Origin of the sequence: Ruminococcus flavefaciens 007c, from assembly GCF_000571935.1 — a bacterium.
Classification (GTDB): Bacteria; Bacillota; Clostridia; order Oscillospirales; family Ruminococcaceae; genus Ruminococcus; species Ruminococcus flavefaciens_F.
In genome coordinates this window covers 120,344-178,014 of record NZ_ATAX01000028.1, presented here as the reverse complement: position 1 = coordinate 178,014, position 57,671 = coordinate 120,344, and the positions used below count along the sequence as shown (strand labels likewise).

The 57,671-nt window shown below is 48.8% G+C and carries 47 protein-coding genes (2 of these 47 running past the window's edge); 41 read left to right on the top strand and 6 right to left on the bottom strand.

Annotated features, from left to right (window positions below; all coding sequences use genetic code 11):
- The 11 genes from RF007C_RS11625 to RF007C_RS11570 form a co-directional block, all read left to right on the top strand.
- Positions 1 to 700 carry the 3' portion of a glycosyltransferase family 4 protein gene (locus RF007C_RS11625; RefSeq protein WP_037299979.1) on the top strand. Its footprint begins 503 nt before the window's first position, so 700 of the gene's 1,203 nt are visible here — the last part of the coding sequence; the start codon falls outside the window, past its left edge; it ends in the stop codon at positions 698 to 700.
- Positions 697 to 1,866 (top strand): glycosyltransferase family 4 protein, encoded by a 1,170-nt coding sequence (locus RF007C_RS11620; protein WP_019679996.1) that lies wholly within the window; start codon positions 697 to 699, stop codon positions 1,864 to 1,866. The genes RF007C_RS11625 and RF007C_RS11620 overlap by 4 nt, the downstream gene beginning before the upstream one ends.
- Entirely contained in the window at positions 1,863 to 4,010 is a 2,148-nt protein-coding gene (locus RF007C_RS11615; RefSeq protein ID WP_037299978.1) for a hypothetical protein, read from the top strand. Before RF007C_RS11620 ends, RF007C_RS11615 begins: the two co-directional genes overlap by 4 nt.
- 4 nt (positions 4,011 to 4,014) lie before the next feature.
- Positions 4,015 to 4,983, top strand: a complete 969-nt coding sequence (locus tag RF007C_RS11610) for a glycosyltransferase family 2 protein (protein WP_019679998.1) — start codon at positions 4,015 to 4,017, stop codon at positions 4,981 to 4,983.
- Positions 4,973 to 6,127: a glycosyltransferase family 4 protein gene (locus RF007C_RS11605; protein WP_019679999.1), complete on the top strand. Its 1,155-nt coding sequence runs from the start codon at positions 4,973 to 4,975 to the stop codon at positions 6,125 to 6,127. The genes RF007C_RS11610 and RF007C_RS11605 overlap by 11 nt, the downstream gene beginning before the upstream one ends.
- Entirely contained in the window at positions 6,117 to 7,067 is a 951-nt protein-coding gene (locus tag RF007C_RS11600; RefSeq protein WP_037299976.1) for a lysylphosphatidylglycerol synthase domain-containing protein, read from the top strand. Before RF007C_RS11605 ends, RF007C_RS11600 begins: the two co-directional genes overlap by 11 nt.
- Positions 7,068 to 7,345: 278 nt before the next feature.
- Positions 7,346 to 8,107 (top strand): ABC transporter ATP-binding protein, encoded by a 762-nt coding sequence (locus RF007C_RS11590; RefSeq protein WP_019680002.1) that lies wholly within the window; start codon positions 7,346 to 7,348, stop codon positions 8,105 to 8,107.
- Positions 8,108 to 8,112: 5 nt separating this feature from the next.
- Positions 8,113 to 10,626: an ABC transporter permease gene (locus RF007C_RS11585; RefSeq protein ID WP_161634889.1), complete on the top strand. Its 2,514-nt coding sequence runs from the start codon at positions 8,113 to 8,115 to the stop codon at positions 10,624 to 10,626.
- Between the two features lie 11 nt (positions 10,627 to 10,637).
- Positions 10,638 to 12,563 (top strand): serine hydrolase domain-containing protein, encoded by a 1,926-nt coding sequence (locus tag RF007C_RS11580; protein ID WP_037299969.1) that lies wholly within the window; start codon positions 10,638 to 10,640, stop codon positions 12,561 to 12,563.
- A gap of 15 nt (positions 12,564 to 12,578) precedes the next feature.
- Positions 12,579 to 13,316: a response regulator transcription factor gene (locus RF007C_RS11575; RefSeq protein WP_037299965.1), complete on the top strand. Its 738-nt coding sequence runs from the start codon at positions 12,579 to 12,581 to the stop codon at positions 13,314 to 13,316.
- Positions 13,317 to 13,326: 10 nt separating this feature from the next.
- On the top strand, positions 13,327 to 14,601 hold the full coding sequence (locus tag RF007C_RS11570) for a HAMP domain-containing sensor histidine kinase (RefSeq protein ID WP_037299961.1): 1,275 nt from the start codon (positions 13,327 to 13,329) through the stop codon (positions 14,599 to 14,601).
- Between the two features lie 153 nt (positions 14,602 to 14,754).
- Here RF007C_RS11570 and RF007C_RS11565 read toward each other — a convergent pair whose 3' ends face one another.
- From RF007C_RS11565 to RF007C_RS11555, 3 genes are all read right to left on the bottom strand, one after another.
- Complete coding sequence (locus RF007C_RS11565) at positions 14,755 to 14,982, bottom strand: hypothetical protein (protein ID WP_051456648.1); 228 nt, start codon at positions 14,980 to 14,982, stop codon at positions 14,755 to 14,757.
- Positions 14,983 to 15,048: 66 nt separating this feature from the next.
- Entirely contained in the window at positions 15,049 to 17,424 is a 2,376-nt protein-coding gene (locus tag RF007C_RS11560; protein ID WP_037299959.1) for a homocysteine S-methyltransferase family protein, read from the bottom strand.
- Positions 17,425 to 17,440: 16 nt separating this feature from the next.
- A complete protein-coding gene (locus tag RF007C_RS11555; RefSeq protein WP_037299957.1) occupies positions 17,441 to 18,556 on the bottom strand; it encodes a bifunctional chorismate mutase/prephenate dehydratase in 1,116 nt (371 codons plus the stop codon).
- 246 nt (positions 18,557 to 18,802) lie between these two features.
- Between RF007C_RS11555 and ruvC the strand changes: the two genes are divergently transcribed.
- The 19 genes from ruvC (at position 18,803) to RF007C_RS11460 (ending at position 38,508) form a co-directional block, all read left to right on the top strand.
- A complete protein-coding gene (gene ruvC, locus RF007C_RS11550) occupies positions 18,803 to 19,285 on the top strand; it encodes a crossover junction endodeoxyribonuclease RuvC (protein ID WP_026052978.1) in 483 nt (160 codons plus the stop codon).
- A 22-nt stretch (positions 19,286 to 19,307) separates the two neighbouring features.
- Positions 19,308 to 19,931, top strand: a complete 624-nt coding sequence (gene ruvA / locus RF007C_RS11545; RefSeq protein WP_019680011.1) for a Holliday junction branch migration protein RuvA — start codon at positions 19,308 to 19,310, stop codon at positions 19,929 to 19,931.
- 34 nt (positions 19,932 to 19,965) lie between these two features.
- Complete coding sequence (locus RF007C_RS11540; RefSeq protein WP_242836301.1) at positions 19,966 to 20,700, top strand: enhanced serine sensitivity protein SseB C-terminal domain-containing protein; 735 nt, start codon at positions 19,966 to 19,968, stop codon at positions 20,698 to 20,700.
- Between the two features lie 33 nt (positions 20,701 to 20,733).
- Positions 20,734 to 21,774, top strand: coding sequence for a Holliday junction branch migration DNA helicase RuvB (gene ruvB, locus RF007C_RS11535; protein ID WP_037293382.1), 1,041 nt, complete (start codon positions 20,734 to 20,736; stop codon positions 21,772 to 21,774).
- A 36-nt stretch (positions 21,775 to 21,810) separates the two neighbouring features.
- A complete protein-coding gene (locus RF007C_RS11530) occupies positions 21,811 to 22,338 on the top strand; it encodes a hypothetical protein (RefSeq protein ID WP_037299954.1) in 528 nt (175 codons plus the stop codon).
- Positions 22,339 to 22,408: 70 nt separating this feature from the next.
- A complete protein-coding gene (glmM, locus tag RF007C_RS11525; protein WP_037299951.1) occupies positions 22,409 to 23,770 on the top strand; it encodes a phosphoglucosamine mutase in 1,362 nt (453 codons plus the stop codon).
- A 35-nt stretch (positions 23,771 to 23,805) separates the two neighbouring features.
- The gene (locus RF007C_RS11520; protein WP_019680016.1) at positions 23,806 to 24,672 is read left to right on the top strand and encodes a class I SAM-dependent methyltransferase; all 867 of its coding nucleotides are present in this window, start codon (positions 23,806 to 23,808) and stop codon (positions 24,670 to 24,672) included.
- A gap of 149 nt (positions 24,673 to 24,821) precedes the next feature.
- A complete protein-coding gene (locus tag RF007C_RS11515; protein ID WP_019680017.1) occupies positions 24,822 to 25,019 on the top strand; it encodes a DUF6440 family protein in 198 nt (65 codons plus the stop codon).
- Positions 25,020 to 25,031: 12 nt separating this feature from the next.
- Positions 25,032 to 25,838: a hypothetical protein gene (locus RF007C_RS11510; protein ID WP_037299949.1), complete on the top strand. Its 807-nt coding sequence runs from the start codon at positions 25,032 to 25,034 to the stop codon at positions 25,836 to 25,838.
- Positions 25,839 to 25,853: 15 nt separating this feature from the next.
- Positions 25,854 to 26,705: an energy-coupling factor transporter ATPase gene (locus RF007C_RS11505; protein WP_037299948.1), complete on the top strand. Its 852-nt coding sequence runs from the start codon at positions 25,854 to 25,856 to the stop codon at positions 26,703 to 26,705.
- A 25-nt stretch (positions 26,706 to 26,730) separates the two neighbouring features.
- Positions 26,731 to 27,594, top strand: coding sequence for an energy-coupling factor transporter ATPase (locus RF007C_RS11500; protein ID WP_037299946.1), 864 nt, complete (start codon positions 26,731 to 26,733; stop codon positions 27,592 to 27,594).
- Position 27,595: 1 nt separating this feature from the next.
- Positions 27,596 to 28,399, top strand: coding sequence for an energy-coupling factor transporter transmembrane component T family protein (locus RF007C_RS11495; protein ID WP_019680021.1), 804 nt, complete (start codon positions 27,596 to 27,598; stop codon positions 28,397 to 28,399).
- A gap of 23 nt (positions 28,400 to 28,422) precedes the next feature.
- The gene (locus RF007C_RS11490) at positions 28,423 to 31,314 is read left to right on the top strand and encodes a YfhO family protein (RefSeq protein WP_037299944.1); all 2,892 of its coding nucleotides are present in this window, start codon (positions 28,423 to 28,425) and stop codon (positions 31,312 to 31,314) included.
- A complete protein-coding gene (gene truA / locus RF007C_RS11485; protein ID WP_019680023.1) occupies positions 31,283 to 32,044 on the top strand; it encodes a tRNA pseudouridine(38-40) synthase TruA in 762 nt (253 codons plus the stop codon). Before RF007C_RS11490 ends, truA begins: the two co-directional genes overlap by 32 nt.
- Positions 32,045 to 32,079: 35 nt before the next feature.
- Positions 32,080 to 33,243, top strand: coding sequence for a DUF5711 family protein (locus RF007C_RS11480; RefSeq protein WP_242836308.1), 1,164 nt, complete (start codon positions 32,080 to 32,082; stop codon positions 33,241 to 33,243).
- A 67-nt stretch (positions 33,244 to 33,310) separates the two neighbouring features.
- Positions 33,311 to 34,207 (top strand): hypothetical protein, encoded by an 897-nt coding sequence (locus RF007C_RS11475; RefSeq protein ID WP_037299940.1) that lies wholly within the window; start codon positions 33,311 to 33,313, stop codon positions 34,205 to 34,207.
- A gap of 58 nt (positions 34,208 to 34,265) precedes the next feature.
- Complete coding sequence (locus RF007C_RS11470; RefSeq protein WP_193385756.1) at positions 34,266 to 36,617, top strand: ATP-dependent Clp protease ATP-binding subunit; 2,352 nt, start codon at positions 34,266 to 34,268, stop codon at positions 36,615 to 36,617.
- A complete protein-coding gene (locus tag RF007C_RS11465; RefSeq protein ID WP_037299937.1) occupies positions 36,607 to 37,317 on the top strand; it encodes a hypothetical protein in 711 nt (236 codons plus the stop codon). Before RF007C_RS11470 ends, RF007C_RS11465 begins: the two co-directional genes overlap by 11 nt.
- A gap of 63 nt (positions 37,318 to 37,380) precedes the next feature.
- Positions 37,381 to 38,508, top strand: a complete 1,128-nt coding sequence (locus RF007C_RS11460) for a DUF4317 domain-containing protein (protein WP_019680027.1) — start codon at positions 37,381 to 37,383, stop codon at positions 38,506 to 38,508.
- Between the two features lie 81 nt (positions 38,509 to 38,589).
- On the opposite strand, the gene RF007C_RS11455 is transcribed toward RF007C_RS11460, so the two are convergent.
- Together RF007C_RS11455 and RF007C_RS11450 are read right to left on the bottom strand one after the other, a co-directional pair.
- On the bottom strand, positions 38,590 to 39,003 hold the full coding sequence (locus tag RF007C_RS11455) for a bis(5'-nucleosyl)-tetraphosphatase (protein WP_019680028.1): 414 nt from the start codon (positions 39,001 to 39,003) through the stop codon (positions 38,590 to 38,592).
- 337 nt (positions 39,004 to 39,340) lie between these two features.
- The gene (locus RF007C_RS11450) at positions 39,341 to 43,228 is read right to left on the bottom strand and encodes an endo-1,4-beta-xylanase (RefSeq protein ID WP_037299935.1); all 3,888 of its coding nucleotides are present in this window, start codon (positions 43,226 to 43,228) and stop codon (positions 39,341 to 39,343) included.
- Between the two features lie 530 nt (positions 43,229 to 43,758).
- Between RF007C_RS11450 and yicI the strand changes: the two genes are divergently transcribed.
- Entirely contained in the window at positions 43,759 to 46,077 is a 2,319-nt protein-coding gene (gene yicI, locus RF007C_RS11445; RefSeq protein ID WP_037299933.1) for an alpha-xylosidase, read from the top strand.
- Positions 46,078 to 46,161: 84 nt separating this feature from the next.
- On the top strand, positions 46,162 to 47,343 hold the full coding sequence (locus RF007C_RS11440; RefSeq protein ID WP_161634888.1) for a CPBP family intramembrane glutamic endopeptidase: 1,182 nt from the start codon (positions 46,162 to 46,164) through the stop codon (positions 47,341 to 47,343).
- 108 nt (positions 47,344 to 47,451) lie between these two features.
- Here the strand turns inward: RF007C_RS11440 and RF007C_RS11435 are convergent, their stop codons facing one another.
- Positions 47,452 to 48,435 carry a CPBP family intramembrane glutamic endopeptidase gene (locus RF007C_RS11435; RefSeq protein ID WP_037299929.1) on the bottom strand — a complete coding sequence of 328 codons (984 nt, stop codon included), beginning with the start codon at positions 48,433 to 48,435 and terminating at the stop codon, positions 47,452 to 47,454.
- A 140-nt stretch (positions 48,436 to 48,575) separates the two neighbouring features.
- Here RF007C_RS11435 and RF007C_RS11430 point away from each other — a divergent pair, with 140 nt between their 5' ends.
- The 9 genes from RF007C_RS11430 to RF007C_RS11390 form a co-directional block, all read left to right on the top strand.
- Positions 48,576 to 50,303 (top strand): ABC transporter ATP-binding protein, encoded by a 1,728-nt coding sequence (locus tag RF007C_RS11430; protein WP_037299927.1) that lies wholly within the window; start codon positions 48,576 to 48,578, stop codon positions 50,301 to 50,303.
- Positions 50,303 to 52,192 (top strand): ABC transporter ATP-binding protein, encoded by a 1,890-nt coding sequence (locus RF007C_RS11425; protein ID WP_019680032.1) that lies wholly within the window; start codon positions 50,303 to 50,305, stop codon positions 52,190 to 52,192. The genes RF007C_RS11430 and RF007C_RS11425 overlap by 1 nt, the downstream gene beginning before the upstream one ends.
- Positions 52,193 to 52,305: 113 nt before the next feature.
- On the top strand, positions 52,306 to 53,043 hold the full coding sequence (locus RF007C_RS11420) for a hypothetical protein (protein WP_019680033.1): 738 nt from the start codon (positions 52,306 to 52,308) through the stop codon (positions 53,041 to 53,043).
- Between the two features lie 35 nt (positions 53,044 to 53,078).
- On the top strand, positions 53,079 to 54,008 hold the full coding sequence (locus RF007C_RS11415; RefSeq protein ID WP_037299923.1) for a carbohydrate ABC transporter permease: 930 nt from the start codon (positions 53,079 to 53,081) through the stop codon (positions 54,006 to 54,008).
- A 12-nt stretch (positions 54,009 to 54,020) separates the two neighbouring features.
- Complete coding sequence (locus RF007C_RS11410; RefSeq protein WP_019680035.1) at positions 54,021 to 54,899, top strand: carbohydrate ABC transporter permease; 879 nt, start codon at positions 54,021 to 54,023, stop codon at positions 54,897 to 54,899.
- 279 nt (positions 54,900 to 55,178) lie between these two features.
- Positions 55,179 to 55,631 carry a YbjN domain-containing protein gene (locus RF007C_RS11405; RefSeq protein WP_037299921.1) on the top strand — a complete coding sequence of 151 codons (453 nt, stop codon included), beginning with the start codon at positions 55,179 to 55,181 and terminating at the stop codon, positions 55,629 to 55,631.
- A 196-nt stretch (positions 55,632 to 55,827) separates the two neighbouring features.
- The gene (locus RF007C_RS11400) at positions 55,828 to 56,652 is read left to right on the top strand and encodes a CAP domain-containing protein (RefSeq protein WP_019680037.1); all 825 of its coding nucleotides are present in this window, start codon (positions 55,828 to 55,830) and stop codon (positions 56,650 to 56,652) included.
- A 183-nt stretch (positions 56,653 to 56,835) separates the two neighbouring features.
- Positions 56,836 to 57,402: an RNA polymerase sigma factor gene (locus RF007C_RS11395; RefSeq protein WP_037299918.1), complete on the top strand. Its 567-nt coding sequence runs from the start codon at positions 56,836 to 56,838 to the stop codon at positions 57,400 to 57,402.
- A 13-nt stretch (positions 57,403 to 57,415) separates the two neighbouring features.
- On the top strand, positions 57,416 to 57,671 hold the 5' end (the start) of the coding sequence (locus RF007C_RS11390; protein WP_037299915.1) for a hypothetical protein. It continues 893 nt past the right edge of the window; the window shows 256 of its 1,149 coding nt (coding positions 1-256); it begins with the start codon at positions 57,416 to 57,418; its stop codon lies off the right edge, out of view.

The window sequence follows — 57,671 nt, the reverse complement described above, 5'->3', positions numbered from 1 at the left end:
CGAGAATATCGGCGGTATAATATACCATGCAAAGCCCGAGTACGATCTTGCAAACCGCGTGTTCGACATGAGCCGCGTAAAGCAGGGCTGCCTCGGAGAGGGAGTATACACCGACCTCACAAGCGACGGTGAGGCCTTCCGGAGCAAATTCGGCATAGACAGCCCCTTTATCATATATGCGGGCAGAAAAGACGAGGGCAAGAACGTCCATACCCTTGTAAAGTATTATTCCGAGTATATAAAGCGCCGTGATACCGACCTGAAGCTGGTACTCATAGGCGGCGGAAATATCGACCTGCCTGCGGAGCTTGTAAAGGACAGGCGCATAATCGATCTCGGCTTTGTGGAGCTTCAGGACAAATACAACGCACAGGCTGCGGCAGAGTTCCTTTGTCAGCCCTCTCTGCATGAGAGCTTTTCGCTGGTTATCATGGAAAGCTGGCTCTGCGGCCGTCCCGTGCTGGTACACAGCGGCTGCGAGGTTACCAGGAATTTCGCCTCTGAGTCCAACGGTGGACTTTATTTCAGTGATTATTTCGAGTTTGAGGGCTGTACGGACTGGTTCCTGAACAACAGGGAAAAGGCTGCACAGCTGGGCGAGAACGGCAGGAAATACGTGCGCAGCAATTTCGCATGGGACGTTATAGTCGATAAATATATGAAGTTTTTCAGAGAAGTTAGCGGAGATAGTGAAGAATGAAAAGGATAGCTCTTGTAAATCAGAGATACGGACTTGAGGTAAACGGCGGCTCGGAGTATTATACACGACTTATAGCCGAGAGGCTCACGGGAGATTTTCAGGTAGACGTCATCACCACCAAGGCGCTGGAGTATACCACATGGGAAAATCACTACACCGCCGATGAGGAGGAGATAAACGGAGTAAGAGTCCTCCGTTTCCCCGTGGCAAAGCCACGTGCAAAGGATTTCAATGACTTCAACGGCAGATATCTCCGTTCAGGAAAATACAATACAGAGGAAGAGAAGATATGGTTCGAAAAGCAGGGTCCATATTCTCCCGCAGCCATTGACTATATCCGCGAAAACAAAAATAAGTACGATGTATTTATCTTTGTGACCTATCTGTATTACCTGACGGTCACGGGGCTTCCCGAGGTCGCCGATAAAGCCATATTCATACCTACGGCCCATGAAGAGCCCTTCATACATTTCAAGACCTATGAGAGCTTTTTCAGACTGCCCAGGGCTTATATCTTCCTTACGGATGAGGAAAAAGCCCTTGTACAGGGGCTTTTCCACTGTGAGGATATTCCCTGCCGTGTAATGGGAACGGGAGTTGAGGTGCCCTGCACCCCCGATGAAAAGGACTTCCGCAGCAAATTCGGCATAGAGGGCGATTATCTCATATACGTGGGACGTATCGACGAGGGAAAGAACTGCCCTGCTATGTTCAGGTACTTCCTTGAGTACAAGAAGCGCCGTCCGGACAGCAGCCTGAAGCTGGTGCTCATGGGCAAGCCCGTATGTGATATACCTTCGCACAAGGATATCATAAGCCTCGGATTTGTCAGCGAGGAGGACAAGTTCAGCGGTATCGCAGGAGCAAAATGCCTTGTTCTGCCGTCAAAGTTCGAGAGCCTGTCCATATCCGTCCTTGAAGCCATGACGCTTTCCGTGCCCGTTATAGTCAACGGAGTGTGCGAGGTCCTTAAGGGACACTGTGTAAAGAGCAACGGCGGACTTTATTATACTGATTATTTTGAATTTGAAGGAATACTCGATTATATATTCTCACATGATAAGGAATATGCCTTGCTTTGCAGGAACGCGGAAAAGTATGTTGAAAACAACTACCGCTGGGAAGTTATAATGAAAGGCTTCAAGGAGGTCATAGACAGTATATGAACGAAAAGACAAAGCAGAAGCGCAGGCTGCCTGCATTTGATCCGCGGTACATAGTAACGCTGATCCTGGCAGCGGTGATATTTATACTGAATTACCGTATAGTCGGCAAGTGCTACAGCCCCTTCGTATATAACGACGAGATGGGCTACTGGATGCACGCGGCGGAATTTGCGGGACTTGACTGGCGGGGCGTATCCGGTACTGTTGCATGGTACTCCTACGGTTACAGTCTGCTGCTGGCACCTCTCGTAAAGCTTATAAAGGATACGGTGGTGCTTTACCGTGCAGCGCTGATAATGAATATACTCATGGATGAGATATGCTATTTCATGTACGTCTATATCATAAGGCGGCTTTTCCCGAAGCTGGGTATAATCCCTGCCAGTGTGGCAGCAGCGGCAGGTATGCTCTATACCTCCTATCAGTTCAATGCGGGAGTGGCATTTTCCGAGACTGCACTTCTTATGGCAGCCACTATCGTGGTATTCCTCATGGTAAGGATACTCGAGAAGCCCACATACCTCAATACGGCGTGTCTGGGCATAGCTTCCGCGTATATGTACATGGTCCACAACAGGACCATAGGTATAGTTGCCTCGGTGGTATTCGTGGTATTCATCGCAGCAGTATGCAGGAAGATAAAGCTTCGTCACAGCGGAGCCTTCCTGATCACGCTCATTGCAGGCTTCATAGCCGATAAGCTCATAAAGGGACATCTTGTAAGCGTACTGTGGGACAGCGGCGCTTCGGGCAATGATGCAGGCAGCGTATTCGGCAGGATGAAAACGGCTGTCTCTTCTGTTTCGGGCTTCAAGAGGCTCCTGGGAGTGATGGCGGGACAGGGCTTTGCAGTATCTGCGGGCAGCTTCTGTCTGGTGCTCTTTGCGATACTTGTAATGGTAAGAAAGGGCGGCATAGGCTTTTTCAAGGCAGGAAAGGCAGTAAAGGGCGGAAAGAAGCTCTCGGAGGTCGCCGACAGCAGATTTCTCATGTTCCTGTTCATATTCTGCGCCTTTGCAGCAACATATCTCATAAGCTGCATATTCATGATAGAATTCAAGCGCATCGACCATGTGCTCTATACAAGATACTTTGATATACTGGTAGGACTTTTCATAATGTCGGGCATATGCTTCCTGTTTGAAGCCGAGAAATGGGATCTTTTCCTTATGATGCTTGTCCCCTTTATCATGAGGATAGGCGCCAGCGGAGCCAACAGGACCATGCCCCTTGTGGAGGATCTCACTTTCAATAAGGTATGCGCACCGCCCATATGCAAGCTTTTTGAGCTCAGCGAGCGCAATTTCCACGCCTATATCAGCTATGCAGTGTCATGGTTCTTTGTACTGGCTGCAATATCATGGTTCCTGAGATGGAAAAAGCTGAGCATATATGTCTGCTCGGCAGTATGTGCAGTGCTTTTCATTGCCAATACTCCCAGTGCGCAGCTTGCCATAACCGTGAACCAGAAGGCCTACGAGGGCGACCGTGCTCTCTGTGAGAGAGTGAAGGAGCTCCCCGAAAAGCATATATACGTAATGCCGGACGCAGGCACCTTCATTTCCTTCCTTCAGTACGAAATGAACGATGTCCGCATCGATATAGCCAAGTCCCCCGAGACCTTCAGTGAGGACGGATACCTCTTTGCCTCCGTGGGCAATGTGGTAGACCTCATGGGACATGAGATCATAGACCGCTCCGACAGGCATATACTCTATTCCGCAGAAAAGACCGGCAGCTATGACAACAGGATACCTCTTGATATGATGAGCGTATTCGACAGCAGCTGCTATGTGGAGTCGGAGGATATGATAGAGAGTGCTCCCGAGTTCAATTATCTGTGCTACGGACCTTATATGCACCTTGATAAGGGCAGCTACACCTTCTCTCTGGACCTTGATTTCGACGATATGAACAAGGCTGAGGAGATAGGCTATGCAGAGATAAACAGCGACGGAGGCCAGACTGTATACGTTCATGAGGAGATAACTCCAGATATGCTGGATAAGGATGGAAAACTGGAGCTGGAGCTCGATGCAGACCTTGACAGGGACGTCAGCGGCGTTGAGATCGTGGTATTCCTGTACGATCCCGAGACTATTTATGCACAGCTCAATTCCATTGAAGTGAAAACGGAGGATTAAGATTATGAAGCTTATCATTCAGATACCATGCTATAACGAGGAACAGACTCTTGAGCTGGCCTATAACGACCTGCCAAGACATATAGACGGTATAGATACCATAGAATACCTTATCATCAACGACGGAAGCAAGGACAATACCGTGCAGCGTGCAAGAGAGCTGGGCTTCCATCATATAGTATCCTTCAAGCGCAACAAGGGACTTGCAAAGGGCTTCATGGCAGGTATTGATGCCTGCCTCCACCTGGGAGCTGATATAATAGTCAATACCGACGCGGACAATCAGTACTGCGGTGCGGATATTGAAAAGATAGTACGCCCCATACTGGACGAGAAGGCAGATATAGTAATAGGCGAGAGGCCTATTGACAATACCGAGCATTTCTCGTGGAAAAAGAAGAAGTTCCAGCACCTTGGCAGCTGGGTGGTGCGTGTTGCTTCGGGCACCGATATACCCGACGCTCCCAGCGGCTTCAGAGCCTATTCCCGCGACGCGGCGCTGAGACTCAACGTTGTCAATGAGTATACATATACTCTTGAAACTATCATACAGGCAGGAAACAACAAAACTGCTATGACCTCTGTGCCCATAAGAACAAATCCCGAGACAAGACCTTCCCGTCTTTTTTCGAGTATGTGGCGCTACATGAAGCGTTCTTCCACAGTTATCACACGTTCATTCGTTATGTACAAGCCTCTCAAGTTCTTTATGACCATAGGATTTGTACTGCTCCTTATCGGTGCCATACTCGGAATCCGCTTCCTGATACTCATGGCAATGGGCGAGGGTGACGGACACGTTCAGTCGCTTATACTTACGGCTATAATGGTAATGATGGGCTTCCAGACCATAACCATCGGACTTCTGGGCGATACCATTTCCGCCAACAGGAAGCTCATTGAGGACGTTCAGTACAGAGTAAGAAAGATGGAATGCGGAAAGAGCGACGAGGAAAAGAAGAATGAAAAATAAGAAGAAAAAGATAGTTATGATAGGTCCCGTATTCCCGTACAAGGGCGGTATAGCCCACTATACGGGAGCAATGGTCAAAAATCTGAAAAAGGATTTCGACGTTGAGACCGTTTCATACAAGATGCAGTACCCCAAGCTGCTTTTCAGGAACGAGCAGAAGGACTTCGAGAACGATCTCTTCAAGATACCCGGTACGAAGTACCTTATAAATACTGCCAATCCCTTCAACTGGATTATTTCGGCGCATAAGATCAAAAAAATGAAGCCCGACCATATAATAATGCAGTGGTGGCATCCTTATTTCTCGCCGTGCTACAGTTGCCTGTCCTTTATGCTCAGGAAGATACCGAGGATATTCGTCTGCCATAACGTTTTTCCTCACGAGCGCTTCCCTATGGATCGTTTTCTCACAAAACGCGCTCTGAAAAGGGGCTCTGCATATATAACCCACTCCGAGAAGGAGGCCTCGGATCTGAAGGAAATAACGGCTTCTCCCGTTTATGAGGCTACGGTGCATCCCGTATACAACGCCTTCAAGATACAGGATATGAGCAAGGAGCAGGCAAAGCAGGAGGCAGGCATAGCTCCCGACAAGAAAATGCTGCTGTTCTTCGGGTTCATACGCGATTACAAGGGACTCCGCCATATCATCGATGCCATGCCCGAGATAGTGAAGTTCGATGCAGATATAGAGTTGTGGGTGGTAGGAGAATTCAGAAGCGACAAGGAGTCGTACCTTGAGCAGATAAAGAAGAGCGGTGCTGAAAGCAGCATAAAGATAGTTGACGGCTATATCCCCGACAGCGGCATAGAGAAGTATTTTGCGGCTGCGGATATAGTGGTGCTGCCTTACGAATCCGCTACACAGAGCGGCATCGTACAGATAGCCTACGGCTTTGAAAAGCCTGTTATCGCTACAGATGTAGGCGGACTTCCCGAGGTGGTGCTCAACGAAAAGACGGGATATATCGTGCCGCCGAAGGATCCTCATGCCCTTGCGGAGGCTGTATGCCGCTTTTTCCGTGAGAACAGGGCAGAGGAGTTTACAGAGAATGTCCGCAAAGAGGCCTATAAGTACTCATGGGACAGAATGAACGAGGTCGTTCAGCGCCTTGCGGAAAAGACGGGTGCCCATGAAGGATAAGATAAACCTGAAAAAGCTGCTGAAGCTGGCAGGACATCTGGTGGTCATACTGGCACTGGCTTTTGTAGTCAAGAAGATAATCGATATGGATATAAAGCTCAGGGATCTCAGCGCTCCCCGTGTTATAGGCGCTTTTGCGCTGAGCTTCGTAATACAGACCGCACAGATAATAATAGCCTGCTTCCCGTGGCTGATGTTCACAAGATCGCTTTCGGGCAGAAAGATACCCTATTCCGCGGCAATGCCCGTGTATACACAGTCGAATATATACAAGTACCTCCCAGGAAACGTTTTTCAGTACGTGGGACGCAACAAGCTGGCAGCAGATATGGATATAAGCCATGTGGACGTAGCCTGCGCGACGATACTTGATGTTTTCTTCTGCGTTTTCTGGACAGGCGTGGTATCTGTGATACTGCTGGGTGGCAAGATAGCGGAGCTCCTTGAAAAGTACGGCAAGAACCTGCTTATAGTAGGGGCGGCGGGGATACTGCTGCTCATAGTCGTATTCGTGGCGGTAAGGCTGAAATTCCGCGACAAGGTCAGGAGCTATCTTTCACGCTATTCAAAGGCCTTTGAAAAGAGCAACAGACCGCAGCTGCTGAGCGGTATATTTTACTATTTTGTCCATAACTGTGTATCCGCAGCAATGTATCTGGGCTGTGTGGCGCTTATAGTCCCTGAGGCAGGCACAAGGGAGCTTTTTGCTCTTACGGGTGCATTTCTGTTTGCATGGATAATAGGCTTTGTTACTCCCGGAGCTCCCGGAGGCATAGGCATACGCGAGGGCGTTATGCTTTTTGTATGCGGAGATCAGTATGCGGACAGGATAGTGCTTTTCGTGCTGGTAATGCGCATCGCCTCGGTATTTGCTGATGTTACTGCGTTTATCATCGGAAAAATATACGGAAAAGCAAGAAAAGATGTCCGCTGCGGATAATATTATGATAAGTCCTTTACGGCTGTACAGTGCTCCTGTGCAGCCTTTTTTGCTGTTACAGCCGCGGTATGCGTTGATTTGAAAGCGGATATGTGGTATAATCCTATATACAGAACAGAAAAGAAACCGTTAAGAATTTGATAAGAAAAAGATATTATTGCGATAAAGATTTTTCCGCCGGGATAGTTTATAATATAATTACAGTCAGCGATGCGGCTGTAAATCAACGGCAGAAGGTCTTATGAGAAGGCCTTTGCCGCAAGAAGGAGAGTATAATAATGAGTTCCTCAGTACTTCATACCGAAAAGCTGTGCAAGACCTTCTCAAACGGAGGTGTTCAGCAGCACGTTATAAAAAATCTTGATATAGAGATCAGAGAAAAGGACTTCACCGTTATCATGGGTGCCTCGGGTTCGGGAAAATCCACACTGCTGTATGCTCTTTCGGGCATGGACAAGCCTACCCTCGGAAAGGTATTCTTCGGAAAAGAAGATATTTCGGGATACACCAACGATCAGCTGGCAGTTTTCAGACGCAGGAACTGCGGATTTGTATTTCAGAGCATACATCTGCTTGAGAATATGACAGTCTTTGACAATATCATGACCGGAGCCCTCGTAGCTCAGAAGAATTCTCCCGAGCTTGTTAAAAAAGCAGAGGAGCTTCTCAGAAAGGTGGGCATAAAAGAGGAGATATGGAAGAAATATCCAAATCAGCTCTCGGGCGGCGAATGTCAGCGTGTAGGCATCGTCCGTGCCGTAATAAACGATCCTGCCATACTCTTTGCCGATGAGCCCACGGGAAGCCTGAATTCCTCATCGGGACGTGACGTTCTGGACATATTCACGGAGCTCCACAGCAAGGGACAGAGCATAGTAATGGTAACTCATGATATAAAGACAGCTCTCCGCGGCAACAGAGTCATCTTCATCAGCGACGGTTCCGTGGTGGGCGAGCATGAGATGCCTGTATACGGCTCGGACGATCTGAAAAAGCGCAGGGACGGACTTCAGGATTTCCTTGACAGGATGGGATGGTGACGGTTATGAACAAGATCGTCAGACTTTCATGGGCAAACATAAAGAAGCACAAGCTTGAAGCAGTAGCCCTTATGATACTTGTAATGCTGTGCATGATGCTCATGGGCTCAGCACTGGCAAGCTTCGGGGGTATAAAAGAGATATTCCCGTATACCATGAAGAGCACGGAAAGCTTTCAGAACTATCTGCTCATGACCGAAAATGCATACGATGAGGAATACGAGGATATTATCAGGGAGGACGAAAGAGTCGAGGAACTGGTACGTTCTCAGGCAGTATACAGCATGAGCACCAATTACCTTGACAGGAGCGGCAAGGAGCAGGCTCTGTATATGTGCTTCATTACAATGGACAACAACAACAAGCTCCAGAAGACCAATATAGAGACCTCTCTCAGTGACGAAGAGATAGCTGCCCTTGAGCATCCTGTATATATGCCATATGCTGTCCAGGATACCATGGGCTATAAGGAAGGCGATAAGTTTGATATGGTATTCGGCACCAGAAAGTTCTCATTTACCGTAGCGGGCTTTTACGATACACTGCTTTTTGACTCGGCAGGCGGCGGCTTCAAAATGATAATCAGCGACAGCGACTATCATATTCTCGAGACCGTGCTGACCAAGTATGAGATCATAGGCTACAACGACTGTAAGGGTGAAGGCGGAACAGAACTTCTGATGGATCTGATAAACAAGTGCACGGAACGCTCCCATAAAGACGTTTCCAGCGGCATAATCGCGCTGACCTACAACAGCATAGATGAAGGCATAACCTATGGTATAAAGCTTATGCTCAAATTCCTTGTGATCATGGCTGCGGTGATAATAATATCTGTTGCTGTAATGATCAGATTCAGGATAGTCGGGGATATAAAGGAGCATATCGTATCTATCGGAGTGCTGGAGGCTCTGGGATACAGATCGAGAGAGATAACACTGTCATACGTTATCGAGTATCTCATCATCTCACTGGCAGGCATAGCTGTGGGAACAGGCGGCTGTATGCTCATTACTCCCGTGCTGCTGCACATCGGAGAGATCATAGCCGGACATCACGGAAGCGGCTCTGTGGCCTTAGTGCCCATGGCTCTGACAGCTCTGGCAATATTGGCTTTCGTGGCTTTCATAGCCTTCATAAAAGCAAATATGGTAAGGAAATATCCGCCTGTACGCGCACTTCGCAAGGGCATAGGGGATAACCACTTCAAGAAAGAGCGCCTGCCTCTGAGAAATACCAGAAAAAGCGTCCATCTCCGTCTTGCTATGAAGGGATTTTTGCAGAACTTCAAACAGAATCTCGGACTTACTCTCTGCATAACCATTTCTTCCCTATCAATAGTCGTAAGCTTCATAATGTTCAGCTTCTTCAGCAAGGATATGAATGCTATATCCGCCAGCGCAGGCATGGAACTGAGCAATCTGCGCATAGAGCTGATGAGCTCGGTGAACGCCGAGGAATTTGCGGAGGAGCTTATGGAAATGCCCGAGGTCAGAAAGGCTGTTCCCACATCGAGTATGAATTTCCTTGTGACTGCATCGGATTTCAATGAAAAGATGCTCCCTCTGGCATTCAGCGATTACAGTGTTACCGAGAATATATTCCCCTTTGAAGGACGTTTCCCCGAGCATGACAACGAGGTAATGATCTCGAGTATGTTCTCGAAGGTGTACAAGCTGAAAACAGGTGACAGCATGACACTGGAATATCTCAACGTAAAGAGGAAATATATCGTTTCAGGTGTGGTAACTTCGGTTACCAACGGCGGTGTCAACCTTTATATCACCGATGACGGACTGAGAAGGATCATACCTACATACAGTCCCGATACCATAGAGCTCTATCTCAACGACGGAGTTGAGACCAACGATTTCAGATACGTCCTTACCGAGAAATACGGCAGGAGCATCGCCGATGCAAGTCAGGGAAGCATTCAGAACGGTACCTATGAGGAAAAGATAAAGGCGGCTGCCGAAAAGAAGATCGCCGAGCTCATGGCAAACAGCGGAGCTTCGCATATCGAATATGCTATACGTTCCGGGGATACTGTGATAAAGGGCAACAGCGACGGATTTATAATCCGCTCGATAATGAATATAGGCGACATATTGAAGACTCAGCTGGGCGGACTGGCACTGGCAATAGCCATACTCACTTCACTGTTCATGGGAATATCTGCTCTGGTAGTAATGATAATACTCTTTATACTCATGGAATCCAGCGTAAGAAAGCAGCGCAGGGAGTTCGGCATAATGAAGGGAATGGGATATACTTCAAGAGAGCTCATGCTCCAGCTGGCATTCAGGATAATGCCTGCGTCGGTATTCTCTGTGGCGATAGGAACTGTTGTGGGAGTATCATTCATAAAGCTTCTTACAAGCTTCCTCGGCAGGATAAGCGTAAATATCCCTGCAGTGATAGTGCTGGACATCATACTGCTTATGTTCTGCTTTGCCTGCGCTTATATCGGTGCAAGGAAGATCAAGAAAATATCGGTCTGCGAGCTTATGGCTGAATGAGGAGGATAGATATGAGAAAAACAAGGATAGCTTCATTGATGGCGGCGGCGCTTCTTGCCGCTCCTGCAATGACGTTTGCAGCTGCGGAAGATACGGGGAATGTTGGGGTAAACAAGACATATGAGAGCAGCGATACGCTGTCCTGTATCGGTTCTGTGAGCAAGATGTTCGCAACAACTGCGACTATGCAGCTTGCAGAGCAGGGCAAGATAGACATTGACGCTCCTCTTACGGATTATATACCCGAATTCCGCATGGCTGACGAGAGATACAAGGATATAACGGTGCGTATGCTCATGAATCATACATCAGGTCTCATGGGCACGACCGCAGGGGATTTCATGATTTTTGACGACAGGGACACAGCTCCCCACGATACTTTGCTGAAGGAGCTGGGCAGACAGAGACTCAAGACCTTTCCCGGGGATTACGGCGCATACTGCAACGACGGTTTTGAGCTGCTGGAGCTGCTTGTGGAGCAGGTGAGCGGTGAGAGCTTCACGGATTATATCGAGAAAAATATCTGCAAGCCTCTTGATATGCAGCAGACAGGTACTCCGTGGAACGCTTTCCGCACTGATGAGATGGTCGGGACCTTTCTGAACGGCAACGTGAGGATAGCGCAGGATTACTGCATGGATCTCGGCTCGGGCGGCATTATGTCCACAGCTGAGGAGCTCAGTACCTTCGGAAGTGCCTTCTTCAAAGGGAACGGCAGTCTGCTCTCTGAGAAGTCAAAGAAGGAGATGTCTGAGACCAAGGCAACCGACAAGTACGAGGACGGCTTCGGACTGGGCTGGGATCAGGTGGATTATGATGACTATAAGGTGGCAGGCGTCAAGGTGGTAAGCAAGGGCGGAGATATTATGAATCAGCACGCAGAGCTTCTGGTGGCTCCCGATGAGGAGATAAGCGTTTCAGTCCTTTCATCGGGAGGAAACAGTTCCGTCAACAGTCTTATGGCAATGTCCCTCATGGATATTGCCCTTGAGGAAAAGGGCATAAATATCGAGCACAGGCTTCCGGAAAAGAAGGAGACTCTCGATACCGTACCCGAAAGATACCTTGCCTTTGAGGATCTTTATTTCTCCGGAAACGGCCTGTATCTCGTATACTTCCCCGAAGGGAAGTATATGGAGATAAGCTGCATCACCGGCGACAGAAAGGATATAAAGCACTATATGTACACCACCGAGGACAGCTTCGTGCAGGTGGAGGGAAATATCAGCGCGGGAAAGGCTGTACAGGGAAAAAATCAGAGTGTGCTGACCTTCCGCAGGAGAGACGGCAGGGACTATATCTGTGAAGACGTTTCCATGGATATGAACGGCTGCGGAAATGTATCCATGTCCCACTATTCTATGCAGAGAGCGGAAAAGTCTTCGGTCAGCGCCGAGATGCTGGCAGCCTGGGACGCAAGGAACGGAAAGAAATACTATTTATACAGCGGAAAGTACTCCAACACCTACTATGCGGAAATGCCCAGTGTGAAGGTACAGACCTATCCCGAGGCAAGAGGCTATATCAAGGAGGGCAGGATCATTGACAGCGCTCATGTAAAGTCCGATCTTGTAATGCCGGGAGGACGAGATGTACAGGATATAGAGATCAGAAAGGAAAACGGCGTCGAGATACTGGACATTACCAACTGCGCAATGGAGATGATCTCGGAGGACGCAATCAAGGAGCTTCCCGAGAATGTCAGCGAGATAAAGCTGCATACAAAGAAGGCTTCATGGTACAGGATAGGCGCTCAGGCCAACAAGACGATAACATTGGATATACCCGAAAATGCAGCTGTATATGTATACGATAAGTTCGATCGTATGATATATTCAAGCTACTTCAAGGATTACGGCAGCTCTGTGCCCATGCCCGCGGAAGGCAAGATAGTATTCCTGGGCGAGGACGGCGGCACCATCGGAATAACCCAGTAAAAGGAGGAGCTTCATATGAAGTATCAGTGTCTTATGATAGACGATGATATAACCATAGCAGAAACAACAGCAGAGTATTTCAATATCTTCGATATAAAGACAGCATATGTGACGGATTACGACGGGGCGGTCAGCTTCCTGAAGGAAAATCAGGTCTCGCTTCTGCTGCTGGATATAAACCTGGGAGAGCGGTCGGGCTTTGAGCTTTGCAAGCAGATAAGGGCGGAGTACGATATGCCCATACTCTTCATAAGCGCAAGGACCAGCGATGACGATGTTCTCACGGCGCTTAATATAGGCGGAGATGACTATATCAAAAAGCCTTATACACTGAACATACTCCTTGCCAAGGTAAAGGCTATCCTTAACCGATACGAAAAAGCAGCGGAGGCAGCAATTGCTGTCTCCGCCAAAGCTGTTTCTGCGGGGACAGGCAAGGATATGCGCGAGATACGCATCACAAAGGACATTACCCTGGATACGGGCGCTCATAAGCTTTACAGGGACGGCAGGGAGACTGCCATTAAGGCTATGGAGTTCAAGATGCTGCTTTACCTTCTCAGCAACCGCGGCAGAGTGGTTACCAAGGACGAGTTCCTGAAAAATGTCTGGGAGGACGAGTACATAGGTGAAGGCACGCTGGCCGTGCATATACGTCATCTGCGCGAGAAGATAGAGAAGGATCCAAATGCTCCCGATATCATCAAGACCGTCTGGGGCGTGGGCTATATCATAGAGAATATGGAGGAATAACAGCGCAGCTATGAAGAATTACAGCAGGATCATTGTGGTACTGACGGCTGTGATGATCGCAGGTCTGGTACTTTTTGCAGGGATAACGGGCTCTTACCGAAGCAGCGGAATAGATACGCTATATGTGAATAATATAGTTCAGACGGTCAGGGAGAAATGGAACAGCCCCGAAGCCCTTGACAGCTGTGAACTCGGCACTGAACTGCTGGTATTTGACAGCAGCGATATTCTTTGGTATTCCTCCGCAGACAGTGAGCTTGAGGAGGTGGAATGTCCCGAGACAGCCCTCAGTAAGGGCTATATATGCCTTGCTGTCAGCGACGGCACCCGTTTTCTGGGGACGGTGGTCATGCCCGATCCCGATAAGAGCGAATACGACATAATCAGAAGAAAGCTCCTCATGGCGGGAGGTGTTATGATAGCGGTAATGCTGCTGTCAGTGGTGCTTTACGGTCTGTACGTCCGCAGGACTATTGTTAAGCCCTTCAGGAATATGGAAAAGTTCGCGGGAAAGGTGGCGGCAGGCGAACTGGATACGCCCATTATCCGCGAAAAGGACAATATGTTCGGTGCGTTTACGGAGAGCTTCGATATTATGCGCGAGGAACTGAAAGAGGCCCGGAGCAGGGAAAATGCCCTGAAGATAAAGGAAAGGGAAATGGTGGCTTCCCTGAGTCATGATCTGAAGACTCCCATAACGGGAATAAAGCTCATCTGCGAGCTGCTCAGCGTTAAGGTGAACGACAGCTACGTTATGGACAAGGTCAATAATATCCATCAGAAAGCAGAGCAGATAAACATACTCGTCAGCGACCTGCTGTCCTCTGCTCTGGACGAGCTGGGAGAGATGAATGTAGAGTGCTGCGACGAGGTTTCGGGCATACTACATGAGCTGGTCGCAGAGCACGATACCCGTTCTCTGGCAAGGGAGAAGGATATACCCGAATGTATCATAAACGCCGACAGGATACGTCTTTCACAGGTCATAGGCAATATCCTGAGCAACTCCTACAAGTACGCGGATACTCCCATAGATGTGGATTACAGGCTGAGCGGCGGCTATCTTGAGATGTCGCTGAGAGACTACGGCAGCGGAGTTCCCGAGGAGGAGATAAGCCTCATAACCAATAAATTTTACAGGGGTAAAAACAATTCGGCAGGAAAGGACGGAAACGGCCTCGGACTGTATATCTCAAGCGAGCTTATGGCAAGAATGGGCGGTGAGCTCATTTGTTCCTGCAGGGGACAGGGACTGACGGTTACCCTTATGATACCTCTGGCATGATGAATTCTGCCGAAGCCTTCTGTATAAGGGCAGAAAAAAGCTGAAATTCAACGGAAAACCATTGAATTTAAGAAATAAAATTTTTCGTTTCTCCGATATATACAAAAATACCCGCCCGAATTTGTAAAATGTTACAGATACGGGCGGGTGTTATTATGTCTGTTGGTTGATGCGGTCAAGCAGGTCGAGAGTTCTTATCACCTTTCCGCAATTTCTGCACTGCCAGTCGCAGTCACTCTTCTTTGCCTTTTTATGGAGCAGTTCAAGGCCGCTGCCGCAGAGAGGACAGGGAGCTCCCTCGCCCTTCCACAGCTTTTTCAGAAAAGTAAGCATCTCGCTGCGTGAGTTCATTTTCAGTTCTTCAAGTGTTATCTTTTCCATGATATTTACCTGTTATCAGGCGGATAGTATCCGCCCTTACAAAGGCAGACCCTACAAGCTGACAGCTCAGGTGCCGTAGACCTGTGAGGCTATATCCACGGTCTGTTTTGCGTCCTTGGCGTAGTATGTGGCATTTATCTGCTCCGCGTAGGAAGCCGTGAGAACAGCTCCGCCGACAACGGTCTTGCATTCGGGGTACTTCTCGTTGAGCTGACGGATAGTCTCGGCCATAGCGCCGAGAGTTGTCGTCATAAGGGCGGAAAGTCCCACAAGGCTCACCTTATTCTCAATGGCGGCATTTACGATAGTTTCGGGCGGTACATCCTTGCCCAGGTCTATGACCGTGAAGCCGTAGCTGTCGAGGAGAACTTTTACAATGTTCTTGCCTATATCGTGTATATCTCCGTGTACCGTGGCAAGCACCACCTTGCCCTTTGATACGCTTTCGCTGTTTGCTGCGGAGAGCTTTGTCTTTATTATCTCAAAGCAGGCCTGAGCCGCTTCTGCGGTGAGTATGAGCTGGGGCAGGAATATCTTACCCTTTTCAAACTTAGCCCCTGCGTTGTCAAGAGCGGGGATAAGATAGCCGTTGATTATCTCCATGGGGTCAACGGTATTCATAAGCTCCTCGGCGGCTTTTACGGCCTGGTTTTTCAGTCCGTTCTCCACTGAGTACATTATATCGGGAGCGCCCTTGTCCTGAGCAGGTGCGGGAGCTTTGGGAGCATTGTCGTCCTGAGCGTATATGCTTATGAAATCCGCGGAGTTGCGGTCTATGCCTGCCAGCAGGCGGTAGGCTCTTACAGCTCCGATTATGCCTTCGATATTCGGGTTTATGATAGGAAGGGTGAGACCGCTGTGGAGAGCCATTGTCAGGAAGGTACGGGTTATGAGCTCGCGGTTCGGCAGACCGAAGGATATATTCGATACGCCGAGGACGGTATTGAGTCCCAGCTCGGTCTTTACCCTGTGGAGAGCGTTGAGAGTTTCCATGACTCCGTCCTGCTCGGCAGAAGCCGTCAAGGTAAGGCAGTCGATGAATACGTCCTCCTTTGGTATGCCGTACTCCATAGCGCGGCGGAGTATCTTCTCCGCAATAGCGAATCTTCCGTCGGCAGTTTTGGGTATGCCGCCCTTGTCAAGAGCAAGTCCCACAACAGATGCGCCGTACTTCTTTACGAGGGGGAGTATTGCTTCAAGGGACTCGTCCTCGCCGTTTACGGAGTTGACTATGGGCTTTCCGTTGTATACTCTCAGACCTGCTTCCAGTACCTCGGGGATAGTGGAGTCCAGCTGAAGAGGAGTATCGCATATGCTCTGAATGGCTTTTACAGCCGTTACCATCATTTCCTTTTCGTCGATACCGGGGAGTCCCACGTTTACGTCGAGTATCTCAGCTCCTGCGTGTATCTGCTCAACAGCCTGTCCCAGGATATAGTCCACATCATGGGCAAGGAGAGCCTCCTTGAAGCGCTTTTTGCCCGTAGGGTTGATACGCTCGCCGATAACACGGGGCTGGTTTATGTTTACGCAGTTCACAGCCGAGCAGGCTATGCTTGCGCGGACTATCTTTCTTGTCTGTCTCTCCATGCCCGAGAGAGCTTCTGTAACAGCCGAGATATGTTCGGGAGTAGTTCCGCAGCAGCCGCCGAATATAGTAACGCCTGCCTTTGCCAGCTTTACGGCGCTTGCGGCGAAATCGTCAGGATCAACGTTGTATTCATTGGTGACGGGATCGGGCAGACCTGCGTTAGGCTTAGCAATAACCGGGAGATTTGTAAGTGCGCATATCCTGTCCAGAACAGGGAAGAGTTCCTCGGGACCGAGAGAGCAGTTTACGCCGATCGCGTCTGCGCCGAGACCTTCCAGCACAGCTACCATACATTCGGGGGAAACGCCCGTGAAGGTTCGCATATTCTCCTCAAATGTCATAGTTACAAGAACAGGCTTGTCCGAGTTCTCTTTAGCTGCGAGAACAGCGGCTTTTACCTCGTAGAGGTCGGTCATGGTCTCGATGACTATGAGGTCGGCGTCATTCCCTGCAAGAACCAGTTCCTTGTAAACGTCATAGGCCTCTTCGAATTTAAGGGTGCCCGCAGGCTCAAGAAGCTGTCCTATGGGACCAAGATCAAGGGCAACGAGAGCCCTGCCTGCAGCGGCTTTTTTTGCGTTGGCAACACCTGCGGAGACCACTTCCTCTACGGTGTGGCCGCTTTTTGCCAGCTTGAAGCGGTTTGCACCGAAGGTGTTGGCATAGATTATATCTGCGCCGCTATCCACGTAAAGGCGGTGTATCTTTGCTATGGACTCGGGATCTGTGATATTCAGCAGCTCGGGAACGTGCTCGGTCTTGATGCCGTGAGCCTGCAGCATGGTGCCCATGCCTCCGTCCAGGAATACGAAGCTGTTGTTTTCAAGCAGGGAATAGAATTCTTGGGACATGATTATCTCCTTATCGTCATTCGGACTTGAATGTGCCTATGCAGCGGAAGTCTTCAAGGTTCTCCTCAAGGTCGCGGAGGACCGCTTTTACGCTGGGATCAGAGAGCTTTCCGCTGAAATCAAGAAAGAACATGACGTCAAAGCTTCCGTCGCGTATGGGACGGCTCTCGATCCTGAGAAGGTTCATATTGTTTACGAAGAATTTGGTCAGCAGACGGTACAGACTACCTTCGGTATGCGGTATGGTCAGCATTACGGAAACAGAGTCGGAGTCGTTCGCTACCTGAAGATCACGGGAAATGATTATGAACTGGGTGCGGTTTATGGTGCAGTCGGCAATATCCCGGGCGAGTATCTCCAGTCCTAGCTTTTCGGCACAGTCCACAGAGCATATGGCCGCAATGGGCTCTTCGCTTCTCAGCACCTTTTCCGCAGCAGTGGCAGTATTGCTGTACTCATGCTTTTTCAGGCCTGTCCTGCTGAGGAACACCTCGCACTGGGAAAGAGCTTGCCTGTGAGAGTAAACACAGGTGATGTCTTCGAGCATGGTGCCTTTTTTTGCGGCAAGACAGTGATTTATCTCAAGAGTTACCATTTTCACTATGTAGAAAGGATACTTTGCCATAAGGTCATAGGTGCTGTCCACGGAGCCTGCGGTGGAGTTCTGCACGGGAAGAACGCCGTAATCCACCTCTCCTGCCTGTACGGCCTTGAATACATCCTCGAATGAAGGATAGAAGGTGAAAGCCCTGTCTCCGAACACCTTTCTTGCAGCCGATTCGGAATTTGCTCCCGAGGTGCCCTGGCAGCCTATAGTTCTGGCTCCCGCAAAATCGGGAGAAGTATAGATGTAGTCGGGAGCTGCCGCGTGGATAGTGCGGTTCTGGAGTATCTTGCTTATATCCATGATGGTGGTGAAGAGGGCTGCCGTGCCCTTTTCAAGCTCCTTGTTGCCTGTGAGCTCCTTGATGCGGTCGATGACTTCCTGCTCTCGTCCGCCCTGGAATACGGGCATATTATGTTCCTTCTTGAAGTCTGCAACTCCCTTGCAGAGCTCCATGCGCTTCATAAAAAGGGAAAGGATACTGCTGTCTATGTCATCTATTCCGTCACGAAGCTGTTTAAGATCCATATAAAAATACCTCCGATTTGAGCCGCAGCCCGTCAGCAGCAGGTCTGTGAGGTCTGTGACCGAGGGGCGAAAGGCTCTATTGATATACCTCACATATTATAGCATTTATTTTTGTAGAAATCAATAAAAAAGGGGGAAATATATTGCAAATCACAAGTGTTATGTGGTATAATGATATAGAATATAGTGAGAAACTATATCCGTGTGAAGTTTTTAACAAACGTACAGGAAAAAACAGTGAAAAAGATAAGGATTTTAGGCATAGACCCGGGCTATGCCATAGTAGGCTTCGGCGTACTGGATTACGACGGCATAAGATTTGAGCCCGTTGAGTACGGTGCAGTGCTTACAGAGGCGGGTACGCCATTTCCCGAAAGACTCAGAGCCATACATGAGGACATAGAATTCATATTCGGCAAGTTCTCGCCAGACTGTATGGCCATAGAAAGACTTTACTTCACCACAAACCAGAAAACTGCCATAGATGTTGCACAGGCACGCGGCATTACTGTGCTCTCGGCGGCTATGAGGAATATCCCCGTTTCGGAGTATACCCCTCTACAGGTGAAACAGTCTGTTGTGGGCTACGGAAAGGCTGAAAAAAAGCAGGTCATGGAGATGACGAAGCAGCTGCTGGGACTGGCGCAGATACCAAAGCCCGACGACGCTGCCGACGCTCTTGCCATCGCTATCTGCCACGGGCACAGCACAAGATTTGATTTCCGCTGATAAGGCGTGAAAGGATTTTAAGATGATATACAGTGTAAGAGGAAAGCTGACAGTCAAGGAGCTGGGCTTCGCCGTGGTGGAATGCGGCGGAGTAGGCTATGGCTGCCGGACTTCATACAATACAGTGGCGCAGCTCGGCGATATAGGAAGCGAGGCCGTGCTGTACACTTATCTCTATGTCAGAGAAGACGTCGTGGAGCTCTTCGGCTTTGCGACATTGCAGGAGCTGAGCTGCTTCAAGCTGCTCATTTCCGTATCGGGAGTAGGACCAAAAGCGGCAACGGCCATACTTTCGGACGTCACACCCGAAAAGTTTGCATTCCTTGTGGCTTCGGGCGACAGTAAAGCATTCACCAAAACAAAGGGTATAGGAGCAAAAACTGCTCAGAGGATCGTACTCGAATTAAAAGACAAGATAACATCAGAATCTATAAGCGGCAGCATCGGCAGCGATGCGGCAGAGCTTGCAAATATCCCGTCAGGAGCGGCATCCTCGGCGGTATCCGAAGCTCTCGAAGCACTTATGGTGCTGGGCTATTCGCAGGGAGAGGCTGCACCTATACTGGGAAAGCTTGATCCTTCACTCAGCACACAGGAGCTCATAAAGGAAACTTTAAGATTAATGGCGGCAAAAAATATGCGTTAAAGCAAAATAATATAAAGCAAGGATGGTTACTGTTATGATGAATCTTGACGAATTGCTGAAAGCAGCGATAAAAGACCCCTCACAGCGCGCGCTGTTCCTCCAGACGCTCATCAAAAGCGACGTCTATGTTATCTGCAAGAACCCTGTCCAGCAGGAGCGCGGCAGAGCAGAAGGCGGTATTCAGCTTGAGCTGATAACCACCCAGAACCCCGACGGAGATATTTTTATCCCCTTCTTCACAAGCTACCGTGCGCTTCAGCAGTTTGCCAAGCGCTATGTGGACTGCTATAAGATAAACTGCCTGAGACTTTTTGACCTCATACAGTCGGTATCTGCTGTCCTTAACCCGAATTCCTACGGCAAGGAGTTCTCGTCGCAGGAAATAAAGAGCATACTCATGATAGCCCGCAATCTGAAGATAAAGGCTATCTCTTACAATGAGGCGGACATAATCAGCTACCGCCCTGTGGAGCACTCTGTGAGCCATATCACAAGAGCTGCCGCAAAGTTCCTCTCAAAGCAGCCGAACGTTGACCGTGCCTTCATCATGGAGATGATAAAGGGCTGCGAAAAACCGCAGATACTCATGGTGCTGGATATGATGGGCAGCACAAGAAAGCTCTTTGTGCCCCTTTCAAAGTACCTCTCCAAGACGGTAAAGGCCAACGAGCATCTGTGCTTCATAAGCTATGAGCAGGACATGGGCAAGAAGGCTGCGGAGACAGTAGAGCCCTTCTATGTCCGCAAGAAGAGATTTTTCGAGAAATAATTCAGAGGTGTTTATTTGATACAGACAGAGGATATGGAGTTCGCTCCGAGAATAGTTACCCCCGAGAATACCGCAGAGGACAGCGACGCGGAGCTCAGTCTCCGTCCACAGACTCTCCATGAGTATATCGGACAGGACAAGGTGAAGGAAAACCTTGCCGTATATATCGAGGCTGCAAAGCGGAGGAACGAACCCCTCGACCATGTGCTGCTGTACGGACCTCCCGGACTGGGAAAGACCACCCTCTCGGGCATTATCGCCCATGAGCTGGGCGTGAATTTCCGTGTTACCACAGGTCCCGCTATTGAAAAGCCGGGAGATCTTGTGTCACTGCTGACCAGCCTCTCGGACAACGATGTGCTTTTCATCGATGAGATACACAGACTGTCCCGTGCGGTGGAGGAGATACTCTACCCTGCACTGGAGGACAGAGTTATAGATATTATAATCGGCAAGGGCCCTTCCGCACGTTCCATCCGTATGGACCTGAAGCCCTTTACGCTGATAGGCGCTACCACCAGGGCAGGACAGCTCTCGGCGCCTCTCCGCGACCGCTTCGGCGTTGTGCAGAGACTTGAGCTGTATACGCAGGAGCAGCTTACGGATATAGTCAGAAGAAGCTCTATGATACTGGGTATACCCTGTACCGCCGACGGAGCCTCGGAGATAGCAGGCAGGGCAAGAGGTACGCCGAGAATAGCCAACAGGCTCCTCAAGCGTGTCCGCGACTTCGCAGACGTCATGGGCAACGGACAGATAACCCAGGAGATAGCCTCCATAGCACTCAGCCGTCTTGAGATAGACCGTCTGGGACTTGACAGCCTGGACAGGCGTATGCTGGAAATGATTATCAAGGGCTACGGCGGAGGACCTGTGGGACTTGAAACCCTCGCTTCCGCTATAAACGAGGAGAGCGTTACCCTTGAGGACGTATGTGAGCCCTTCCTCATGCAGCTGGGATTCCTGGGAAGAACTCCCCGCGGCAGAGTTGCCACAAGGCTTGCCTACGAGCATCTGGGCATAGCTCCGCCGGAGCAGGCGGCAGGACGCGAAGAGGGACAGTTGAGCTTCTGACACCTTCCCCCTGACGGGGGATATGAGGAAAGAAAAATGCTTATAAAAGGTTCAAGGAGATATAATCTCAGACATAATACAGAAAGGACAGAACAGCCTACCTTCGGGGAAATGATAAACGGACAGGGCAGAGGTGTGGTCTCAAAGCTTCGCTACGGCATCTGTCATATGAGCTTCAACGGCTGTGAGGTCATAGCTGTCCATAATGCACTTGTTTACCTGAAAAAGCCCCATCCGCTGAAGGACATCGCCTTCTATATGGAGCGATTCCGATTGCTGCTGGGGTTTTTCGGCTGTAATGCGTACAGTATCGGAAAGGCGCTGAGGCATTTCGGTGCCGATTTCCAGCGTGTCAGAAGCACAGAGGACGCTAAGGCGTTCATCGTGGCTTTCTGGACGAAAAGGCCCTTCCTTTCCAGTATACATACAGTCTTCTGCGTGCGCTGCCGTGAAGGCATAATGGTCTATAACAGGTACAATACCTGCATCCATGAGGAATTTTGCGGGACCATTGAGGAGATCGTCGGCAAGCGCCGCCCCATTGCGATATACAAGATCAGTTGAGAGCCGTTGACAGGAAAAAGGCAGGACAGATACGGTTCCCTATCCCATACTAAACCCAAGGAGATTTTCAATGGCAAAATTATTCGGTACTGACGGGCCGAGAGGCATCGCGGTCACGGATCTGACCTGTGAGCTTGCCATGCAGACAGGCAGAGCTGCCGCTCTTGTTCTTGCCAACAAGAAGGAGGGCGGAAAGACCAAGATACTCATAGGCAAGGATACGAGGCTTTCCTCGGACGCGCTGGAAGCAGCGGTCTGCGCGGGAATATGTTCCGTAGGCGCTGACGCTGAGCTGCTGGGAGTAGTCCCTACCCCTGCGGTCACATACCTTATCGGCGCTCACGGCGCCGACGGCGGGATAATGATCTCGGGAAGCCATAACAGTGCGGAATATAACGGACTGAAGCTCTTTACCGCCAAGGGTCATAACCTCATGGAGGACGCCGAGGAGGAGATAGAGCGCCTGGTGCTGAAGGCTCCCGAGGAGATGAAGCTGAAGTCACATGAGGAAGTGGGAAGGATAATCCACGGAGAAAATGCTGTCGGTGAATATACAGAGCATATCAGGTCACTGATAAATACTGATCTCAGCGGCATGAGGGTAGTTCTCGACTGTGCCAACGGCTGCGCGGCCTATACTGCGAAAAAGCTCTTTACCTCCCTTGGAGCGGAGGCGGAGATAATCGCAGACGAGCCCGACGGTAAAAACATAAACAAAGAGTGCGGAAGCACCCACGTTCACAGACTTATGGAGTTCGTTGCGGAAAATGACTTCTGCTGCGGACTTGCCTTCGACGGTGACGCAGACCGCTGTATCGCTGTTGACGAGCAGGGCTGCATGGTGGACGGAGACAGGCTCCTTGCGGTGTTCGCGGGAGTGATGAAGGAACAGGGCAGCCTCGGTGACGATACCGTGGTGGTGACCTCAAAGAGTACTCTGGGACTGAGGAGATATGCGGCAGACAAGGGAATAAAGCTGGTCAGCTCGGGGGCAGGCACGAGATACGTCCTTGAACGTATGCTCGAGGGAGGCTTCAAGCTAGGCGGCGAGCCTGACGGCCATATCATCTTCCTTGATGATGCGGTCACAGGTGACGGCCAGCTTACAGGGGCGCGTCTCCTTGAGATAATGAAGAACAGCGGCCTCAAGCTCAGCAGTCTGGCAGGGGATATGCCCAGCTATCCGCAGGTAAAGCTTAATGTGAAGATACATCCCCACTATAAGGAGCTCTGGAAGAATGAAAAGGACATAACCGACCTTATCGAGAAGTATTCCGCAGAGCTGGGTGAGGAAGGCAGAGTGCTCGTCCGCGAAAGCGGAAAAGAGCCAATAGTCCGCATACTCGTTGAGGGCGGAGATTTCGGAAGGATAAACGACATGGCTGTGGATATAGCACAGCATATCAAGGATATATGTGCGTTCAGAGGCTGAACCGTGACGCACGCTGATCGTAAGGAGCATAGAATTTGAGAACAGCAGATAACTGGAATGATTATAAGATACTGGATACATCCGACGGTGAAAAGCTGGAAACATGGGGCGGAGTAAGCCTTGTTCGTCCCGATCCCCAGATCATATGGAAGACAGAACGCACCGATCCCCTGTGGAAGAATGCGGACGGTCATTATCACCGCTCCAACCAGGGAGGCGGCAAATGGGAGTTCCGAAAAAGGCTCCCCGAGTCGTGGAACATAAGCTACAGAGAGCTTACCTTCAATATACGTCCCACAGGCTTCAAGCATACGGGGCTTTTCCCCGAGCAGGCCGTGAACTGGGACTTTATGGCAGATAAGATACGCAGTGCAGGACGCGAGATAAACGTGCTGAACCTCTTTGCCTATACAGGCGGAGCAACTCTTGCCTGTGCGGCTGCGGGAGCTTCCGTATGCCACGTTGACGCCTCAAAGGGCATGGTACAGTGGGCAAGAGACAATGCGGCTGCTTCGGGGCTTACCGAAAAGCCCATACGCTGGATAGTGGACGACTGTGAGAAGTTCATAGCCCGCGAGATACGCCGCGGACGCAAGTATGACGCGGTAATAATGGATCCTCCCAGCTACGGAAGAGGCCCCGGCGGCGAGGTCTGGAAGCTGGAAAACTGCGTATACGACCTGGTAAAGCTCTGTTCGGGAGTTCTCTCCGACGATCCGCTGTTTTTCCTTATAAACAGCTATACTACAGGACTTTCGCCCTCCGTAATGGGCTATATCCTCGGAAGTGTGCTGACGGAAAAATTCGGCGGAAGCGTAAGCTTCGATGAGATAGGACTTCCTGTAAAGTCCACGGGAATGACGCTCCCGTGCGGCTCAACTGCCATATGGCAGGCTGAGTAACGCTTTCAGCCCTGCGGAAGCGGCATCTCCGCTTCCGTTAACGATATACAGCCATAAGCCGAGCTGCTGCAAGGCTTGCTATAAATGTAAAAATATATTTATCAGACATCAGACTACACATTACAGAAAAACAAAGGAGTTTAATAACCATGGCAAAAAATGAAAGATTTATCAAGATATACTCACAGGGCAAACTGGTTGAATCGGAGATATGGGTGGATTCAGTGACAGGAGTTAACTACTTTTATCGCAAGGAAGGCTATTCGGGCGGACTTACCGTGCTTGTGGACAAGGACGGCAAGCCTGTGATCTCGACTCCTGCTGAAATAGAATCATTAAGCAAATAACAGGAGAATAAAATGAAAAAAACATTTATAGCTGTCGCGGCAGCAGTTTCAGCGATGGCATTTACTGCCGTGTCATGCAGCAGTAAAAAAGAAGAAAACGCTTCTGTTGCCGGGAATACTACGGCTTCCGAAACGGTTTCAACAGATGAAACTGCCGAAGAAGTGACCGTAGATGCGGAAGCGGAAGAAAACAGAAAATACATGAAAGGGAAAGCCGAGGAGGGCGTTGATATAACCGTGCAGCCTTTTCCAGAGTGCGGCGATATTCCCGATGACTGGAAAGAGATATCCTATGAGAGCGTAAGTATGCGTATCCCGCCGAAATTTGAGGAGGAAGAAAATGCTGCGCACTACATAAAGAAGACATACGGCAAGAAAGACAGTTTTGAAACGGCTTATATAGTTGAGAAAATGAAATTCGACAACGGATTGATCAAAAACTATACTTATCCCGAGATAACAGAGGAAGTCGTTGCAAACGCTTTTAAGGAGCTTGGTATCGATTATGACGGAACTCCTCTTTCAATGTATAAGGCAGTTCTTTCGCTGACAAGTGAAATGCGTACCGATCAGAACGCCGAAAGCTTTGAGCAGGCTATGCTTGCAAAAGAGATATTTCTTTCGGATAGTTCGGAAGTATTTTATAAGCAGATCAACGGACATGAAGTCTATATCAAGAAGGCAGAAAACGGCAGCGATGGTTTCTGGTGCTTCAGTGCAGAGCTGTTTGTTAACAGCAAAGAATCCTATAGCGTTGAAGTTATAGGTGATACACTTGAAGATGCACTTAAGATGTGCTCGACCATATCTATTAGTTAAAGAACAGGGATAAATATGGAAAATATAATCGAAATAAAAGGGCTGCATTTCTCCTATGAGTCCGACGACGCGGAAAAAAAGCCTGTGGAAGTACTCAAGGGCATAGACCTTGACATAAAACAGGGCGAGTTCGTGGCAGTGCTTGGTCACAACGGCTGCGGAAAATCCACCCTTGCAAAGCATCTGAACGCTATACTGCTCCCCACAGAGGGCACAGTCATAGTAGACGGCATAGACACAAAGGATAACGAAAAGCTCTTCGACCTTCGTCAGAGAGCTGGAATGGTGTTCCAGAACCCCGATAATCAGATCGTTTCTTCGGTAGTTGAGGAAGATGTGGCCTTTGCCCTTGAAAACCTCGGCGTCCCCTATGAGGAGATGCGCAGACGTGTGGACGACAGCCTCAAAGCTGTGGGAATGTACGATTACAGGCTCCACTCGCCCAGTCAGCTCTCTGGCGGACAGAAGCAGAGAGTAGCTATCGCCGGCATAATCGCTATGGAGCCCAAGTGCATAATCCTTGACGAGCCCACTGCCATGCTGGATCCTCAGGGACGTAAGGAAGTTCTGGCTACTATACACCGCATGAACCGTGAAAAGGGCATAACCATCGTTCTCATCACCCATTATATGGACGAGGCTGCGGACTGCGACCGCGTTGTGGTAATGGACAAGGGAATGGTAGTTCTCGATAACGTGCCTGCGAAGGTGTTCTCTCAGGTGGATAAGCTCAAGGCCATAGGCCTCGATGTGCCGCAGGTCACCGAGCTGGCGTGGGAGCTGCTGAAGGCAGGCTGTGACATATCCCCCGAGATAATCTCGGAGGAGGAGTGTGCTGCGGCTATAGAAAAGCTGTTCAACAGCTGAGAACAGGAAGAAAAGGAGAATAGAATTGGCTATCCTTGAAACACAGGAGCTCACATACACCTACAGCGTGGGTACTCCCTTTGAAAAGACCGCTGTGGATCATGTGAGCCTTAAAATAGAAGAGGGCGAAATGATAGGCGTAATGGGCCATACAGGCTCGGGCAAATCTACGCTGATACAGCATTTCAACGGGCTTCTGAAGCCTACGTCGGGCAAGGTCCTCCTCGACGGCAAGGATATATGGGCAGATAAGGACAAGATACGTGACGTCCGCTTCAAGGTGGGACTGGTCTTCCAGTATCCCGAGTACCAGATATTCGAGGAGACCGTATACAAGGACATCGCCTTCGGTCCGAAGAATATGGGACTCGACGAGGCGGAGATAAAGCGCCGCGTGTACGAGACAGCCCATGATATAGGACTTTCCGAGGAGCTGCTGGAGCGTTCGCCCTTTGAGCTCTCCGGCGGTCAGAAGCGCCGCGTGGCTATCGCGGGCGTAATGGCTATGGAGCCCAGGGTGCTTATCCTTGACGAGCCTACCGCAGGCCTCGATCCGGCGGGAAGAGACAAGATACTCGATCATATCAAGAGCTACCATGAGCGAACAAAGAATACCATACTCATAGTTTCACATAGTATGGAGGATATAGCTACCTTTGCGGACAGGATACTTGTTATGAGCAAAGCAAAGCTCTTCTGCTGCGATGAAACGGTAAAGGTGTTCGCAAGAGCAGACGAGATCTCTCGGATAGGTCTTGATGTACCTCAGATAACCAGAGTCTTCGGAGAGCTGAAGCGCAGGGGACTGGACTTCGGCAAGGAGGTCTATACCGTGGGCTATGCCCGTGACCTGCTGCTCCGTCAGCTGAAGGAAAGGGAGGTACGCTGAATTGCTGAGAGATATAACTATCGGACAGTACTTCCCGGGAAACAGTGTGATACACAGACTGGACCCCAGATTTAAGATAATCATAACGATAATCTATATTGTAATGCTTTTTACGGGAGACAATTTCCTTTGTCTTGCCGTAGGAGCAGTGTTTACCTTCGGAGCAATACTGCTCTCGAGGATACCGCTGAAGATGTTTTTCAAGAGCGTGAAGCCGCTTTTCATATTCCTTATCATAACTTCACTGATAAATCTGCTCTTTATGAGCAGGGGCGACGTGCTCTTTGAATGGAAATTCATCAAGATCACAGATGAAGGACTGACTACCAGCGCATTCATGGTCATAAGGATAGTTCTCCTCATCATGGGAACATCTCTGCTGACCTACACAACTTCACCGATTACACTGACGGACGCAATAGAGCGGCTGCTCTCGCCGCTGAGAAAGATAAAATTCCCGGTACATGAGCTGGCTATGATGATGTCTATCGCATTGCGCTTCATACCGACTCTTATTGAAGAAACAGATAAGATAATGTCCGCTCAGAAAGCCCGCGGAGCTGAAATAGATACAGGCAGCTTCGCAGTGAGAGCCAAAAACCTCGTTTCCATACTGGTTCCGCTGTTCATATCCGCATTCAGACGTGCAGATGAGCTGGCGACTGCTATGGAATGCCGCTGCTATCACGGCGGAGAGGGCAGAACAAGACTCAGACAGCTTAGATCCGCTCCCCGCGATTATATCGCGCTGGCGGTAACGGTACTTTTCCTTGCGGCGGTGATCGTACTGGGGAAACTGTTCTGAGTAGAACACAAGAGAGGGTAACAATGAACAAAGAGGAAAAACGAGCTGTTGTCCATACAAAAATGGAACGGTTCAGAAAAGGTAAATTTTACGGGATATTGTTTGAAAAGGGCGTGCTTTTCTTTCTGCTTTCATTCCTTATCCCATTTCTGATAATGCTTTACGCCTTCGGTGTGTACGGTGTACACCCCTTCGGCGACAGGCAGATACTTGTAGTCGATCTCTGGCATCAGTACTACCCGTTTTTCAGGGTAGTGCGCGAAAAGCTCATGAACGGCGGTTCCTTCCTGTATTCCTGGGAGAACGGCATGGGCACAAATTTCCTGTCAATGATCTCCTATTATGCGGCAAGTCCGCTGAACTGGCTTTCGGCATTTTTCAGCGACGGTCACGAGCGTGATGCCCTGACCTTCATACTTTGTGCGAAGATAGGCTTCGCAGGTGCCTTTTTCAGCACCTTCCTGAGGTATACCTTCAGGCGCAGGGACTTCTCCATATGTATGTTTTCGGTGATGTACGCTCTTTGCAGCTATACACTGGGCTATTACTGGAACGTTATGTGGTTCGATACCGTAGCGCTTTTCCCGCTGGTCATGACCGGTATAGTTATGATATGCAGAGAGGGCAGATGGAAGGTATTCACCTTTGGGCTGGCTCTTTCACTTGCAGCCAATTACTATGTGGGCTACTTCACCTGCATTTTCTCGGTGATAATGTTCGCGTCAGCAGGCATTATCGAGTGCAAGGGCATAAAGGACTGGTTCAGGAAGCTTCTGATAATGATACGCTCGTCTCTGTTGGGCGGCGGTCTGGCAGCATTCATGCTGCTGCCTGCGTATTTCGGCCTTCAGCTCACATACAGCGCAAACAACACCATGCCGAAGACTATGACCTTCTACGAGGACTGGAGGAAGATCTTCGCAAATCTCCTGTCCTATAACGCTCCCGCAAAGGTCGACGGCCTGCCGAACTTTGCCTGCGGTATGCTGGCTGTTATGCTGTTCGGAGTGTTCCTGTTCTCCTTTGGCATAAAGATAAGGGAGAAGATCTCAGTGCTGATAATGCTCGGTATCATTACCGTCAGCTGCAATATGAACATACTCAACTTCATATGGCACGGCTTTCACTTCACAAATCAGATACCCTACCGCTTCGCCTTTATATTCAGCTTTGTGCTGGCAGCGGCGGCCTTCAGGGCCTTTGATATAATACTGTCCAGGGGAATAAGGATATATCAGCTGGTGCTGATGATAATAGCTCCCGTGACGGTATTTGTCCTGAACAAGATGGTCAAGGGAGAGGAGTTCAGATTCGAGGGCGCTATAAGAAGCTCGGCAATAATCACTGGTGCATTCTGGCTCATATTCCTTGCTGCGAAGGTATTCCCCTTCAAAACCAGGGAAAAGCGCAGTGTTATGCTGATAATCGCTCTTTCTGCGGCAGTATTCAGCGAATTCATAAGCAACGCTCAGCTGGGCGTGAAAACTGTCGATACTACGGGATATTATGATTATCCTGCCAGCTACGGCGAGGTGCGCGAGCTTCTGGACGTTACGAAAAAGACGGAAAAGTCGCTGTTTTACCGCACCGAGATGACCAACACCTATACTCTCAATGACAGCTCGCTCTACGGCTATTACGGAGTATCACAGTTCTCGTCGGCTGCAAATGTGTCGGTGACGACTCTGTTCAAGCGCCTTGGCCTATATGCTTCCGAGGCAGGAAACAGATACTATTACAGGACATCTACTCCCGTTGTGAATTCACTTCTGGGAATAAAATACATAATAAAGAAGGGCAGCACTCTAAATTCCGAGGCGTGGGTGCTGGAGGAGAATGACAAGGCAGGAGAGTCTCACTGCTATAAGAATCGTTACCCCCTTTCACTGGGCTTCATGGTAAGCGAGAATATCCTCAGAATGGAGGACAACGGCGCAGCCAATCCCTTTGAGTACCAGAACGCTCTCATTCGCAGGGCAACAGGCATCGAGGATAAGATGTTCGTGCCTCAGCCCGTGGCTCTGGCAGAATATGACGATCTGGAGGTCACAAAGAACGGCTACGGCAACTATACCTTCAGGAACACCTCGGATCAGCCTACAGGCAGCGCTACCTACACCTACGACTGTCTTGACGGAAGCTACCTTTACGGCTATGCCAACGGTACAGGCGGCACCTGCGATACTGTGGAGATAAAATGCGGCGAGGATATAGTGGATTCTGGCAAGCTCATAGAGAGCTATCCCATAGTTTTCCCTATGGGCAACGGTCAGGCAGGCGAGACCTCCACTGTAAAGCTCACTTCCAACAAAGATCACCAGACAGGCAACTTCAAGCTGATGGTATATGCTCTCAACCGCGAAAATTTCGAGAGAGCATACTGTGCTCTTGCAGATGAGCAGCTCCATATCACCGATTTTACTGACAGAGACATAAAGGGGGAGATAAAGGTAAACGAGGACGGAATCATGTTCCTTTCAATCCCATTTGAAAAGGGATGGAAGGTGTATATAGACGGCGAAAAGGCAGAGACCTTCAAGCTCCTACAGTCCATGACGGGCGTAAGAGTGCCAAAGGGCAGCCATAGTGTAAGGCTGAAGTATACTCCCGAGGGCTTTCCTCTCGGAGTGACCATAACCTTCCTTAGCCTGGGACTGGTGCTGCTCACCGTGTTCTGCGATAAGCGCCGCAGGATAATGCAGCGCAGACATTCGGTGCCTGCTGTGGATAATATACGCGATGAGATACCTTCGCCCTATACAAACAGGGCTGAGATATACGATCAGGTGAGAGAATCACTTCTGGGTGAGGACATAGGCAGAGTCGAGGACACCGAGGTAGTGCTCTACGACGGAAGCAGACCTGAAAAAAAGGAGGGCGAGAATGCGCAATCTGAAAGTGACAATAGCATATAGAGGCACAGCATACCACGGCTTTCAGCGGCAGAACAACGCTGTGACGGTACAGGAGGTGCTTGAACGGGCACTGTCAAAGGTACTTAACGAGCCTGTGACAGTAACAGGGTGCTCACGGACGGATACGGGAGTCCATGCAAATATGTTCTGCTTAAATGTAAAGACCAGCAGCAGTATAGGCTGTCTTGGCTTTTGCAGAGGCGTGAACGGCGAGCTTCCCGATGATATATCAGTACTCAGCTGTGAGGACGCCCCCGAGGACTTTCACGCGCGTTTTGACTGCAAGGGCAAGGAGTATATCTATAAAATACACTGCAGCGAGTCGAAGAATCCCTTTGCGGCAGATCTTATGCTCCATTACAGGAGAAAATTCGACATTGAAGCGGCGCGCAGGGCGGCACAGTATTTCGTGGGGACTCATGACTTTTCCTCGTTTTGTGCCGATTGCACAAATGTTTCCACGACTGTAAGGACTATTTATTCCTTCAGAATAGAAAAAAGTGGAGATTCTGTGATAATGCTTGTAAAAGGCAACGGTTTTTTGTATAATATGATTAGGATAATAGCGGGTACTCTGTTGGACGTCAGCGAGAAGCGTATTGCCCCTGACGATATACCTGCTATCCTGGCCGCAAAAGACCGTCTGAAGGCGGGCAGAACAGCAATGGCTCACGGGCTGTACCTGAACAGGGTGTTCTACAGCGAAGAGGAATTGCAGAAGGAGAATTGAGAACAAAGGATTAAGGAGGTGTCAGCGTGCCGAAAATGTATGACGCCGATGATATTGTCGATCTTAAAAATCGAAAAAAGCGGCGTAAACGACGGATGCGGTTTCTGACGATCCTGCTCATAGCGGGCATTGGAGCGGGGCTTTATTTTACCCGTGACAAGTGGTATAATAAAATAAGAGGAATTGGCCAGCAGTACAGAACTATCGTCAATTCCGGAAAGCTGGCGGAAGGTAATTTCCCTATCGAGATCAGCAGCAGCGGAGAGTATCAGCTGGCACTGACCGACAGGAAAATGGTAGTTCTCAGCGATGCATATACCTATTTTTACGATTCCGACGGTGCCCTTCTGAAGCGCCGGCAGAATACATATACCAATACCGTGCTCAGAGCGGCAGGTGGAAAAGCCCTGCTGTATGAGAACGGAGGAAATGAACTCAGCGTAGAGAATGAGGATGAGGTGTTCTATAAAAAGGAATTTGCCGAGAATCTCATACTTTTCGCAAGAATAAGCGAGGAGGGCTACACAGCAGTAGTCACTACCTCGGACAGCTACAACTGCGAGCTGATAGTATATGACAAAAGGGGAAAGGAAATTTACAAGAGAAAATGTATCGAAAGAGTGAGCGACCTGAGCTTCATAAACGGCAGCAAGGGATGCGTGCTCAGCGATATATCTGCTGAAAACGGACAGCTCGTCACTAAGGTGAAGGAGATAGATTTCAGCAAGAAGGGCGAACGCTGGACTTCGCCCGGACTGAATACTTTGGGATTGAATGTTTACGGCTATGGAAAAGGGGCTTTTGTACTTGGTACTGATGCCTGCGGATACGTTGATGACAACGGTCAGATAAGCTCTTACTACTCCTACGACGGAGAGCTTGAAGCGGGTGCCAGTGAAAAGGGCAATTCGGCTGTCATAGTCAACAATATTGACAGAAGAAAATACGTAATAGCACTTTTCAAGGGGGGCAATACCGAAGCTCGTGTGATCGAGCTGGACAAGCCTTCCATAGATGTAACAATATATGAAGATCTGGCTTACGTTATGTGTCAGGGTAAAGTAATGGCATTTGACTTTAACGGAGGCCTGAGGTCAATAGCGGATGTGAGTGACTCCTATACGGAATTTTTACGCAGCGAGGATCATATTTTCCTTAAAGGCTATAATAAAATAGACCGTATAGACTATGAAAGCTGACTTTGGATAATATTTTTTAATAATTCGAAGGGAGGCAGCGTCATCGCTTCTGATGGCGCAAATATATATGGGAGAACAATTCTGGTGGTTTTACGATGTTGTGGCTGTCGCCGCCATACTTGTCTGCATTTTCATAACAGTGAAGAAGGGGCTGCTCAAGGCAGCGTTCTCACTGGTAGGATATGTGCTGGCGATCGCTATCGCAATATCTCTCAGTTCATCCATAGGCGGATCTATCTATGAGAAATCCGTAAAGGAAAGCAATATCAAGAAAATGGATCAGGCTCTTACAGAGCGTGAATTCAACGGCGAGCTCGCTAAATATCTCGAGTCGCTGGGGTATAATATCTATGTGGACCGCGACAGACTCGAAACCATATGCGAAAAAGGCGAGAAAGTCGATGAGAATCTATATAATTATGTAAATAATATCAACGGCAAAAAGGTCGATGAAGAGGCTATATTCTACAATAAGCTCCATGAGGGCTATGCAACTGTTATGAGCGGCATAATCTCAAGGCACCTGAGCGAATATTCCGCAGAGTATGCGGCTGTTCAGATCGAAGGGGATCCGCTGAAGTTCTGCGAGTTCATGAAGCTGCTGGAGGACAAGGAAAGTATGCGTGCTCCTGCTGAATTCATAGTTGAGAATTACCTCGGCAAGCCCTACAGGTCACAGGTGAGACTTATCACTCTCCTGGCACTTCTGGTGATATTTATCCTGATAACCGTATTCATATCTTCCTCTGCGGGAAGAAATGACAATATGGAGCCCGGTGTCGTATCGCACCTGCTCAGCGGACTTATCGGTGCCTTCAAGGGCTGCGTGATAGTATTTGCAATTGCGGTAATGGTCAGACTCTACGTCATATTCGGAAGCAACAAGATGCTTTTCTTCAATCATGACGCTATTGATCAGACCTACCTTTTCAAGTTCGTTTATGACTTGGTAAAGAATATGTAAATTACCTCGCTCTGCAAAAGTATGAGCGTACAATAATTACAATTGGAGGAACTGCCTGATGATAATGTGCAGTAAATGCAAGAAAAGACCTGCGGTAGTGTTCATTACTTCCGTTCAGGGCAACGAAAAGAAGAACGAAGGCCTCTGCCTGTCCTGTGCAAGAGCACAGAATATTCCGCAGATAAAGGAATATATGGATAAGCTGGGCATCACTGACGAGGAGATAGATCAGCTCTCGGATCAGATGATGGGTATGCTCGACGGAGACAGCTTTGAAATGGGCGGCTCAGGCGTTCTGCCCGATTTCATTACCAATATGTTCGGCGGCAATGACGGCGACGGCGAAAGCTCTGAGGAGGGCGGCAAGAGCGGCTTTGATCCGCGCAGCCTCTTCGGCGGACGTTCCGATGACAAGCAGTCGGACGGCAAGGAGAAAAAATCCGGCCTTTTCGGACGCAATAAGGATAAAAAGGCAAAGGAGCCCAAGTTCCTCGGAAGCTACTGCACTAACCTTTCACAGAAGGCAGCTGACGGCAAGCTGGACAATATTATCGGACGCGATAACGAGATCGCACGTGTTATTCAGATACTTTCAAGACGTACAAAGAACAATCCCTGCCTTATAGGCGAGCCCGGCGTCGGCAAGACTGCTATTGCCGAGGGTATAGCTCTGCGCATAAACGAGGGAAATGTGCCCTTCAATCTTGCGGATAAGAAGGTATACCTCCTCGACCTTACTGCTCTCGTTGCGGGAACTCAGTTCCGCGGACAGTTCGAGAGCCGTGTAAAGGGACTTGTGGACGAGGTAAAGCGCGAGGGCAATATCATCCTCTTTATCGATGAGGTCCATAACCTTGTGGGTGCAGGAGATTCGGAAGGCTCCATGAATGCCGCAAATATCCTCAAGCCCGCTCTTTCAAGAGGCGAGGTGCAGGTCATAGGTGCCACCACCTTCGGCGAGTACCGCAAATATATCGAGAAGGATTCGGCTCTTGAGCGCCGTTTCCAGCCTGTTACCGTAAATGAGCCCACTATAGAGGACACCGTTGATGTTCTTGTGGGTATAAAGAAGTACTACGAGGCATTCCACAAGGTCCATATCTCCGATTACCTTGTGAGAGTATGTGCTGTGCTCTCGGAGAGATATATCACAGACCGCTTCCTGCCAGACAAGGCCATAGACCTTCTGGACGAAAGCTGTGCATATGCCTGCATACGCAGTCCCGAGATAGGCGAATACGAAAAGCTCAAAAAGGAAATAAAGGTACTGGAGGATATGGAAACATCCATATCTGAACAGGAAGAAATAGACTATAAGGCTCTGGCTGAGGTCAAGGGCAAGCTCATCCATCTCCGCGACAGTGAAGCCGAGCTCAGGGAAAAGACTGAAAACGTCAATGTGGAGGAGTCGGATATCACTAAGGTCATCGAGCGCTGGACCGGTATCCCTGCGGCTAAGATCGCAGAGACAGAGTTCCTGAAGATCTCACGTCTGGAGGAAGCTCTCAGAAGGAGAGTCATCGGTCAGGACGAGGCAGTAAGCGTTCTTACCAAGGCTATAAAGCGCACAAGGGTACAGCTCAGCAAGCGCCGCAGACCTGCTTCATTCATATTTGTAGGTCCTACAGGTGTGGGCAAGACCGAGCTGGTAAAGTCACTGGCCGAGGAGCTCTTTGATTCGCCCGATCCGCTTATAAGACTGGATATGACAGAGTATATGGAAAAGCACTCTGTTGCGCGTATGATAGGCTCGCCTCCGGGCTATGTGGGCTATGACGAGGCAGGACAGCTTACTGAAAAGGTACGCCGTAAGCCATATTCGGTAATACTTTTCGATGAGATAGAAAAAGCTCATCCCGATGTAATGAATATCCTCATGCAGATACTTGATGAGGGCAAGGTGGACGACGCTCACGGAAGAACTGTAAACTTCGCAAATACCATAATCTGTATGACCTCAAATGCAGGCTCTACGGATAAGAGTATAGGTGTCGGCTTCAACCGTACCGAGAGCGAGATCTCAAGAGACAAAGCTATGAAGGGACTGAGAGATTTCCTTCGTCCCGAGTTCATCAGCCGTATCGACGAGATCGTCGTATTCAAGGATCTTACCAAGGAGAATTTTGCAGACATCGCCGCTCTTATGATAGACGAGATGAAGGAACCCCTTGCAGAAAAGGATATTTCCGTTGAGTATACCCGCGAGGCTCTTGAGCTCATCGCAGATAAGTCCTTCGGAAAGCCCTACGGCGCAAGAGATATACGCCGTGTTATCCGTGACGAGATAGAGGATCAGGTGGCTGACATTATACTCGAACGCGGCTCTGAGATAAACAGGATAAGCATATCCTCAGAGGGAGATAAGCTCGTTGTTACGGGCAGTAAGGAGGCTTCCGGCAATGAAGCATAAGTTTTCCGCAGCTCTGCTGGCACTTGTTATGTCAGCGTCTGTGACAGGCTGTCTGGATTCGGGAAAGAGCAGCAGTAAAGTGGCAGAGATCCCGACGCAGGCTACTGTTTCGGCAACCGAGGGAGAAACTGCTGCTGAAGAGGGCGGCAGCGCCGAAATATCTGAGAGCATGGAGCTCATGCGCCTTAAATACGCCGACACTCCCGCACTGGAAAGCGGTCCCGTTATTAAGCTCAGCAATACTTCCGCAAAGCCCGGAGAAATGGCTGAGGTCACTGTATCAATAACCGGTGCCGAGAAAAAATGGAATATGTGCGGTATCCATATAACCTACCCTGAGGTACTCAAATGCAAGCTTGCAGACGAGGAGGAACTCATGGCAGACTTTGAACCCGGCGAGGCTATAAAGGCAAATGCAGGCTTCATCGCCATGGACTGGCAGAAGAACCTTGCTCCGGAGCTGGAAAGAGATCATAAGCGTTCTGTGTTCTTTACCACCATGTTTACGGACAACGGCGGCAAGGACGGAAATATCGTAACCTTCTTCTTTAAGATACCCGATGATGCACAGCCGGGTACGGTCTACGATCTTGGCTATTACTACATGGATACTGATATGTTCAGAAATCAGGAAAATGATATGTCGTTTGAGAAATACGCCTTTGAACACCTCGAGGGCGGAAGTATAACAGTAAGATGATGATACGGAGCTGCGGCGCTTTAGTGCGGCAGCTCCGTGTGTTTCCAAGAAAGGATGTACATAATGAATAAAAAGGAAACAGCAGAGATAAAGAAGAATTTTTCGGATAAAAGCGGCTTCTTCATAATGGACAGGGTGCTCACAGCCTTTATCGACGCGGAAAAGAACCTGCGCTACCACCATGTGAGCTCATGTCTTACCATGCCTGTTGAGGAGCATGACGTTTATGACGAGACGCTGAAAAAGGTCCTCAATACCAACGTGGGCAAGGCTTTTGTGGAGTATGAGTTTCCCAATGAAGCCTACGACGAGGGACAGCCTCAGAATATCCTCTACAATCTGCTGACCTCAGAGCTGAAGGACGATATCGCCTGCGAGGAGTTCCTTAATCATATCGCCAATAATATCGCGTATACAGGTCCTTTTGCGGTAATAACGTCCTACTGTACCTATACTGTCCGCAAAAAGGACAAGAACGACGAGTTCGCAGACGGTGAGGACGAGATATACCGCTATATCCTTACGGCTATATGTCCCGTGAATACCAGCAAGGACGGATTTGTTTTTGACAGCTTCAATAATGAGATAACCAAGAAGCTCAATACAGAGCTCATTATCAGCAAGGCTCCATCGGACGGCTTCCTGTATCCTGTGTTCAGCAACAGGAGCTCGGATATAAACCATGTGATGTACTATACAAAGAACGTGAAATCGCCCAATGTGTCCGTGGTCGAAAATGTTCTCGGCTGTACCTTTGTCATGTCCGCAGAGAGCGAGAAGAGCAGCTTCCAGAGCATACTCAAGAATGTTGTGGGCGATGATCTGGACTATATGCTCATTAAGACAGTCAACGAAAAGATACAAGAGGTCGTGGAGGACAACAAGGATGACACCGACAGGGTTGTTATCGACAATGCAAGGCTCAAGGATATACTCGTTGATGTGGGACTCCCCGAGGAAAGAGTGAACATGATAGAGCCGGTATACGAAAAGGTATGCGGCACAGCGCCCCTTACGGCAGCCAATCTCGTTGAGACAAAGACCGTACTGACATCTCCGGGCATAACCGTGAATATAAAGCCTTCGGCGGCAGATAAGGTACGTACCAGCGTTGTGGACGGCAGAAGATGCCTTCTTATAGATATTGACGATCCCACCATCGAGATAAACGGCCTTCCCGTCACTCTTTAAGCAGTAAAAACGGAGAATAGCATCTCAGACAAAGCGATATAAACAGAAAACGCCCCCACTTTTGTGGGGGCGTTCCGTTTTTCAGTGATTTTCCTTTATTGCGCTCTTTGCCTTGGCTACAATAGTCCGGTCGTTCTCATAGGAGAGAATATTTCCCGCATAGGAGATGTCTACCCAGCGAATCTCCGCAATTTCTCCTTCCTGAGGTGAAAAGTCAACATTCTTTGCCTTTGCAAGAAAGTAGACAACGACCTTTACCGTGTCTTTTTTCGGTGAATAGGTGACGGTCTCTCTGAATGTCGGATCAATGATAACATCAATGGAGGTCTCCTCCATTATCTCACGACGGGCAGTTTCAATTTCGGTTTCGCCCTTTTCAACGTGCCCTTTTGGAAAGGACCAGTGACCGCTGTTGATATGCTTTATCAGCAGTATTTCCGTATTGCCGTGGTATTTCCGATAGACAATGGCGCCGCATGATTTCTCGTGAAGCATATACCTTCCTTTCTTGTCCGATTTTCGGGCAGAATAAAAGCAATTCACCCTGCTTCAGCGGCTTTGAGGTGCTGCTTTTTTATGTAGTTCACAAATATTATATCATATTTTGTTCAATTTGTCTATACCCGATTATGTAAAAAAGAAATGAATTTTATATTTTTCTGCTGACAAGGGGCAGCTTTTATGTGAAAAACACATCATAAAACAAGAAAGCCGTGCTTGTTCAGCACGACTTTCCTGTTCTGATTTGTCCCTTACAATTTATTTTTGGAATTATATCAATCTGTGCGGCGCTTTGTGCAGATGCACCGCACAGATCAACATCGGAAAAGAATTATGACATTGACCAGCTGTCAAAGCTTACGTCGCCGTTAGCTATGAAGTAGATGTCAGAAGCTCCGCTGGGGAGATTTGTCATAGGTGTTATGATTTCTTCCATAGAGCCGCCTGCAGGCACCTCTATGTATGTGATAGCATCGCCTGTTCTTGAACCTGCAACTACCTTGATGATAGCGCCGTTCTTTGAAGAAGCCTTTGCTGTAAGTGTTCCGCTTACATTAGAGAAGTCAACCTTGCTGACCTTACCCCACTCGCCCTTCTTGAGCTCAAGTGTTGAGTTGCCTACGCCAGCTACGCTGATGCCCTTTGACTGATTGGACATTGTAGTTGCACGGATTGTCTGTGTAGGATCGAGGTTCTCGAGCTGGCTTACACCGTTCTGTGAACCATTACATGTGATCCTTCCGTTGCTTATAGTTGCCTTATCGATACAGGGTGATCTGTAGTTAAGACCTCTGCCGCCGTTAACACCCATATTCATTTCGAGTCGGCGTGAGTGGTAAAGTACGTAGTAGTTGCCCTTGAATTCGATAATTGAGTGGTGGTTGTTACCGCCGTTATCAAGTCTCTGTGAACCTGTGTTCTTGAATACAACGCCCTGGTATGTGTATCCCTTGAGCGGATCTGTTGATGTCATGTAACCGATATCAGCATTGCTGAATGACTGGCCGTTTGAACTTGCGCCGCCGGGAACATCCCAGTTGTGGCAGAATGAATAGTACCATGTGTTGCCGATCTTGATCATGCTCGAGTCTTCAAAGAGGTAAGGCGCACCGGGATCAATAGGTGTACCCTTAATTGAGATCATGTCATCGCCCAGCTCAACGATACGTCCCTGCTTTGTCAGAGCTTCCTGTCCCTTGGGAACGCCGCCGCCGTATGCCATGATAGCTCTGTCTGTTTCAGGATCATAGTAAACGCCGGGATCGAAGAGCCATGTTACGTTACTGTTAGGTGTATTCCTCGAAATGAGTTCATGGCCGAGAGGATCCTTTACATTCTTGGTGAATGTCGGGTCATCAGCTGTGATAACGCCGATACCTGAACCGTTGTTTGCAAAGTAAAGGAAGAACTTATCCTGTCCCTTGATATTTTTCCATGCAGCATCAGGTGCCCATGCGTTGTTAGCCCATTTTGCAATAGGAGTGCCGTTTACTCTTGTTTTTGCAACCGGGATCTGACCGTGGTCTGTCCAGTTTACAAGGTCTGCTGTTGATAAGCAGTTGATATAGCCTGAAGAATAATCGTTTTCGATCATCTGGCCGTTCTTGTATGCGAATTCATCAGCTGTTGTGTAAACGTAAAGTCTGCCGTCATATACCAGCCAGCCGGGGTCAGCGCCGAAACGCTGAGTATAAATAGGATTGTTCTCGTTATCCTTTTTCCATGTTTCTGCCAATGTTACATTACCAAATTTACTTGCCAGAGCTGTAAGATCAACTTCTGGAACGGGTGGTTTGTTTACGGGGAATTCTGTTATCTTCTTGAGTACGTACTGCTGGAGGAGTACCAGGTCTGCGACCTCAAAGGTCTTGTTCTGGTCAACATCGGCAGCCTTCTGAGTCATTGCATCGTCGAAGCCGCCCTTGATGAGGCCCTTTCTTGCAGTTATCATATCAAGTGAATCTATGCACTCGTCAAAGTTTACGTCACCGAGTACGACCTTGCGTACCTTAGGCTGTCCTGCACCGTCGATCACTGTACCTGCGGGAGCGCCGATAGCTTCGTCGATGTAGAAGTTTCCGTATACGTTCTCGTCGGTAGTCTCAACGTAGAGCTGAAGGTCTGAAGCGTCAGCGGGTATCTTGAAGTTTGTATTTGCAAGCTGTACCCACTCGCCCTTAGGTGATGAAGCGATAGCAACCTGATCGTAATGAGGATCGTTGGAGCTGTCGTTGTACTGGAGAGTGAGCTTGAATTCCTGTGTTTCCTCGCTGCCATCCAGATAGCAGGCATTTACTGAGAAGCTGTACTCCTCACCGTTCTGGAAGATCGAAGGATCGAGACTGATAGCAGCGCCGTTCCATGAAGCTGCACGGTCTGTAACGTAGAGAGACTTGCTGCCTGCGTACTTTGTGGTGCTGCTTGTAGCAACTGAGGATGAACCTCTGCCTGTCCAGTTGTCTTCCGAGTCCTCAAATGTGCTGTGGAACCAGTATCCCTCGCTGCTTACCTTTGGAGGCTCAACAGGTGTGGGAACGAATCCGCTGCTTCCGGGTCCCTTATAAGGAAGGCCTACGCCCCACTGGCTGTCGGGGATGATGGAAGTAACAGATGAGTATGCAGCCTTGGGCTGATTGTTTCCATCGTAGAGGAGAGGAGCATTGCTCTTTCCTGTAGCCTTGTCTGTTCCTACCCATGAGTTATTGTCGTTAGGGCCCCATACCTGTACGAGAGTTACATTGCCCTTGTACTTGCCACTCTTGTTAGCTTCAACAGCGTGCTGGAAAATAGCCTTGTACTTTTCAGCCTGCTGCTGTAATGAGTACTTGCCGCCCTCTGTGGAGATATCCAGCTCTGTTACCTGTACATCCAGGCCGAGGCTGAGGTAATCGTCCATTGCAGCCAGGTAGGAAGGTGTTCCGCCCCAGTCATACTGACCTGAAGCTGCACTGACGTGTGACTGCATTCCCATGCCGTCGATGAGTCCCTTTTCCATGAGAGGCTTGAGGATCGTATTGATTATGCATCTCTTCTTGTCGCCTGAGAACTCATTATAGTCATTGTAGTAGAGCTTACAGGTGGAAGGAGCATATTTTCTTGCATATGTGAATGCCTTCTCAACGAAGGAGTTGCCGCCGTATACCTGTACCCATGATGATCTGTCGTTGCCTGTGGTAGGTCTTGCACCGCCGTTGTTGGCTGTGCCGTCGTAAACTACCTCGTTGCATACATCGTATGCGAAGAGATCAAGGTCGGGGTATTGTGTCTTGAAAGCGGCGAACATATTCTTTATGTAGCTTTCCATACGCTTATCCATTGTGGAAGCGTTTACATAAGCGCCGTTATCGTTGAAGTTCTCTTTGAAGAACCACTCACGTGTCTGGCTGTGCCATACGAGAGTATGTCCTCTGAAGCCGAGGCCGTTCTTTACGCAGAAATCGCAGATAGCTGCGCAGCTGTTGAGAGATACCTTTACATTCGTATCTGTAGAACCGCTCTGTACGAGAGTATCCCAAGGCTTTGTCTCGTTCTCGCACTCGATAGCGTTGCAGTCCTTGAGCAGTATGCCCTGGATACCGCTGTTTCTGATGGTCTGTCCGTTGAAGATATTACCTACACGGAAATAGTCTGCGAACTCGTCCTTAAGGCCCTTGCCTGCGGGAGCAGCGTGTGCTTCGAGCTCGGCCTTGTTGCCCTTGATAAGGAAATCATCAAAGAAGAAGTCCTCAGTGGAATCGTTGGTGAGCTTTACCTTGAACTCGTAGCTGCCCTCGGGAGCGGTATAAGTGCTCTTGAGCTCTGTCCATTCGCCTGCGGGAACGTTCTTGGAAGCAAGCTCGACTGTGGTCTCCTTTCCTGTTTCTTCGTCGATAGTAAGAAGTGAAAGGCGGAATTTTTCAGCTGTATTGCTGTATACCTTCACACTGTAGGTATAGCTGTCACCGCCAAAGAGGTAAAGACCCTTTGAAGAAGCAGCACCGTCTTCGGGTGAAGTACGTCCTGATACCTTCATACCTCTTGACATTCCGGTGCCTGCTGCAGGCTGCGCAGTCAGCTCGACTGTTTCTCCGTCGTTATACCAGCCTTCGTAATTGCGTTCAAAATCGTTGTAGACGATCTGAGCAGCATATGTACGCTGTACTACTTCCGGGAATACAGTAACTACCCCTGAAAGGCAACCTGCAGCCGTAAGGCTTGCAACTATTCTTTTGACTTTCATAAATTCTCCTCCTCGTAAAAAATTTTATATTTTTCGGACAACGGAATGATAGTGTGCATATCATTTCATTCTGTTACACTCATTTTACTTCAATAAAATATAGTTTGCAACTCAAAAAATACAGATTAGGTGTACAAAATGACGGAAGTCTTAAAAAAAGGGGCAAAAATAAAAAAATAGGTCACGATATTACTATTAATAGCATAAAAGTGTTATATCGCTAAACGAGTGACATTTTGCATATTATGTTATGTGGTGTTCTGCTTTATGTTATGATTAAAAAATGCCAAAATGATGATATAACCATAAATTGCGGTGGCAATCGCAATTTTTGAACAAAGAGCATTTTTCAAACATTATGCTCATATAAACACTGAAATCACAGAATCTTAAAGTACCATTTTATATTTTGCGAAAATTGCCTTAAGCTAAAAAAAAGAGTAGTTAAGCGGATTGAAAAGTTCATAAAAACATGATATGATGATACTATCATGACATTTTGAACATATGGGGAAAGGGTGTTGAAAAAAATGAAGGTTTCCGACGGATTCTGGCTCAGCAGACCGGGCTACAATGTGCACTGGGCAACACAGATATACGAGGTGCGGACTGATGAGAGCTCAGTGACTGTGCTGGCTTCTTCTCATATCATATTAAATCGCGGCATGACTCTGGGCGGTCCGGTGCTGACGGTGAGGTTCTCTTCGCCTATGGAGAACTGTATAAAAGTGAGTATCGGACATTTCTGCGGAGAGCCTGACAGGCAGCCGTCCTTTGAGCTCAATGAGGGCAGCGGTTTCCTTCCCGTGATAAGACGCTGTGCAGATGGCTGTACTGAGCTCATTTCGGGGCTCACCGCCGTAAGGATAGGCAAAGAGGGCAAGGAATGGGATATTTCATACAGATATGACGGAAGATACCTTACCGGTTCCGGCAGGAGGACTACATCCGTCATAACCGAGGAGCCGTGGCACAGAAAGCTCACCGAGGAGGAGCAGTCGGGACACAGCTTCTTTGCTAAGTCGGATAACGGAGGCAGCACCTATATACGCGAGATGCTCAATATCTCCGTGGGAGAATATATATACGGCTTCGGCGAGAAGTTCACAGCCTTTGTGAAAAACGGTCAGACCGCTGAGATATGGAACAATGACGGCGGCACCTGCACCGAGCAGAGCTACAAGTCGGTACCCTTTTTCGTTTCGTCGGCAGGCTACGGAGTATTCGTTGACACCCCCGAAAAGGTAAGTTTCGAGACAGGCAGCGAGAATGTGTCGAAAACCGCCTTCTCGGTGCAGGGTGAGTCCATGAGCTACTTCCTTTTCGGCGGAGAAAGTATCGCGGACGTGATAGAGAGATACACCGTCCTTACAGGAAGACCCGCGCTTCCGCCGCCCTGGTCCTTCGGACTGTGGCTCTCGACCTCCTTTACCACGGATTACGACGAGGAGACTGTCAGCTTTTTTATTGAGGAGATGAAACGCAGGGATATCCCCCTTGATGTTTTCCACTTTGACTGCTTCTGGATGAAGGAAATGGAGTGGTGCAGCTTTCAGTGGGACAGTGGAAAATTCCCCGAGCCCGGGGCCATGCTTGCAAGGCTGAAGGAAAAGGGGCTGAGGATATGTGTGTGGATAAATCCCTATATCGGGCAGAAATCCCCTGTATTCCGCGAGTGCGCCGAAAAGGGCTATTTCATAAAAAACAGAAACGGTTCGGTTTTTCAGTGTGATATGTGGCAGCCCGGCATGGCTGTGATAGACTTTACCTGTCCGCAGGCAAGAGAGTGGTTCGCAGATAAGATACGCGGCCTTCTGGAAATGGGCGTTGACGCGGTAAAGACCGATTTCGGCGAGCGTATCCCCACGGATGTGGTCTATTCTGACGGCTCGGATCCTTTCAGGATGCACAACTACTATGCTTATCTCTACAATAAAACGGTCTTTGAGGCAATAGAGTCCGTGCGCGGCAGGGGCGAGGCCTGCGTTTTCGCAAGGGCGGCCACCGCATGCTGTCAGCAGTTCCCCGTACATTGGGGCGGAGACTGCTTCTCGGACTACGAGTCCATGGCCGAGACTTTAAGAGGAGGACTTTCCCTGTGTATGTCGGGCTTCGGATATTTCTCCCATGATATCGGCGGCTTTGAGTCCACAGGCACTCCCGACCTGTACAAGCGCTGGACAGCCTTCGGGCTCATGTCCTCACATTCGCGCTTCCACGGCAACAGCTCCTACCGTGTGCCGTGGCATTTCGACGAGGAGAGCTGCGATGTGACGAGGCATTTCGTGAAGCTCAAGGGCAGGCTGATGCCATATCTCTGGTCAAATGCGGTAAGGACTCATCTTACGGGCATACCGATGATGAGGGCTATGGCTGTGGACTTTACCGGCGACAGGAGTGCCCTTGCCGTGGATACTCAGTATATGCTGGGCGATTCTCTCCTTGTGGCTCCCGTTTTCAGGGAAGACGGCGAGTGCAGCTTCTACCTTCCTGCTGGAGGCATATGGACGGATATCCAGACAGGGGAGGAGCTCCGCGGTGGAAGCTGGTACACAAGAAAGTATGATTATTTCGGACTTCCGCTCTATGCACGGCCGGCCTCCATTATCGTTTACGGAAGCTTTGAGGATACTGCCGATTATGACTATACCTCGGCCATGAGGATAGTACTGTACGGCTTTGAGGACGGGGATTCCGCAAAGACCTGTGTATATGACCGTAGCGGTGCCGAGGCTGTCAGCATAAGGGCTGTACGTGAGGGGAATGCGATACGCCTTTCCGTAAAGGGTGCGGCAGAGCCATTTGCTGCCGAAAGTACGCAGGGACTGGGCATAATTGTCACAGAGTGAAATATTGTTTTTTTCTCTTTACATTTGTCGGCATTTGTGGTAGAATAGGTTCAGATATATATGAAAGGCAGGACAATCACAGATATGAACGATACACAGGGTTACAGCGCAGAGTACGCGGCGCTTAACCATGAGATATATAATCTGACGCGGCAGCTTGAAGCCAAGGAAAAGGAATGCCGCGAGTCAAATAAGACCGATTTGCTGGATCCCTTTGATAATCCTACCGAGTACCGCTGGTACAGGGACGATTATTCGGAGATACTGCCGTGGATAACCATGCCGGAGTTTTCTGTGCCCTTCGAGCCTGCAAAGGTGGAGAGGAACGCTATCAGGAGATTTTACAATATAGGCGGATTTACGGCGCTGTTCCAGTTCATCGTATCAAATGTTCTTGCACTGGTGCTCATTGTGGGCATACAGGCCATACTCAAGAGCATGAACCCCGAGGCGGCTTCGGGAGCCATCTCCCACTATATGGAAAAGGGCGCTATCTTCGTTTCTATAAATATGCTCATATTCCTGTCAGCAAATGTGGGATTCGGCTTTATAGGACTGAAATGGGCGAAAATAAAGCCTTCATCGCTGATAAAGACGCGGGATTATTCATTGAGTGATGTCTTTATTCACTGTATGGCGGGTCTTTTCATCTGGACGGCGGCAGCTTTTCTGGCAAAAGGCATTGAAGACGTCTTCTCTCAGTACGGTTTCACTACGGACGTTATGGATTCCGATTACGGCAATACGGGACTGGGAATCGCGGTGCTCACGCTTTACACCTGCATCATCGCTCCCGTTACCGAGGAATTTTTCTTTCGAGGCGCTCTGATGAAGATCTTTGCCAAGGCGGATCAGAGATTTGCCATAATTGCTTCTGCAGTATTCTTCGGACTTGCACACGGAAATATCCCGCAGTTCATGCTGGCCTTTCTTATCGGCATATTCATGGGACATATCGACATGAAGCACAATTCGATACTTCCTTCGATCATCGTGCACATCTTCATAAATACTATGGTAACTGTATTGTCACTTCTTGACGGATACGATACCGCAAAGGCTGCGGTTGCTCTGGTCGTTATCATTGCTGCGGTGGCAGGACTTATATTCCTGATCATATTCCGCAAAGGCAGCAGACTTCCAATGTCCACTCCCGCACAGAAGCTGAGAGGCTTCTCCATAGCAAAGACCTCTGTGGGCTGCATACTGGCCTTTGCTTTCCAGCTGACCTATCTTGTGCTGCTCATACTTGAAACAAAGGAATAAAAAGGCTGTATGCACAGCCTGATGCAGGAGAGACGAAAAATATCCTTCGTCTCTTTTTTTGCGCCAAAAAGCCCGTAAGCAGTTCTGTACCGCTTACGGGCTGTGTTTTTATGCCTGAGGCTGCGCTGCTTTTGACGCTGCCGAGGATTTTTTGTAAAGTGCCGCAAGAACGGCTGCAACGCCTATACCAAGGGCGATCGTCGTGAACAGGCTGCCTTCGATACCGAATTCGCCGCCTGTGATGTAGTCCTTTGAGGAGACTGCTGTGGTGCGGAATACCGACTCGGTGTCTCCCGAGCCGCTGACGCTGATGCCGTAGAGATTTCCCTGAGTGAAGTTCCACATGGAATGTATAGCGGAAACTCCCCAGATATTATCGAAAAGTATCATGTAAAGAGCTGCAAATGCGCCGAACAAGGTAAGATTTATGAAGGGGACAAGGCCAAAGCCGGGGTTTGTGGCATGGGCAAGTGCAAATCCCACTGAGCTGATACCCACAGCAAGGGCGGTATGATGTCCGCTTCCTCCGATAGTAGTCATGAGGTAGCCGCGGAAGATGAATTCCTCGCTCATACCCTGCACCACAAAGCCCAGGAAGAACATCGCTATGACAAAGTAATTGACATTTTTGCAGGCAGATGTGCTGCTTGCGCCTGTGACACTGCTGAGAAGCACTATGACAGACATGAGTGCCGCGCCTATCAGCAGGCCAAGGAAATAACTGCCGAAAATGCCCTTTTTCCTTGCACCCATGGAGCGTACAGGTCTGAGCTCTATGCAGCGGCAGTAGAAAATGGCTGCCAGAGTGCCGAATATGGTACTGAAAAGCGTGGGCACCATTATCTTTGGATCCATTGAGACTATCTGCGATGCCTTCATGGAGAGTTCCCATTCATTGCCCGAAAAGCCATCTGCCGAGAGCCTTGCCATTTCTTCCTTCATGGCTCCCCATGAGATGATGGCGGGGGGAATGGTCTCGAGTATGAGTATCACTATGAATACCAGTATAAAGCTTATTATTATCTTGAAAATGTTCTTTGAAGCGTGGGAGCCTGCTGCTTCATCGAACATTTTTGGTCTGTAATTCAGCATCAAAACACCTCCGTTCTCTATTTTACAATAGTAATCGGCTCTTGTCAAGGAGTAAGGCGTTTTTCTGCCGATTTGACAAGATACATTATAAATGGTAAAATTAAATTTAGACTGTTTTTCAGTCTGAAAGGGGAATACAGATGTACAGTACTATTTTTTCTCATGTAGGAAAGTATAAAAAAGAGGCTTATCTCTCACCTTTGACCATTGTGGGAGAGGTACTCATGGAGGTCCTGATACCAATGGTAATGGGACTCATAATAGATCACGGAATAAGGAAAGGCAATATCGGCTATGTGGCAGGAATGGGCGGCCTTATGGCAGTCATGTCGGTCTGTTCCCTTTGCTTCGGAGCTCTTGCGGCGCGGTTCAGCGCAGTGGCGGCAATGGGCTTTGCCAAGAACCTGCGCAGCGCACTTTTCCGCAAGGTGCAGGGCTTTTCATTTGCCAACGTGGATAAGTTTTCCACGGCCTCGCTGACTACCCGTCTTACAACGGACGTTACAAATGTACAGAACGCCTTTATGATGTTCATACGCATGGCGTTCCGTTCGCCTATAATGCTGGTATGCGCCACGATCATGGCAGTAAGGCAGAACAGAAGGCTTTCCGTGGTATTCCTGTTTGCCATACCCGTTCTGGCTTTTGCGGTGTTCTTCATAATCTCAAAGGCTCATCCGCGGTTTGAGAAGATGCTGAAGAAGTACGATGAAATGAACGGAAAGATACAGGAAAACCTCGTAGGCATACGTGTGGTAAAGGCCTTTGCCCGTGAGGAGGACGAGAAGAAAAGCTTCGGCGAGAATACTAACAGCGTCCGTCTTGCGCAGTTCGCGGCGGAAAAGCTAGTGGTCATGAATATGCCGATCATGCAGCTGGTAATGTATGCCAGCATAACGGCTATACTCTATTTCGGCGGCCATATGGCTGTGAACGGTAACATAGAGACAGGCGAGCTGTCCAGCTTCATCATGTATGTGAGCCAGATACTCATGTCGCTGATGATGCTTTCCATGCTCTTCATAATGTTCGTTATCTCAAGAGCGTCCCTTCAGCGTATATATGAGGTCCTTGCAGAAGAGCCCACCATTACAGCTCCCGAGGGCGCCGGTGCGCGGGCAAGAGACGGCTCCGTCCGCTTTGAGAATGTGAGCTTCAGCTACTATGACGATATGGGTAATCTTGCCCTGGATCACATAGATCTGGATATACATTCGGGCGAGACCATAGGGATAATCGGCGGTACGGGCTCTTCAAAGACATCTCTGGTACAGCTCATACCCCGTCTTTACGACGCTACGGAAGGAAAGGTATTTGTGGGCGGTCACGACGTCAGGGAGTATTCTCTTGATACCCTGAGAAGTCAGGTCGCTATGGTACTTCAGAAAAACGTGCTCTTCTCGGGAACTATCAGGGACAATCTCCGCTGGGGAGACGAGAATGCCACCGACGAGGAGATCATCGAGGCCTGCCGCTCAGCCTGTGCTCACGATTTCATAATGAGCTTCCCCAAGGGCTACGATACCGACCTCGGACAGGGTGGCGTGAACGTTTCGGGCGGTCAGAAGCAGCGTCTATGTATTGCAAGGGCACTGCTCAAAAGGCCGAGGATAATAATACTGGACGACTCCACCAGTGCTGTTGATACCGCTACGGACAGCAGCATAAGAAAGGCATTCCGCGAAAAGCTGGCGGATACTACCACCATCATCATAGCTCAGCGTATAACCTCGGTAATGGACGCTGACCGCATTATCGTCATGGACGGCGGCAGGATAACCGATATAGGTACCCACCGGGAGCTCATGCAGTCCAGTGAGATATACCGCGAGGTATATGACTCACAGCAGAAGGGAGATGATGAGTAATGCCTCCCAAGACACAAAGAGCAGCGGCAAAGCCCGAAAACGCCTTTGCGGCTCTGAAGCGTATATTCGGTTATATGTACGGTTTCAGGATACAGTTCGTACTGGTGGTCGCAGGCATATTTTTCAGCTCGGGCGCGGGCATAGCGGGAAACTACCTGCTGAAGCCCATATTTGACAATATCGGTGATGCACTTAAAACGGGGCACTGGAATTACGGCAGATTCATAGGTCTTCTCACGGTAATGGCTGTGATATATGCTATAGGAGCTGTCTCGTCATTCTTCTATCAGCGCATGATGATGAAGATCTCAACGACTACGCTCATGCGCATAAGGAACGATCTCTTCAACAAGATGGAGATGCTGCCCGTGCGCTTCTTCGACAAGCATACTCACGGCGAGTTGATGAGCCTCTACACAAATGATACCGACGCTGTACGCGAAATGCTGAGCAACAGTATCGCTCAGTTCATAAGCTCCGCCATAACCATCGTGGGAGTGTTCATCGTTATGGTGGTATACAGCTGGCGTCTTACCATTATAGTGATAGCGATGCTTTTCGTGATCATAAAGGTCATCGGCTTTGTGGGTTCGCGCAGCAGCAAGGGCTTCATCGCACAGCAGAAGGCTCTCGGCAGCGTGAACGGCTACATCGAGGAAATGATAGACGGACAGAAGGTAGTAAAGGTATTCTGCCACGAGGAAAAGGCAGGCGAGGAATTCGATGCTCTCAACGAGGAGCTGTGCAGGGCGGCTACCCATGCCAATACCTTTGCGAATATACTCATGCCCATAATGAACAATCTCTCGTATATACACTATGCAGTTACGGCCATAGTGGGAGGTATCTTCGCAGTAAAGCACATAGGAGGCATGACTATCGGAACGGTAATATCGTATCTTCAGTATACCCGTTCCTTCTCGCAGCCTATAACACAGGTATCCCAGCAGCTGAATTCGGTGCTCACCGCTCTGGCAGGTGCCGAGCGTATATTCCGCGTTATAGACGAGGAGCCCGAGACCGATAACGGCTACGTTACTCTGGTAAATGCCGAGATAGCTCCCGACGGCAAGATCACCGAGACCGACAGGCGCACGGGACACTGGGCGTGGAGACATCCCCACAAGGCTGACGGGACCGTTACTTATACTGAGGTGCGGGGCAACGTTGAATTTGACGATGTGGTGTTCGGATACGAGCCCGGCAAGACAGTCCTCAACGGCATCTCCCTCTATGCCAAGCCCGGTCAGAAGATAGCCTTTGTAGGTTCTACGGGAGCAGGCAAGACAACTATCATCAATCTCATAAACCGCTTCTATGATGTGCCAGAGGGCAAGATACGCTACGACGGCATAAACATAAACAAGATAAAGAAGGCCGACCTGCGCCGTTCGCAGTCCATAGTTCTTCAGGACACCCACCTTTTCACCGGCACTGTCATGGAGAATATCCGTTACGGAAAGCTTGACGCCACCGACGAGGAGGTCTACGCTGCTGCAAGGCTTGCCAATGCGGACAGCTTCATCAGGCACCTTGAAAACGGCTATGATACAATGCTTACTGCTGACGGAGCCAATCTTTCCCAGGGACAGAGGCAGCTTCTTGCCATTGCGAGAGCAGCTGTTGCGGATCCGCCTGTGCTTATCCTGGACGAGGCCACAAGCTCTATAGATACCCGTACAGAGGCTCTTATCGAGAAGGGCATGGACTCTCTTATGGAGGGCAGAACGGTGTTCGTCATAGCTCACAGGCTTTCTACTGTACGCAATTCCCATGCGATCATGGTACTTGAGCAGGGAAGGATAATCGAACGCGGCAGCCACAGTGAGCTCATAGCGCGGCAGGGCAAGTATTATCAGCTGTATACGGGTATGTTTGAACTCAGCTAATTATACAATTCAAAAATCGGGGGAAGTACAAAGTTTGTTCAATTATAATCTTGAATCCCTTGTATTTCTCATGTTATTATTATTACAGAAAATACTGAAGTGAGGTCAATACTATGAAGATCAAGGGATCACTGGCAGTTATACTGGCTGCCGTGACTGTATGCGGAGGAGCTGTTTCGTGCAGCTCAAAGAACAAGAGCACCAAGGCGGAAAAGAACACCGCCGCTGTGGAGGAAGAAACAGAGGCAACTACAGCTCCTGTACCGGGAGTTGATTTCAGTGAGGCTGTTGAGCCGGCCAGCGGCGATGCTTACCTTGCCATCGTTGACGCAAACTGGGAAAAACAGTATCTTGGCAAGGCAGATCCCGCCAATCAGCTGGCATACAAGGCAGGCACTGCTCATATTGAAGGCAACGGCGACTATACTGTAAGCGTCACTGCGGACAGTACGGCTTTCCAGTATCTTGCAACGGGCGATTCCAAGGGCACGTACAAGGTGAACGGCATAGGCTTTGCAGCCGTTATCATAAATGACGGTGAAAAGCAGTTTCCGAATGCTATAATAACCGTAAAGAGCATAAAGGTGGACGGCAGGGAGATAGAGCTGAAAAAGAAGGGCTACACCAACACCGAAGCTGAGGCTGTACGCTCCAATATATTCAACGAGTGGATCAGCGACGACTCTCTTCCGGGAGATGCAAGGACAGCAGAGGGCGCCCTCTTCACAAATTACGATATGAATACTCCCTCGGAGCTCAATGACGGAAGCTATTCCGCTCAGATAGTCAGCTCGGAGGATTTCAAGGACTGGACTACCGTGGAGGTAGGATTTACGGTATCAGGGCTCTGATATAAAGCTTATACCGAGGGAAAGGAGGAGAGGAAATGGCTGAGAAGACGGCAAAGCACGGCGGCAAAGGCAGAATAAAACTGCTTTGGCGCGACATAAAGCGCAATAAGGCCTGCTACGGTATGATAGCGCCGTTTATGATATTCTTCATACTTTTCACAGTTGTGCCTGTTCTCATGTCGCTTCCCATGGGCTTTACGGATTTTGATATGGCAAGGCCGCCGAAATTCGTGGGGCTTTCCAACTTTACCACCCTTTTCCTTTCGGACAAGGTGTTCATACGCTCCATAAGAGTGACCATAGTTTTTGCCCTGCTGACAGGTCCTGTGAGCTATGTGCTCTGCTTCCTGCTGGCATGGCTTATAAACGAGATGCACCCCAGGCTGAAGACGCTTTTCACGCTTATATTCTATGCCCCGTCCATGGCTAATGTATACGCGGTGTGGAAGCTCATATTCAGCGGAGATATGAACGGCTATCTAAATTCCTTCCTTATAGACTTCGGCTTTATCAGCGCTCCCGTACAGTGGCTCACCGACGGCAGATACGTGCTGGGAGTCACCATTGTGGTGCAGCTCTGGATCTCGCTGGGAGCAGGCTTTCTTGCTCTGCGTGCAGGCTTCCAGAACATAGACCGCTCCATGTACGAGGCGGGAGCTATCGAGGGTATACGCACTCGCTGGCAGGAGCTTATATATATCGTTATCCCTTCCATGGGACCGCAGCTCATGTTCGCTGCGGTGATGCAGATAGTAAGCTCCTTTACCGCAGGCACCGTCGCTCAGAACCTTGTGGGCTTCCCCAGCACGGACTACAAGGCGCATACGATAATGACCCACGCATTCGATTATGGCTGGCAGCGCTTTGAAATGGGCTATGCATCGGCGATATGTCTGATACTCTTCGTCGCCATGTATCTTCTCAGCAGGCTCATAAGCAAGGTGCTGGGCAAGTATACGGACTAAGGGGGCGGAGCTTTGGCACAGATAAATACTGCGAAGCTTCGTGCTTCAAACAGACAGGCAGGCAGAAAAGCAGGCGGCAGCATAGCCATATTCCTTCTGCTGCTGATACTGGGGCTTTTTATGGTATTTCCCATATATCTTACGGTGATAATGTCCGTAAAGCCCGTGGAGGAGCTCTTTGTGTTCCCTCCCAAGCTCTACGCCGTAAGGCCTACACTTGATAACTTCCGTGATATGTTCAGGGTGCTGCATCAGAACAGAGTACCCTTTTCGAGATACGTATTCAACAGTATCTTCGTTACCGTAGCTGTTACGGTGCTCCAGTGCGTGTTCTCGTCTATGGCGGCATTCGTGCTGGCTAAGTGTAAATTTCCCGGAAGCAAGCTCATAAACGGCGTGATTGTGGTTGCTCTCCTCTATCAGAGCAGCGTTATCTACATAATGCAGTACATCATCATGGCAAAGCTGCATATGATAGACACCTATATGGCACTGATACTTCCTGCGGTGGCGTCGCCCATGGGACTGTTCCTTATGCGCCAGTCCATAAGTCAGGTGCCCGATTCCATGATAGAGGCGGCAAAGGTGGACGGAGCAGGACTGTTCCGCATATGCTGGCAGATAGTGATACCCAACCAGAAACCCGCCCTTATGACGCTGATGATATTTGCCTTCCAGGGGGCTTGGAATATACAGACAGGCTCTGTGGTGCTGAAGGAGGAGTACAAGACGCTTCCTACGGTAGTGTCCCAGGCTGCCTCGTCGGGACTGGCGAGAGCAGGTGTGGCTATGGCGGCAGCGGTATTCCTACTGGTGCCTCCCATAGTGTTCTTCATGCTCGCACAGCGTCAGGTAATAGAGACCATGGCACATTCAGGAATAAAGGACTGAGACCTCACGGCTTTAACGTGAGGTTTTTTCTTGCAATTCAGTATTCTATCACATAATAAACATATCAGGGGGGTATAATTCAGACAATGAGTGAGGGAGAAAATACTCCGGGGCTCATACTGAAAACGTAAGCTTCATTTTTCATATAAACCACCCTAAAGGGACAGGGCACCTTCGCAGGTGCCTTTTCTCTTTATCATTATTGACAAATTATTGCAGCTGTGATATAATGTATTTACGCAAATTCACAAAATATTACCGTATACGGAGGAAATAACCATGTCAGATAATATTAAATCAATGCATCCAGTGATCGCAGATTTCTGCGGCCTTCTCGAAAGCAAGAACGTTCCTTATCAGCTCAATGATAATGATGAGAATATGATAAGATTCCGCACAAGGCTTCCTCACCATGAAGCTACACCTTATGTTATCATACATATGAATCCCGCTAATCAGGCTCTCACATTATCCCTGAGCAATGTATTCCGTTTCACAAGCCTCGGTCCCAAGATATTCCAGCTTATGAACGTTTTCAACGGAGACGCAGGAAATTTTGCCTGCAAGATGTTCGTTGACCAGCAGGGCGAGCTTGTGGTGCTTGTAAGTGCTATCGTTGCAGGAGAAGATCCCCGCGATCAGGTGGAGGACTATCTCAATGTTTCTATCCTTGCTCTGGACAATTACTATGCTCAGATCAAAGAGATAATCGACGAATCACAGAAGGATTAACGATATATTGCAAATAATTGAATTAATTTTCGGATAATCGCAAGTTAAAACTACTATAAGTATATTTTTTATTGTACAAAATGTAGATTTTTGTTGTGAGATCTGACAAAACGCATCTCATCCTCTTTAAAATTATATAAATTTGTGCTAAACTATAATTGGTTAGCATCATAGTTTTTTAAGAGGAGGTGTTTGCATGAGAAAGATCAATAACAGAGTTATCAGATATGTCTCGGTTGTTCTTTCCATGGTTATTTATTTAAGCTTTGCTTTTAATAAACCCGCTGATATTCATGCAGACATCAATACCGATCTTGAAGCTATGGCGCAGGAGATACTGTGGCTTACAAATGAAGCAAGAGCAGATGCAGGCGTACCGCCCCTGAAGGTCGTGCCCTATCTTTGTGATGTTTCAAATGTGCGTTCAAGAGAGTGTATCTTCAAGTTCAGCCATGACCGAATAGATCCTGTGATAATGCCCGACGGTACAGAGGAATACAGATTCTTTACAGTCATCGATGACAGTCTTGTACCGTGGGAAAAGGCTGCCGAGAATATAGCTGCCGGCCCGGAAAAGGCAGAGGACGCATTCGCACAGTGGAAGGGATCCGAAAAGCATTTTGCCGCTATCCTCAATCCGGAATATACGCATTTCGGCGTTTCCGTAACCTATGATCCCAACAGCGAATATAAATACTACTGGGAGCAGATCTTTGTCAGGGTGGACGGAAGTATTGACGGCGAATACGTTCCCGAGCGCTATAAGGTAGTACCCGTGGATACGGGTGATATTAACGGAGACAAGCAGATAGACCTTTTTGATCTTATCACTATAAATAAGTATATCGAAGGTAAGATCACATTCAACGAGCTTCAGCTCAAAAGTGCCGATATGGCTAAGGACGGAGAGGTCGATGAAGCTGATATATTCGTACTGAAAAAGTACATACTCGGCGACTGCAGTAAGCTTCCCGTTAATATGAAAGAATATGGTGAGTTGATAAAGGAGAAGAAAATATAAAGGTGTGTTCATGATAAAAGCGGCTGATATTATTTCAGCCGCTTTTATTTTACATATGAAGCGGCGCTGAAGAGCATACATAAAGTTAAATATAAAAATATTATTTTCTTGCAGCACTTTTGCATCTTCCTTCGTAAGTTATTCATGAAAGGTCGATCTTATTACATAAAAGGAGGGATGAGTATGACAGGCAGTGAACTGAAAAAGCTTCTGGAGGATTCTCCTGAGGAATGTCACAAATTGCTTATGAAAGAGTACGGAAGATATGTTTATGCAATAGTATACAATAAGCTGAGATGCTGCGGTTCACGGGAAGATGTGGAAGAGTGTTTCAGTGATATATTCGCGGAAATATTCATAGATTTTGAGTACAGAGAGGCCTATAAAGGCGATATAAAGAACTATATCGGCACCGTTTCAAAGCATAAGGCCATAGATTTCTGCAGGAGACTGAATACCGTAAAAGGCCGTTCTGTATATACCGAAGAGGAGGATATACGGCAGCTTGCTTCTGATTTCAATGTTGACGAACGTGTTGACAGCTCTGAACTCCGCCGTATTCTCCTTGACAAGATAGATGAGCTCGGCGAGCCCGATTCCACCATACTGATACAGAAGTTCTATTATGATATGAGTTCAAATGAAATAGCAAAAAACGTCTCAATGACAGCTTCGTCGGTGCGTTCCAGGTGTTCGAGAGCAATGGAAAAGTTAAGAGTAAAGCTTGCCGCAGCAGGTATAACAAGGTAAAGGAGGTGCGGTCATGGAAGACAGGAGATTATTTGATATACTCGGAAATGCAGAGGATGATTCTATGGAAAGACTTTCCGGCAGATGTCCCGGAATAATGGACACGCAGTTTGACAAGCTGCTGGCGATGAGCGAAAAAAAATACAGCGTAAAAAAGAGAGAGATAGAAGCAAACAGAACCGAGAAGGAAAAAGTAAGCGGCGATGTAACAGGAGTTGAGCTCGGCAGGCGTCCCGCGTGGATAACACCTCTTTGCACGGCAGCTTCAA

What these genes read in the sequence shown, in the direction of transcription:
- RF007C_RS11470 (WP_193385756.1), top strand. Translation starts at nt 34,266, where the DNA reads ATGATAATGTGCAGTAAATGCAAGAAAAGACCTGCGGTAGTGTTCATT.
- truA (WP_019680023.1), top strand. Translation starts at nt 31,283, where the DNA reads ATGCGCAATCTGAAAGTGACAATAGCATATAGAGGCACAGCATACCAC.
- RF007C_RS11440 (WP_161634888.1), top strand. Translation starts at nt 46,162, where the DNA reads ATGAACGATACACAGGGTTACAGCGCAGAGTACGCGGCGCTTAACCAT.
- RF007C_RS11585 (WP_161634889.1), top strand. Translation starts at nt 8,113, where the DNA reads ATGAACAAGATCGTCAGACTTTCATGGGCAAACATAAAGAAGCACAAG.
- RF007C_RS11510 (WP_037299949.1), top strand. Translation starts at nt 25,032, where the DNA reads ATGAAAAAAACATTTATAGCTGTCGCGGCAGCAGTTTCAGCGATGGCA.
- RF007C_RS11400 (WP_019680037.1), top strand. Translation starts at nt 55,828, where the DNA reads ATGAGAAAGATCAATAACAGAGTTATCAGATATGTCTCGGTTGTTCTT.
- RF007C_RS11430 (WP_037299927.1), top strand. Translation starts at nt 48,576, where the DNA reads ATGTACAGTACTATTTTTTCTCATGTAGGAAAGTATAAAAAAGAGGCT.
- glmM (WP_037299951.1), top strand. Translation starts at nt 22,409, where the DNA reads ATGGCAAAATTATTCGGTACTGACGGGCCGAGAGGCATCGCGGTCACG.
- RF007C_RS11420 (WP_019680033.1), top strand. Translation starts at nt 52,306, where the DNA reads ATGAAGATCAAGGGATCACTGGCAGTTATACTGGCTGCCGTGACTGTA.
- RF007C_RS11590 (WP_019680002.1), top strand. Translation starts at nt 7,346, where the DNA reads ATGAGTTCCTCAGTACTTCATACCGAAAAGCTGTGCAAGACCTTCTCA.
- RF007C_RS11565 (WP_051456648.1), bottom strand. Translation starts at nt 14,982, where the DNA reads ATGGAAAAGATAACACTTGAAGAACTGAAAATGAACTCACGCAGCGAG.
- RF007C_RS11555 (WP_037299957.1), bottom strand. Translation starts at nt 18,556, where the DNA reads ATGGATCTTAAACAGCTTCGTGACGGAATAGATGACATAGACAGCAGT.
- RF007C_RS11460 (WP_019680027.1), top strand. Translation starts at nt 37,381, where the DNA reads ATGAATAAAAAGGAAACAGCAGAGATAAAGAAGAATTTTTCGGATAAA.
- RF007C_RS11505 (WP_037299948.1), top strand. Translation starts at nt 25,854, where the DNA reads ATGGAAAATATAATCGAAATAAAAGGGCTGCATTTCTCCTATGAGTCC.
- RF007C_RS11575 (WP_037299965.1), top strand. Translation starts at nt 12,579, where the DNA reads ATGAAGTATCAGTGTCTTATGATAGACGATGATATAACCATAGCAGAA.
- RF007C_RS11435 (WP_037299929.1), bottom strand. Translation starts at nt 48,435, where the DNA reads ATGCTGAATTACAGACCAAAAATGTTCGATGAAGCAGCAGGCTCCCAC.
- RF007C_RS11570 (WP_037299961.1), top strand. Translation starts at nt 13,327, where the DNA reads ATGAAGAATTACAGCAGGATCATTGTGGTACTGACGGCTGTGATGATC.
- RF007C_RS11490 (WP_037299944.1), top strand. Translation starts at nt 28,423, where the DNA reads ATGAACAAAGAGGAAAAACGAGCTGTTGTCCATACAAAAATGGAACGG.
- RF007C_RS11615 (WP_037299978.1), top strand. Translation starts at nt 1,863, where the DNA reads ATGAACGAAAAGACAAAGCAGAAGCGCAGGCTGCCTGCATTTGATCCG.
- RF007C_RS11455 (WP_019680028.1), bottom strand. Translation starts at nt 39,003, where the DNA reads ATGCTTCACGAGAAATCATGCGGCGCCATTGTCTATCGGAAATACCAC.
- RF007C_RS11395 (WP_037299918.1), top strand. Translation starts at nt 56,836, where the DNA reads ATGACAGGCAGTGAACTGAAAAAGCTTCTGGAGGATTCTCCTGAGGAA.
- RF007C_RS11540 (WP_242836301.1), top strand. Translation starts at nt 19,966, where the DNA reads ATGATGAATCTTGACGAATTGCTGAAAGCAGCGATAAAAGACCCCTCA.
- RF007C_RS11415 (WP_037299923.1), top strand. Translation starts at nt 53,079, where the DNA reads ATGGCTGAGAAGACGGCAAAGCACGGCGGCAAAGGCAGAATAAAACTG.
- RF007C_RS11580 (WP_037299969.1), top strand. Translation starts at nt 10,638, where the DNA reads ATGAGAAAAACAAGGATAGCTTCATTGATGGCGGCGGCGCTTCTTGCC.
- ruvB (WP_037293382.1), top strand. Translation starts at nt 20,734, where the DNA reads ATGGAGTTCGCTCCGAGAATAGTTACCCCCGAGAATACCGCAGAGGAC.
- RF007C_RS11605 (WP_019679999.1), top strand. Translation starts at nt 4,973, where the DNA reads ATGAAAAATAAGAAGAAAAAGATAGTTATGATAGGTCCCGTATTCCCG.
- ruvA (WP_019680011.1), top strand. Translation starts at nt 19,308, where the DNA reads ATGATATACAGTGTAAGAGGAAAGCTGACAGTCAAGGAGCTGGGCTTC.
- RF007C_RS11475 (WP_037299940.1), top strand. Translation starts at nt 33,311, where the DNA reads ATGGGAGAACAATTCTGGTGGTTTTACGATGTTGTGGCTGTCGCCGCC.
- RF007C_RS11530 (WP_037299954.1), top strand. Translation starts at nt 21,811, where the DNA reads ATGCTTATAAAAGGTTCAAGGAGATATAATCTCAGACATAATACAGAA.
- RF007C_RS11620 (WP_019679996.1), top strand. Translation starts at nt 697, where the DNA reads ATGAAAAGGATAGCTCTTGTAAATCAGAGATACGGACTTGAGGTAAAC.
- RF007C_RS11405 (WP_037299921.1), top strand. Translation starts at nt 55,179, where the DNA reads ATGTCAGATAATATTAAATCAATGCATCCAGTGATCGCAGATTTCTGC.
- RF007C_RS11450 (WP_037299935.1), bottom strand. Translation starts at nt 43,228, where the DNA reads ATGAAAGTCAAAAGAATAGTTGCAAGCCTTACGGCTGCAGGTTGCCTT.
- RF007C_RS11480 (WP_242836308.1), top strand. Translation starts at nt 32,080, where the DNA reads ATGTATGACGCCGATGATATTGTCGATCTTAAAAATCGAAAAAAGCGG.
- RF007C_RS11425 (WP_019680032.1), top strand. Translation starts at nt 50,303, where the DNA reads ATGCCTCCCAAGACACAAAGAGCAGCGGCAAAGCCCGAAAACGCCTTT.
- RF007C_RS11560 (WP_037299959.1), bottom strand. Translation starts at nt 17,424, where the DNA reads ATGTCCCAAGAATTCTATTCCCTGCTTGAAAACAACAGCTTCGTATTC.
- RF007C_RS11465 (WP_037299937.1), top strand. Translation starts at nt 36,607, where the DNA reads ATGAAGCATAAGTTTTCCGCAGCTCTGCTGGCACTTGTTATGTCAGCG.
- RF007C_RS11610 (WP_019679998.1), top strand. Translation starts at nt 4,015, where the DNA reads ATGAAGCTTATCATTCAGATACCATGCTATAACGAGGAACAGACTCTT.
- yicI (WP_037299933.1), top strand. Translation starts at nt 43,759, where the DNA reads ATGAAGGTTTCCGACGGATTCTGGCTCAGCAGACCGGGCTACAATGTG.
- RF007C_RS11600 (WP_037299976.1), top strand. Translation starts at nt 6,117, where the DNA reads ATGAAGGATAAGATAAACCTGAAAAAGCTGCTGAAGCTGGCAGGACAT.
- RF007C_RS11515 (WP_019680017.1), top strand. Translation starts at nt 24,822, where the DNA reads ATGGCAAAAAATGAAAGATTTATCAAGATATACTCACAGGGCAAACTG.